Genomic DNA, 57,671 nt, shown 5'->3' on the forward strand with positions numbered 1-57,671 from the left:
GCCTTCCGCGGACTGGTCCTGGACGAGACCATGCGGGCGCCCACCGCCGACCTGGAGATCAAGGCCGAGCACCAGGGCCTCGCCGGCTTCGCGCTGGTCTTCCTCCTGCTGCGCGCGTTCTCCTCCGGCTGTGCCGCCCTCACCGGTGTCGAGGCGATCTCCAACGGCGTCCCCGCCTTCCGCAAGCCCAAGTCGAAGAACGCGGCCACCACGCTGGCCCTGATGGGCTTCTTCGCCGTCACCATGTTCTGCGGCATCATCGGCCTGGCCATGGTCACCAAGGTGCGGATGGCCGAGAACCCGGCGCACGACCTGCTGCGCGACGGCACGCCGGTCGGCGACTCCTACGTCCAGAACCCGGTGATCTCCCAGGTCGCCGCCGCCGTCTTCGGCGACGGCACGTTCTTCTTCGTCCTGCTGGCCGCGGCCACCGCGCTGGTCCTCTTCCTGGCCGCGAACACCGCGTACAACGGCTTCCCGCTGCTCGGCTCGATCCTCGCCCAGGACCGCTACCTGCCGCGCCAGTTGCACACCCGCGGCGACCGCCTCGCCTTCTCCAACGGCATCGTGCTCCTCGCGGGCGCCGCCGTGCTCCTGGTGTGGATCTACGGCGCCGACTCCACGCGCCTCATCCAGCTGTACATCGTCGGTGTGTTCGTCTCCTTCACGCTGAGCCAGACCGGCATGGTCCGGCACTGGAACCGCCATCTGCGCACCGAGAAGGACCCGGCCAAGCGACGCCACATGATCCGCTCCCGGGCGATCAACACCTTCGGTGCCTTCTTCACCGGGCTGGTGCTGATCGTCGTGCTCGGCACCAAGTTCACGCACGGCGCCTGGGTCGCCCTGCTCGGCATGGTGATCTTCTACGCGACGATGACGGCCATCCGTAAGCACTACGACCGGGTCGCCGCGGAGATCGCCGCGCCGGACGGCCCGAGCGACGACGTGGTCCGGCCGTCCCGGGTCCACTCGGTGGTGCTGATCTCCAGGATCCACCGCCCCACCCTGCGCGCCCTCGCCTACGCCAAGCTGATGCGCTCCCACACCCTGGAGGCGCTCAGCGTCAACGTCGACCCGGTGGAGACCAAGGCGCTCCAGGAGGAGTGGACGCGGCGCGGCATCGACGTACCGCTGAAGGTCCTCGACTCGCCGTACCGCGAGGTGACGCGGCCCGTGATCGAGTACGTCAAGGGGCTGCGCAAGGAGTCCCCGCGCGACGCGGTGTCGGTGATCATCCCGGAGTACGTGGTCGGCCACTGGTACGAGCACCTGCTGCACAACCAGAGCGCACTCCGGCTCAAGGGGCGGCTGCTGTTCACGCCGGGTGTCATGGTGACCTCCGTGCCCTACCAGCTGGAGTCCTCCGAGGTTGCCAAGCGCCGGGCGCGCAAGCGGCAGGACTGGAGCGCGCCGGGGTCGGTGCGGCGTGGTCCGGCGAACGAGCGCCCCAAGGAGTCGTCGGCTCCCAAGAGCTGACGCTCGTGGTCAACGGTCGGACAGCACCCACGTAGACTGGTGGGCTGTTGTCCGGCCGTTTTCGCTTTCCTCTCTTCTGGAGTCACCCCACCATGCAGGCAGAACCGAAGAAATCGCTGGTGGGAGAGGAGTACGAGGTCGAGGTGGGCCCCGTCGCCCACGGCGGCCACTGCATCGCCCGTACCTCGGAGGGGCAGGTCCTCTTCGTCCGGCACACGCTGCCCGGCGAGCGCGTCGTGGCGCGGGTGACCGATGGCGAGGAGGGCGCCCGCTTCCTGCGGGCGGACGCGGTCTCGGTCCTGTCGGCGTCCAAGGACCGGGTCGAGGCACCCTGCCCCTACGCCGGCCCCGGCCGCTGCGGCGGCTGCGACTGGCAGCACGCCAAGCCGGGCGCCCAGCGCCGCTTCAAGGGCGAGGTCATCGCCGAACAGCTCCAGCGCCTCGCGGGTCTCACCCCCGAGGAGGCGGGCTGGGACGGCACCGTGATGCCGGCCGAGGGCGACAAGGTGCCGGCGGGCGAGGTCCCGGCGTGGCGTACGCGGGTGCAGTACGCGGTGGACGAGTCGGGGCACGCCGGTCTGCGCCGCCACCGCTCGCACGAGGTCGAGCCGATCGACCACTGCATGATCGCGGCGCCCGGCGTCTCCGAGTTGGGCATCGAGAAGCGCGACTGGACCGGCATGGCGTCGATCGACGCGATCGCGGCGACGGGTTCGCAGGACCGTCAGGTGATCCTGGAGCCCCGGCCGGGCGCGAGGCTGCCTCTGGTGGAGCTGGACAAGCCGGTGTCCGTGATGCGGGTCGAGGAGAAGGACGGGGGCGTGCACCGTGTCCACGGGCGCCCCTTCGTCCGCGAGCGCGCGGACGACCGTACGTACCGGGTGGGCAGCGGCGGGTTCTGGCAGGTTCACCCCAAGGCCGCGGACACCCTGGTCAAGGCCGTCATGCAGGGCCTGCTGCCCCGCAAGGGCGACATGGCGCTGGACCTCTACTGCGGTGTGGGGCTGTTCGCGGGCGCCCTCGCGGACCGCGTCGGCGACAAGGGTGCCGTCCTCGGCATCGAGTCCGGCAAGCGTGCGGTCGAGGACGCGCGGCACAACCTCGCCGACTTCGACCGGGTGCGGATCGAACAGGGCAAGGTCGAGGCGGTGTTGCCGCGCACCGGCATCACGGAGGTCGACCTGATCGTCCTGGACCCGCCGCGCGCCGGGGCGGGCAAGAAGACCGTCCAGCACCTGTCGTCACTGGGCGCACGCCGCATCGCGTACGTCGCCTGCGACCCCGCCGCGCTCGCACGGGATCTGGGGTACTTCCGGGAGGGCGGGTACCGGGTGCGGATGCTGCGGGCTTTCGATCTGTTTCCTATGACGCACCATGTGGAGTGCGTGGCGATTCTGGAGCCGGTGGGAAAGGGCTCCTGACCAGCTGTTTTGGGTGATGTGCGTGGTGGGCGCTACGGGCGATCTCTTGACGCGGGTTCGACGCCTGCGGCGCACTTTTGCCGCCTTGCTCTCCTGAAGTGGGCGAAGGTGATGGGCACCCGGCTGCCTACGGCGGACGGATCGATTCGTTGGGGCTCGACGAGAACGGTGGGCCTGTGCGATTCGGCTCCGCATGATCGGCTGGTCCCCGCTTTCCGTCGTTTCGCCCTTCCGTGAAAGGGCGAAACGAGGCGCCAGGTGCTCGATGAGTGCCGCGACGGGACGCCCGCTACTTCGACGCCCCCGGCAGCTTCGAGCCGGACCGGTGGGACCGCTTCGTCCTCGCCGAGGCCCAGGTCAGCGTGGTCCGGTGCTGGATGCGCGGGGGGCGGGTGTCCCGGGCGCGGTGGCGGTCGCCGGTGGGATCCGGCTCGCGACTCCCTCGATGAAGGTGTTGAGCCCGTACGCGAACCGTTCCGTCGGATCGGTGTTCATGAGGGAGTCGAAGGCCTCCGCGTACCGGGGCGAGAGCGTGCTCGCGAGCCGGTTCTCGCCGCCCTGCCACCCCTCATCCGGCGCGTGGGCCTGGTTCTGTTCGTCGAGGGTGTGGCCGAGGACGTAGTAGTAGAGGGAGAAGGCCAGGGATCCGGCCTGGGCGGGGGTCAGGCCCGCGCCGCAGAGGACGTCGACGACGAGACTCCCGGCGGTGATCGAGTTGGCGCCGGTGGCGTGGGTGCCGCTGACCAGGCGCGCTCCGTCCCGGTGCGCCAGCATGGCCGTCCGGAATCGCTGGCCCAGGACATAGATCTGATTGCGCCAGGGACCCTCGGGCAAGGGGGCCCCGACCCCCTCGGTGAGCTTGTTGGCCATCGCCTCCAGCAGGGCCGCCTTGTTCGGGAAGTGCCGGTAGAGGGCTCCTCCGTGCACGTTGAGCGCAGCACCGAGCTTGCGCATGGTCAGTCCGTCGAGCCCTTCGGCGTCGAGAAACTTCAGGGCCCCTTCGACCACGTCGGCCTTTCGCAGCAGCATGCGTCGCTCCATCGTTGACAACCCCCGAATCATATAGCTAGCGTAAACGCTGTTCACAGTAAACAACGTTCACGGTGAACGACGTTCACCAGGAGGCGCAATGTCTGCATCCTTAGAGTCACCACCCACCCCCGCGGTCCTGCGGCCGAATCTGCCGCTCGGCGTCGTGGTGGCCATCTCGTGCGTGGCGCTCTTCATGGTGGTGCTCGACACCACGATCGTGACGCTGGCGCTGCCGCAGATGCGCGAAGCACTGGACATGTCGGTCAGCCAGCAGCAGTGGGTCGTCACCGGCTATCTGGTCACCCTCGGCGGTCTGTTGCTGCTGGCCGCCAGGGCGGGCGACCTGTTCGGCCACAAACGGGTGTTCCTGTTCGGCATGATCGTCTTCACCGCCGCCAGCCTCACGGGCGGCGTGGCGACCGACCCGACCATGCTGATCGTGTCCCGGTTCATCCAGGGCGTCGGCGCCGCCGCGCTCACACCCACCAGCCTGAGCCTCATCACCACGAGTCACACCGACGAGACCCAGCGGCAGCGCGCCCTGGCCCTGTGGAGCGTCACCATCGCGTTCGCCGGGACGGCCGGCGTACTCCTCGGCGGCGTGCTCACCAGCGAGCTGAACTGGCGGTGGGTGCTCTTCATCAACATTCCCCCCGGCATCGCGCTGTTCGCCGCGGCACTCTGGTGCCTGCTCCCCGCCCGGGTCGGCACCAAGCCGGTCCGGCTCGATCTCCCCGGCAGCCTCTGCGTGACGCTGGGCATCGGGGCGCTCACCTACGGGCTCTCACAGGCGTCGGCCGACGGGTGGGGGGCCTCCAACGTCCTGATCGCCCTCGGCGCGGCGGCGGTCCTCATCGCGGGCTTCGTGGCCGTGCAGCTGACCAGCTCCCAGCCGCTCATCCCCCGGGCGCTGCTCCGACTGCGCAGTCTGCTGCTCGGAAACCTGATCATGCTGATGCTGGGAGTGGTCCTCAACGCGTCCTTCTTCTTCATCTCCCTGTACCTGCAGCAGGCCATCGGCTACAGCGCCCTGCGAGCCGGTATGGCCATGGTTCCGGTGACCCTCATCGTCATCGTCGGCGGCTTCGTCTCCCGCAAGCTCGTCCTCGTCCTCGGTCCCCGGAACCTGATCGTCATGGGTGGGCTCGTGGTCGCGGCCGGTATGGCCTGGCTGGCCGCGGTGCCCGCCCGTCCGCCGGTCTTCCTGGCCCATATCCTCGGGCCGACCCTGATCGTCGGCATCGGCCTGGGCTTCCTGCTCCTGTCGATCACGCTCACCGGCACCTCCGACGTCGATCCCGAGGACGCCGGCGCGGCCTCCGGGCTGCTCAACACCTCCCGCCAGGTCGGCGGAGCCGTCGGCCTCGCCGTGCTGACCACCATCGCCGCCACCGCGACCACCGACGCGGTCGGCGACTCCGATCCCGTCGAGGCGCTCGTTCACGGGTACAGCGTCGCCTTCCTGATCTGTGCGGGTGTCATGGTGGTCGTCTCCCTGATCGCGCTGGCCCTGCCGAACATCAAGGTGCCCAGGCCGGAGGCCGAAGCGAAGGCCGGCGAAGTCGGCGAGGAACGGTCGGCGAACGCCACGTCATGAACCGGATCTCACGCGTCGACGAAGGTCCCGCCCGGCAGGGAGGGAAAGCCGGGCGCCGCACCGTCGACACCCGGGCGGGGGCCGGTCCTGACCTCCCGGTCGGTGACGGAGAGCGGCCCCAGCCCCGCCAGGGCATCGAGCACCTGGGGCATGAGCGCCCCGGGGGCCGACCGGGCGGGAACCACGCCGATCGCGTTCACACCGGTCAGCCAGTCGGCCGTGAGGTCACCTGCGGCCGCCAGGCGGCGGACGGCCCGGCCGCCCGCGGCGGCCTCCGCCTCCAGATGACCGGCGTCCGGATCGTCGGCGGTCCCCAGGACCAGCGTGAGGTCGACGGCCTCGGCCACCGAGCGGACGGCCGCCGCCCGGTCGGTGGCGGCGTAGCAGAGCGCGTCGTAGTGCTGCCCGCGCACACGGGGGTAGCGCTCGCGCAGAGCGGTGATCATCCCGGCCGCGTCATCGACCGAGATCCCGGTCTGCACCACGAGGGAAAGCCTCTCCGGATCGACCCCGAGCCGCTGAAGATCGGACGCCTGTGCGGCATCCCGCATCGTCAGCACCGACTCCGGGGCCTGCGACACCGACACCGATTCCCCCGCGGTGTCGCGGGCCCCGGTCATCAGCACCACCGTGTCGCCACGGTGGGCATAGGCCTCGACGTCGCGATGGGCCAGAGCGGCCAGCGGGCAGGTCGTGTCCACCACCCCGAGTCCGCGTGCGGCGGCCTCCGCCCGCACCGGCAGGGGGACGCCGTGCGGCGGGAACACCACCACTCCGTTGTCCGGTACGGCGTCCAGATCGCCCGCGAACGCGACACCGGCCTCGGTGAGCCGCGCGATCCGGTCGACCGCGGCGACCGGTCGGCCGTACACGTACACCGGCACGTCCCGCCGCGCCTCGCGGGCCGCCCGGAGGGTGGCCTCGACACCCGCCCGGGCACCCGCGCAGTCGGGTTCGGGCGCCGCCACCAGCAGACGGCGCGACCGCAACAGCCCGGCCCACTGCGCCACAACCTCCGCGCATATGTCCACGCCCGCGCGATCATCCGCGTGCGCGGCCGCGCCCAGGCCGACGGCCCGGCCGTCCAGCTCCAGGTAGGAGGCCATCACGAGCACCGCGTCGCCGGTGCCGGAGGCTTCTGCTGTCCCGTCCATCGGATGGAGCCGGATCCGCCGTCCGCCGGGATCGGGTTCGCCGCGGCCCAGCGCCGCGGCGAGCAGCGGAGCCGCGGGCGAGCCGACCGTTCCCCGCTCGGGATGCGTCGTTCCGGTGGCCACCACGATCTCCCCCGGCCGGACCCCGCTGACGGAGAAGCGCTCCACCCGCATCGTACGGTTCATGATCATTCACCTCGGAGGGTTGAATTGGATGTCGTCGGCCTTACGAGGCCACCGTCTCCGGAGCCCAGGCGGTGGCGGTGCGGACCAGCAACTGCTCGACGGCGCGGTGGGTGCGCTGCGGATGAAGCCGGGATCGCAGGGCGTTCATCGCGGTGGTGGCGCGTCCGCACGTCAGGAACGTCGAGTCGTCGAGAAAGGCGTGCCAGACGGTGACGGCCTGGTCGAGATCGCCCTGATCCAGATGCAGCCCGGCAAGCCGGGCGTGGCCGAGGGCGCGCGAGCGGCGCTCCCTCTGCGGCCGGTGGCGGGCGGCTTCGGTGAGCGTGGCGATCGCTCCCTTACGGTCACCGAGCAGCGCTCGCACGGCCGCTTCCTGGTTCGCCAGCGCCGCGGGGTGGTACCGGCCCATGGCGCCACCGCCGTCCGCCGCCGTCCGGGAGCACGCCTGGTCCAGACGCCGTTCCGCGCCGGAGATCGCGGTCAGCGCGAGGTGCCGGTTCCCCGCCGCGGCGGCGGCCACCGCGACCTGGCCCAGGAAGAACGCCTGGCGGGCCGGTCCGGTGGCGGACCTGCTGATCGTCGCCGCGGACTCGGCGAGGTCGACGGCGTGCTGACGGTGCCCCAGACTCTGCGCCTGAACCGACAGCCCCCGCAGTGTGACGGCGTAGCCGGCCGGGTCGTTGTTCTCGCCGGCCAGCGTCAGAGCGGCACGGTAGTACCGCTGGCCCAGCCCGTGGCACCCGTCGTCGAAGCACATGAACGCGGCCAGATAGGTGAGCTGCGTGGCGGCCGCGAAGAACCTGCGCCGCAGCGCCGGAGTCCCGGCGGCATAAAGCCTGGGAGCGATGTCGAAGGCCAGATAGCAGGACAGTTCCGTGCGGGCGTGGCCGCCGCCGAAGGAGTCGTCGAGGTCGGAGAAGAGCCGTACCATCTGCTCGGCCGTGGCCACCTGCCCCGGCTCCAGCCGCTGCGCACACGACGGGTCCGGCCAGGGCGGCAGCCCGGGCGGACCGGCCGCGGCCTGCGCCCACCCGGGCACGTCGAGAGCGGCGACGCGGTAGGCGGTGGCGGACAGCATCCGACGACGGCTCTCGCCGGACTGCGCCAGGCCGGTCAGCACCGAACCGACGTCCCGGGGCGGGGCATCGGCGTCCGGCGGCCGGTCGACAGCGGCGCGGGAGCGAGGTCTCGGCTCCCACTCCTCCCGGACGGCCGGACCGGCGGCCGGCCTGGCGAGCCCCAGGTCGGCGAGGCCGACCGGACGGCGCAGCCCGCGCGAGATCGCCTCGGCGATCAGCTCGGGCACCGGCGGACGGGGGCGCCGGCCGGCCAGCCAGTGCGTCACCGACCGCCGGTCCAGCCGCATCACCACACCGGACTCGGCGGCCACCGCGTTGACCTGCCGGGCGAAGAAGTCCTCGGTCCAGCCCACCTCGGCCAGCAGTCCCCGTAACAGCCTGTTCGGCACCTTAGGCTTCGTCATGACGCGTACCAGCCCCCCACGATCGCCGCGCATTCCCCGAGCCTTCTGTCGGCCTTTCTGTCGGCCGAATGGGAGGCTACCAATTCTGATTGATCAGGAAATAGTGACAATTGCATCTGTGATCGTGAGTTGTGGAGAACTCACCCGGGCGAAATGGCCACGGCGAGAGATAGATCCTCGTCGGAGTTGATCCACACGGTTACCGGAACTCCGCGGTAGGACGCGGTCAAAGCGCCGTCGGCCGGGCGCAGTTCGATCTGCCAGAACAGGAAATCGCCCAGAGACCCGAGGCCGGACAACGCTTTGAAAGCCGCTTCCTTGGCCGCGAACAACTCACGCGGCGTGTATTTTCCGGCCGACGGCAGCAGTTTCAGCCTCTCCTGCACGCTCAGGACGAACGCGGTCGCGCGAGGGCTGATGACCGCGCTCTCGATGTCCACGCCGACCGCCGCCGCGCCGGGGACCACCACCGCGACCGCCAGGTGGTCGGTGTGGGAGATGGAACCGGCGAATCCGCGCGGGAAGCGCGGCCGGCCGCCGGGATCACGGGGGACGATCCGATCGGCCGCCCCGGCCGCCGCCAGCGCCGCCGAGGCCGCCCGGCGGCCCGCCGTGAACTGCTGACGCGGCCCGAACGGCCGGTGCACCGGCCGCCATCGGGCCCATACGCCCGCCGCAGCCGCGTCGGCGGGAACCTCCGGCCCCGCCGCTCCGTACGCCTCGGTCAACGCAGCGACACGACGTGGTCGGCCAGCGACTCGATCGAGCGGAGCACCTCGGGCCGGACGTCCTCGTCCCATTCGAAGCCGAACGCGTCCTCCATCGCCACCAACAGGCTGACCAGCGCGGTGGAGGACATGCCCGCCTGACGGAGGGACACGGTGTCCGACACATTGCCGACGAGGCGGTCGTTGCCGAACAGATCGACGAGCAGCGCCCGGATGCGCTGCCGGACCTCGAGTGTCCCGTCAGACACGTGATTCCACGTCCTTGACGAATTCGAGGATGATCGACTGGAAGGCCCCGGCGTCGTCGAAGAAGGGCTGGTGCCCGGCCTTCGGGATGATCCGGCAGGTGCCGTCCTGGAACTGGTCGGCCAGTTCCTGGGCGCCCGTCGGGCTCAGCAGGATGTCGTCGTCGCCCACGACGACCAGCGTGGGTGCGGCGATACGCGGCGGCAGGTCGGGGCTGTGGGTGTCGTTCGCGGCGCTCTTGAAGCTCCGGGCCAGCTCCTCCGGGTCGGAGACCGCCATGAAGGCCTCCCGCAGCCCCAGGAAGCCCGGGGTGCCGAGCGCCTCGTTCATCTCCGAGCTGAACATCTCGGGGTAGAGGTGGTCGAACACGGCCGCCAGACCGTGGCTCTCCAGCGTCCGCAGCCAGTTCCGCTGCAACTGCTTCTGGCGGCGCATGCCCTGGGGGCCGAAGACCGGGCCCGACAGCACCAGGCCCTTGACGCGGTCCGGGTGCCACAGCGCCATGTCCCGGGCGAAGACCGTGGTGGTGGACGAGCCGATCAGATAGGTCGACTCGATCTCCAGCGCGTCGAGCATCGCGATCAGATCGGCCGCGTGCTCCTCCCAGGTCGGCTCCTTCTCGACCCGCGAGGAGGCCCCGTGATTGGCCAGGTCGTAGACCAGGACGCGGTGGTGCTGGGCCAGTTCCTCGGTGAACCCGCGCCAGATCGGCGCGGTCGCGACGAGATTGGGGAGCGGGGTGATGACGGTGCCTTCACCGCGGGACTCGCAGTAGAGCTCCACGCCCTCCCGAACGCGAATTCGCGGCGCGTCGTCACGGTATGACAGATCCAGCCGGGACATGTTCTCGACGATTGACATGGAATCTCTATCCTGTTCCTGTTTCGAAGATCTCGACACCTCGAAGGATGCGAGCGAAGTCGGCGACGATCTCGGCCGCCGGCTGGCCGCCGGAAATGGCGCCGCAGGACAGCCCGCAGTACATTGCCATTTCCTCGACCCGGCCGGTGGTCGCCTCCGTCGGCGCCGCGGCGCTGAACCGCGGTATCAGATACGGCTTTCCCTCGACCACCGTCCGGCCGATGAATTTCCTGGCCTGTTTCGCGTCGCGGGTGGCGGACGTCTCCAGCACACGGTGGCGCCTGCCCGGCCACCCGATCTCGTAGACGTCGGAGATCACCGTGTCGGTCTCGTCGGCGGTGCTCACCGCTCCCTTGAAGTAGGAGTGGGCCCGCGACTCGTGCGCGACGACGAAGGCGGTGCCGAGCATGACGCCGTCGGCGCCCGCGGACAGGACCCTGGCGGCCTTGGCCGGTGAACCGATGCCGCCACAAGCGACGATGCAGGCCTCCGGCAACTTCTCGCGCAACGCGGTGACCAGGGCGTCCCGGCTCGCCTCGCCCAGGAGATGGCCGCCCGCCTCGATACCCTGCGCCACCACCACGGAGCCGTGTCCGGCGGCCCGCACACCGTCCTGCACGGTCCCGACCTGGACGACGAGGTGCCGTCCCGCCGCGTTGACCCGATCGAACACGGCGTCGTCCGGCATGCCGAAGAAGGACAGGTACACATGCCGGGGCGTCTCGTCGAGCACCTGCGTGACCTGCCGGTCCAGCTCCTGTGGCCCGACCACCTCCGGAATGAGGTTCACGCCGACGGGCCGGTCGGTCCCCGCGGTCAGCCGGGCGAGCACGGCCGACAGCCCGTCGCCGACCAGTTTGTAGCCGCCCACGCAGCCCGCCGCGCCGGCGTTGGACACCGCGCACGCCAGTTCCGGCCCCGCGACACCTCCCATGCCCGACTGGAGCAGGCTCACTTCGATGCCGAGCACCCCGGCCAGCGTGTTCCGCATCAGCCCAGACGCTCCACCGCGGACACGGCGGCCTCGGCGCTGCCGAACCGCTCCGTCAGGGCATGCACCCAGCGCTCCAGGCCGAAGGCGAGACAGCTGGTGTGCGCCAGGTCGTCGCCGGCCTGGATCGAGCACCGTTCGCCGAAGAAGTTCCGGTGGTAGTTCACCGAGCCGATGGCCAGCCCGTCGACGACGAACTCCTCCTTCACCGGGAACAGACGCTGCATCTTGGCCTTGCCGCCGTTCTTGTCGAAGAACGGATCGGTGGCGACCTCCAGCTGGACGTCCAGCCCGAGCTCGGCGCACAGGGTCGTCACGGCGTCCTTGGCCCGGAGCAGATGCTGCTTGGCCCCGCCCTCGGGTCCGATGAAGACGATCTCCCGCATGGAGAAGCCGAGGAGCCGCTGCAGACCGTCGTAGTGGTCCTCGTTGCGGAAGCAGGTTCCGAGCGTGGTCCGCAGCGTCCCGTCCGGGGGCAGCTCGGAGCCGGCCAGATCGAGGTAGATCGCATAGCACGCGGCCGACGGCAGCGCGAAGCCGGTCGGCTCCATCACCTCGGCCGGAATCCGGTCCAACGGTCGGGGCACTTCGGCCAGCAGGGCGCCGAGGCGCTTCGGATCCAGCCGGGTGGCCGCCAGTCCCAGATGAGGGAAGTTGTCGAAGTAGTCGAAGGTGTCGAGGTCCCTGCTCCCGATCAGGAAGGGGAACCGGTACTCCGGGGCCTCCCAGGTGCGGGCCAGTCGCAGGAACGCCGTGTCGATCGCCCGCAACAACCGCAGCTGGCCGCCGTCGAGTACTTTCAGGCCGTTGTCGGTCGTCGTGGTCATTGCACTGCCTCCTGCTTGAAGAATCGGGCTTCGATCGCATCGAGGCTGCGGAAGTCGTCCAGGTCCAGATCTTCCGGATCGATCAACTCGCCGGTCAGCTCCTCCAGCAGGAAGATGAAGTCGACGAAGGCCAGGGAGTTGATGGCCCGGCTGTCGATCAGATCCATCTGGGGGGTCAGCAGGCCGATCGTCGGGTTGCGCTCCAGGATGAAGGCCCGGACGTCCTGCATCGGATCGGCCGTCATACGATCAGTTCCTTTCCGGCGCCCGCCCTGGTCAGGAACTTCCTGGTCCGCTTCAGGATCTGATCGTGCGCCAGCAGCCGGGCCGGGTGCTCCAGCGCGCGCCGCCGCAGCGCCAGCCCGTCCGGGATGCCCGCGTCGCGGTAGGCGGCGGGGTTGTAGAGGGTGCCGATGCTGTACTGGAGATAGCTCTCCAGGTACGCGGCGACCGCCGGCACCTCCGCCGGGTCGCGCTTGGCCACCTGGCCCAGCAGATCGGTGAAGATCATCCGGCCGAACGCGACGTGCCTGCTCTCGTCCTGGTGATGCACGCGGTTGATCTCGCGGGCGATGTGCGGCAGGGCCTCGTCGGTCGCCATGTGCGCGTTGAAGTAGTCGACGATCTCCTCGAAGATCAGGATGCGCGCGAAGATGATCGCCTCACGGGCCACCGGCGAGAGGTGGGACACGGAATCGGCCCGCAACGTCGGCTGCGCCGGGTACAGCTTGCCGCCGTACCGCAGGCAGAACCGGGCGAAGAACCACATGTGCTCGTTCTCTTCGCCGATGAAGTGGTGCAGAAACTCCGAGACGTCCGCATAGGCCCGCTCGTGGATGCGCATCACCACTTCGCTCATCAATTCACGGATGCCGTGAATGTTGAGGCTGAAGAAGTTGATCGCTTCGTACTTGGTCAGCTCCAATTGCTGATCACGGGTGAGCTCGTCCCACATCGGCGTGCCCGCCAGCGTGGTCAGATTCTCGCTCATCCACGGCTTTTCGGGCTCGATCTTCTCGGGCCAGTCGAAAATAGTGTACGGATTGTAGTAGCTGGATTCGGCCATTTGCTCGAGCCGATCCAGGTCGAGTGAGATCGGCTCAATGTCTCGTACGGCCATGTGTTCTCATCTTCCCCGTAGAGTGACGCGAGCTTTCGTATTCAACGCACTGCCTGGATATCCGTATGAACCTGGATCGGCAGTTGCGAACCGCAGTCGTGATAGCCGAAAGGCGCATTCCCGGATGCCGTGGACGGAATCACCTTGTTGTAGATCGACCCGAGGCACAGCTCCTGGAATGGCTCGGTGTCCGGCGAGAGGCGGGCGGCCAGCTGGGCCTTGGCGATGTCGACGGTCTTGACCGCACCGTCGTCGTCCTCGACCTCGACGCACGCGTGCGGCAGATCGAGGGCCCCACCGAGCACACCGCAGAACCAGCCCCGCTTCGCCTCGGCCCGGTACCCGGCCGCGCGAAAGCTCTCGGCCAGGTGCAGACTCGCCGCGATGCAGCTCGTGGCGCCCATGGCGTGCACCTGATCCGGGTGCGCCTGCATGGGTACGGGGATCATCTGCCAGCGGTAGCCGGCGTTCAGGTACTCGCCGGTCAGCCGCCGCAGCACGGGCGAGACCACCGGGGTTCGGGCGCCGGTCGTCGTCACCGTCGCCGCGTACCGCGCCGACCCCCGGCTCACCGACGGCGCCGTCACATCGGCGACGCTCCCGCCGAACCGGAGGACGCACGGCTCCTCCAGACGCCAGGGAGCCTCTTCCGGGCAGTCGACGCATTCCAGCGCGACCCGGAAGTCCCATTCCTTGGCACGCAGGAGATCGTCCAGCGGCCGCCGGGCGAACCGGAAGAGCAGACGGAAAGTCAGCTCCGGCTGCGTCCTCCCACTGTTCGAGTACATGCCGAGGTTGTACAGATCGTTGGCGTCGAAACAGCGCACCCCGGATCGCCGCTCGAACGGAAGCCCCGCGTCGATGAGCCTGTCGATCTCTTCCGGCTCGCAGCGCAGCATTTCCTGAGCCACGGATTCCGGTTGGTCCCTGCTGGAATACTCGGAGGGCACGAACTCGATGGAGTTCGCCACCTTCTCCCAGGCAACATTTTCGGTTGCAGCTTTACGCGACACAGTCAATCTCCCGAACAGGACGACCGCGCCGACGGCTCGGCGCCCGTCATCAAAGACGCGAGGTCACGGTGAATCGGCGGACATCCTGACAGTAACGGCCGGGCGATCCCGCACGACAGATCGGATCTCCACGGACCCCTATGGATTTCACATGGGCGATCATGGATCGTGCGGTCCCGGCCGCCCGGGGCCACACCTTGCCGACGTTTCGAGGATCCACAAAGGAAGAAAAGGCAATGAGCATACGGAGGAGCCCGCACGGGGCGGACGTGCCGAGGGGGTACGGGAGCACCCGACGGCTCCCCGACGGCTCCCCGACGGCTCCCCGACGGCTCCCCGCCGGCTCCCCGACGGCTCCCCGCCGGCTCCCCGACGGCTCCCCGCCGGACGCGGAAGCTGCCATCCCCAGGCCAGAACGATCCCCTCCCTCGCGACACGGGCACCCACACCGGCTACGTGCTCACCACTCGACCAGCGCGAATCCCGCCGACATGCCGCCGCCGAAGCCGGCCATGAGGATCAGGTCGCCGGGGGTGAAGGCGCCGGTGCGGGCGGCCGTGTCCAGGGTGATCGGGAGGGAGGCGGCTCCCGTGTTGGCGTAGTGCGTCAGCGTGCGGTGCATGGTCGCGCGAGGCAGTTCCAAGTCGGCGAAGACGCTGTCCAGCATGACGCCGTTGGCCTGGTGCGGTACGAAGTGGTCGATGCTGTCGGGTACGACACCGCATTCGTGCAGGAACTTCTTGACCAGCTGCGGCAGATGGTCACCGACGAAGTTCCGCACGCCTCGCCCGTCCATCGCGAAGTACTGAAGCCCTGCGTCGAGGGCTGCCTGGTCCACGGGCATACGACTGCCGCCGGCGGGCACCTCGATGAGCCCCGACAGTTCACCGAACGAGTGCAGCGCGAGATGCCGGATACGTCGTCCGTGGTCGACCGACGACCCCAGGACCACCGCTCCGGCGCCGTCCCCGAACAGGATCACGGTCCTGCGGTCGGCCCGGTTCAGGATGCGGGAGTACAGGTCCGCGCCGATGACCAGTGCGTGGCCGCCGGTGCGGGTGAGTACGCCCTCGGCCGCGGAGAGCGCGAACACCAGGCCGGAGCAGACCGCGTTGACGTCGAACGCGGCCGCGCCGGTCGCGCCGAGCCGCTCCTGTACGTAGGCGGCGGTGGGCGGTTGTGGCCGGTCGGGTGTGGACGTGGCGACCACGATCACGGACAGGTCCTCGGCGGTGATGCCGCCCGACCGCAGCGCGGCACGCCCCGCGGCGGTGGCCAGGTCCGAGGTGGCCTGGTCGTCGGCAGCCCATCGCCGTTCCCGGATGCCGGTCCTGCCGGTGATCCACGCGTCGTCGACCCCGGCCGCCGCGGCGACCTCGTCATTGGACACGATTCGCTCCGGCACATAGGCACCCGTACCGAGGATCCTCACATCGGTCATGCGGCTGCCCTCCCCTCAAGTGGTATGGAGAACGGTGTGTGAAGAACGGGCGTGCGGCCGTGGCGCGCGCGTGCGGGGCAGCCGAGGAGGCTGCCCCGCACGCGGGGGACCGCAGGGGTTCTAGGGGGTGTTCCGAAAGTCCCGCACAGCACCCACGGCGCCCGGCACGCCGAGAGCACGCACCGGACACCGCGGGCACCGCACAGGACTTTCGAAACACCCCTAGCGCGTCTGGTAGATGCGCTTGTGACCGCTGATGCCGGCCAGGCGGAAGGGCCCGGTGGTCTGCTGCGGGGTGGGGTGGTCTCCTCCGTCGGACGGGAAGGACCGCTCGTGCAGCTCGCGGTAGCGGGCGTGGTCGACCGGCTTGCGCCGGGCTATCGCCTCCAGGTTCGCCTCGGTCCGCAGGTGTTCGCGGTAGCCGGGGACGACGGTGCCCGCGAAGAACTCGGCGACGCTGCCGGAGCCGTAGCTGAGAAAGCCGACGGGCCGGTCGGCCAGGTCGTCCGCCTGGTCGAGCAGCGCGGCGAGAGCGAGGTACACCGAGGCGGTGTAGCTGTTGCCGATGGAGGAGTTGTAGGCCACGGTCTGCCCGACGGCGCGCTCGACGTCGGTCTTGTCGGTTTCGTGGCCCGCGTGGTTGAGCAGGTGGCGGTGTGCCTTGTAGGCCATCTTGGTGAACGGCTGGTGGTAGCAGAACGCGGCGAACTCGTCGAGTGCGCGGCCGCCCTGCTCTCCGTAGTCCTTCCAGCTCCCCGCGACCGCCTGCAGATACGCTTCGACGGATTCCTGCCCGTCGACCAGGGCGGTGGTGCGGTAGTTCGGCCGCCAGAAGTCCATGACGTCGGCGGTGAAAAGGCCCGAGGCGTTCTCGATGCGGACCAGGGCGGGGTCGGCACCGACCAGCATCGCCACCGCGGCGGCGCCCTGGGTCGCCTCGCCGGGGCTGTCCAGTTCGTACTTGGAGACGTCGCTCGCGATCACGAGGACCTGCTGGTCGGGGTCGCGCCGCACGAGTCCGATGGCGAACTGCAGGGCCGCCGTGGCTCCGTAGCAGGCCTGCTTCAGTTCGACGACGCGGCAGGCCGATTGCAGGCCGAGCAGTGAATGCACGTAGATGCCGGCGGACTTCGCCTGGTCGATCGAGGATTCCGTCGCGAAGACCACCGTCCGGATCCGTTCGGAACCGTGCCGGGCGATGATCGGGGCCGCGGCGGCGGCCCCCAGCGTCACGATGTCCTCGTCCGCGGCCGGCACGCTCATCGACCGCTGGCCGATGCCGATGTGGTACTTGCCGATCTCCGTGCCGTTGTACTCGGCGAGTGCCGCGTGCGTCAGGACGTACTCGGTCGTCGCGAAGGACAGATCGTGGATTCCGAAGAAGGAGTCGTGGGACATTCTCAGGCACCAACCTTTGCTGTCGTGTTGTCGCGCTCCAGTTCGACGTGCGCACGCATGAGTTCACCCGGGTTGGTCTGCGCCGCGAGCAGCGAGAGCTCGCCGCAGAGGACCGTCGCCGCCGCGATGACGGCGAGCCTGCGCGCGTTCCCGCCGGGCGCGCGGTCCGCGCGGCAGCCGAGGCGGGTCAGGTTCGTCTCCACGAACTCCAGGCCCTTGCCGTTGCCCACGGTGCCGACGATCAGATTGGGTAGGTTGCAGGAGAAGTAGAGGTCGCCGTCGCGGTCCTCGGCCAGGGTGACGCCCTGGGAGCCCTCGACGATGTTGGCCGCGTCCTGGCCGGTGGCCAGGTAGAACCCGAGCAGCATGTTGGCGTAGTGGGCGTTGGCCGACCGGATGCCGCCGGCCAGCAGGGTCCCGAGCAGGTTCTTGCGGATGTTCAGTTGGACGATCCTGGCGGCAGTGGTGTGCAGGACGCCTTCCACCACGTCGCGCGGGACGAGCAGTTCCGTGACCACGTTCTTGCCGCGGCCGAGGATGCCGTTGATCGCGGTCGCCTTCTTGTCCGTGCAGTAGTTCCCGGAGATCGATCCGTACGAGATCCCCGGAATGGTCCGCAGCAGGTGCGTCAGAAGGGCGTCGGAGGCGAGCGTGGCCATGTTGTGGCCGGAGGCGTCGCCGGTGCTGAACTCGAACCGGATGAACAGCAGGTTGCCCGCGATCTCGTGCCGGACGGTGAGCAGTTCGGCGAACCGGCTGCAGGTGCGGACCACGGCGCGCAGTTCCTCGATCTGCGCCTCGATGGTGCGGGCGGCCGTGTACGCGGTCTGGGCGTCGGTCGCCTCGACGAGCACCGAGCGGGTCATGCGCTCGTCGACGAGGGTGGCGACGATGCCCTGCTCGGTGAGCATGGACACCTTCGCGCCGCGGCCCACGGAAGGCCACAGCGGCGTCTCGTAGGTGGCGAGGGGAACGTGGGTTTCGGTGTTCGCGACGTTCCCGGAGACGCGGAGGGGTCCGACCCATTTCATGGGGACCCTGGCAATGGCGTGTGTGTCGGTCATCATGCTCTTCCCGTCGCATCGTGGAGGGTGTCGGCCGATCGGGAACGCCGGGCGAGTCGTGCCGTGTCGATGCCCCGGTCGGCGCAGAAGGAACGGAGGGTGCCGTGGATCAACAGATCCGTGCTCGCGAGGTCGGCGGGGGTGCGCGCGCCGAGCATGGTCTGCAGAGCCGCGAGCTGGTCCAGCCAGTTCGTGATCTGCGCGATCAGCGCCTCGGCACCGCCATCGAGCAGGGTGCGCAGGAACACTCCGGAGGCCCCGACGCCGGAGGCGCCCAAGGCCAGGGCACGGGCGGCGTCGAGGGGATGGCGGACGCCTCCGGAGGCGAGCACGGGCTGACCGGCGCCCTGCGCGTCCAGGAGACAGGCGGCGGTGGACTGGCCCCAGTCGTGGAGGAAGGCGTAGTCACCGAGTGGGCGCCGGCCGTTCTCGATGCGGGCGAAGTCGGTGCCGCCCCGGCCGCCGACATCCGCCACGCGGACCCCCAGCTGTCGCAGCGTCAGGACGGTTTCCCGGCTGAGGCCGTTGCCGACCTCCTTGACGATCACGGGCACGTCGACAGCCGCCGTGATCTTCTCGATCTGCGAGACCCAGGACCCGAAGGACCGGTCGCCCTCCGGCATGGCCGTTTCCTGCGCCGTGTTGACGTGGATCTGGAGGGCGTCGGCCTCCAGCAGATCGAGGGCACGCCGTGCGTCGGCGACCGATGCCGTCGCGTTCACATTGGCCATGACGAACCCGTGGGGGTTCTCCTGGCGCAGGACGCGGAAGGTGTCGGCACACGTCGGGTCCCTCAAGTAGGCGTGCACGGAGCCCGACGCGATGGCCACCCCGGTCTCGCGGGCGGCTGTCGCCAGACCCCGGTTGATGACGCCGGTCCTGGCGGTGCCGCCGGTCATCGCGTTGATGTAGAGCGGCACCTTCCAGGAGATCCCGGCGAAGGTCGTGGCCAGGGACACCTGCCGCCGGTCGATGCCGGCCAGGGCGTGGTGGACGAAGGACACCTCGTCGAACTGATTGATCCCGTCGCGGGTGTCCTGCTGCTCGATGGCGAGCCGGACGTGGTCGTCCTTGCGCTGAGCGCTCATTCCTCGATCCCTTCCGGGGCGGGCCGGACGGGTAGGGGCAGCACCCCGGCCGCGGCCCACCGCTGCCGTACATGTGAGATGTCGTGCGGGGCCTTGGCGTCGAGCAGGGCGATGCCGCAGTCGCCGCCGCCCGCGCCCGACGGCTTGGCCGCGCCGCCGGCGGTTTCGGCGGCCGCGCACAGTGCTGTCAGCTCGGGTGTGAAGATGCCGAGCCCGACTTCGTCGTCGAGGCGGGCCAGCTCCTGCCGAGCACGGCGGATCTGGCGCAGCAGGCCTTGGTCGTCACCGGTCTCGAGGGCGGTGATCGAGGCACGCACGAAGTCGGTGGAGGTCTCCACGAACCTGCGGTGCGACGCGGTGCCGCGCCAGGTCCGGCGGTGCAGACCGGACACGAGCGAGGTGGTGGAGGCCGGGTTGCCGGTCCAGCCGACCTCGAAGGCGAGGCCGCGTGGGGCCGGAAGCCTGCGGACCGAGTGACCCGGCCAGGGTGTCCGCAGGGCTTCCTCGATGCCGTGGCGGCGGGTGAGGTCGAGCACGAAGGCCCGGTCGGGTGCCTGGTACGCGATCCAGCCGCCCCATGTACTGGCGGCGAGGTCACCGCCGGAGCCCTTGGGGTCGATCCCGGCCGAGGAGATCACGGCCAGGCGGTACCGGGCGTCGAGTGAGAGGTCCAGTCCGCACAGGGACGTGATGGCGTCGATCGTGGCCACGGTCACCGCACCGCTCGACCCCAGGCCGTACTTGCGGCCGTTGTCATGCAGCCGGCTGCTGATCGAGATGTCCAGCCCGGGCAGGGGCAGGTCGCGTTCGGCCAGCAGCCGTCGCACGGTCTCGACCGCTGACACCACGTGTGCCAGTGCGCCGCGCGCGCCGTGTGCGCCGTGTTCGACGGGCGCCCCGTTCTTCGCGCCGGGCGCGTGGAGCCGACCGTCGAGCCATCGCCACTTCACCGCTCGGGGGACGAGATCGGAGGAGATCACGATGTCGGCCGCGTCGGAGAGGGTCACCGTGACGGTGATCTCCCGGTCCACGGCCACCAGGATGGCCGGGGTACCGGGATCCACCACCGCGTACTCGCCCGCCACGAACAGCTTGCCGGGCGCGCTGCGGACGACCGTTCGCCCGGAGGTCATCGTCCGCCCTCGTCGACCAGGCGGGCGCCCCGCCCCGGCCCGGCGATGTGCACGGCGCCGCCCGCGGCGGCGTCGCGCACGGCCTCGGCCACCCGGTCGGCGTCCGTACGACGGCAGAGCACCTTGACGTTCGGTCCGGCGTCCATGGTCGCGTAGGCCGATATGCCGTCGCGCCGAAGCCGCAGCACACTGTCGAGGACGGTGAGCGAGGCGGGCGAGAGGTAGCGCACCGCGGGGCGCGCGCCCAGCATGGTCGCGTGCATGCCGAGAGAGTTGCGCTCGGCGATCTCTCCCACAGCGTCGAGGTCGGCGCGCAGGAGCGCCTCCCTCATCTCGGTCAGGTCGTCCCGGCTCGACGCGGCCCAGGGCTCGAACAGGGGTGAGGTCTCGACGGTGCGGCGCATGGCCGCGCGGCTGGACACATCCTTGGGGCCGGCGTCGACCACCGCGATGACCAGTGCCGGGTCGAGGTCGCCCGCCTGTACCGGCTCGGCGTAGGAGCTGAGGTCGGCCTCCGCAGGCGGCGACGTGGGGGTGCCGGCGTTCCAGACGGCGAAGCCGCCGAAGATCGACCGCGAGGCCGAGCCGGAGCCGCGGCGGGCCAGGCGGGAGAGACCGGTGTCGTCGAGGTCCAGTCCGTACGCGGCGGCGGCGGCGACGGCAAGCGCGGCGAACCCGCCGGCGGAGGAAGCCAGGCCCGCCCCGGTGGGTACGGTGTTGCGGGTGTCGACGACGGCCCGGTGCGTGAGCCCGGCCCGCCGGCGCACCAGGTCGAGGAATGCGGCGATGCGCCGCCGTTCCTCGCCCGCCGCGGGTGCGCCGTTGAAGGTGACTTCGTCGTCCGTGGCCTCGGCGTCGAGGTGGACACGGGTGGTCGTGGGGAAGATGTCCAGGGTCATCGACAGGCTGCTGGTCCAAGGGAGGTGGAGGCGCTCGTCACGCTTCCCCCAGTACTTGATCAGCGCGATGTTCGGGTGCGCGACGGCGGTGACCCCGTTCGCGCCCGGCTGTTCCCGCGGGCGGAGCGCGGTGATCTGCTGCTCAGACATGGGTGACGAGCCTCCTCAGGGGGACGATCCACGTCTGCACGGCCCCCGCTTCGTGCAGCCGCCGGGTGACCTCTCTCGCCTGCTCGGGCTGGGTCAGTGCGAGGACGCAGCCGCCCAGTCCGCCGCCGGTGATCTTGGCGCCGAGGCTGCCCGCGGCAAGCGCGGCACGCACCATCGCCTCGATCCGGTCGGTGCTCAGCCCGGCCTCGCGGAGCAGGCCGTGGTACTCCGTCAGCAGGGAGCCGAGCTCCTCCGGCTTGCCGGCGGCGAGGGTGGCCACGGCTTCGTGAGTCAGCTCGGACGCCCGGCGTACGAACCTCTCCTGTGTTCCGGCGTGGAGTCGGAACCTCTCCCGCAGCTTGTCGACCGCTTCTTTGGTGCTGCCGACGGCGCCGCTGTCCGCGATGACGAACAGCGCGTCGCAGCCGACACGCAGCGTGCGGGCCTCGCCCGCCTGGAACAGCAACGGGGCGCTCGCGCCGACGGTGACGGCGTCGACGCCGCTGGCCTTGCCGTGCATCACGTTCTCGGCGGTCTGTACCAGGTCGTACGCCGTCCGCTGCGAGACCTCGCGGCCGCAGAGGTCGGCCAGAGCGAGGACCACGGCACGGGCGCAGGCCGCGCTGGAGCCAAGTCCCCTGCCGAGCGGGATCGAACCGTCGATGATCACATCGAGGTGTCGGCCGTCGTCGATGCCCATGGACGCCCTGAAATCGGTGGTCAGCCGGCGCAGCCCCTCGGATGCCTGCGTTCCGACCTGCTTCCAGGCGGATCCGGTCATCGTGAAGGACACACCGGCCGGTTCTCCGCCGCGTGTGGAGAACCCGGCGCTGGCGGTGATCGACAGCTGCGGAACGGGCAGGGCGAGCGCCGGGGCTCCGTAGACGACCGCGTGCTCCCCCAGCAAAATGGACTTGGCGTGGGCGCGGCCGGTGCCGACCGAGCGAGCGCGGCGGCTGTCCGCCGTCCCCGCCACCGAGGGCGGCGGAGTCGACGTACTCAGCTCCCCTTGTCGAAATTCCATCGAGATCGCGTCATCCAGACTTCTAGGAACGAACGGAGTAAGCCCGTTCGACGGCCGGTGGTCGGCCGCCGGCGCGAGCAACGTCATCGCACGGGCGAGTCGGTGCGTCGAGCCGCAGCCGCCGGTGCGTGCTCGCGACCCGCGCCGACGTGGTGCTCAGGTGGTCCTGAGCGTGGTGGTGGTGACGAAGGTGTCGAGGGTCTTCCTGACCTCGTCCGGGAACGGGGCCTCGTCCAGGACCCGCCGGGCACGCTGCACCCGATCGGTGATCATCTGCTCCACCTTGCCGGCGGCGCCCGTGGCCCGGAGAACCTCGCGGACCGTCTCGGCACCTGCTTCGTCCAGGTCCGGGTCGCCGACCAGGGACCTCAGCACCCGCGCCTGCTCGGCGTCGGCGGCGTGGAGGGCGTGTGCCATCAGGGCTGTCGCTTTGCCCTCCCGCAGGTCGTCCAGGGTCGACTTGCCGGTCTTGGACGGGTCACCGAAGACGCCGAGCAGGTCGTCGCGCAGTTGGAAGGCCTCTCCGATCGGAAGAGCGTAGGCGGTGCAGACATCCAGCAGGGACTGGTCCGCTCCGGCAAGGGCCGCGCCGATGTGCAACGGCCGCTCCACGGTGTACTTGGCCGTTTTGTAGCGGATCACTGCCAGCGACCGTTCGACGTCCGCGGTGGGCTGCCCGGTGGCCAGCAGATCCCGGTACTGACCGATCATCACCTCGGTACGCATGGCGTCCAACAGCGGCCGGACGGCGACCAGTTGCTGGTGGTCGAGGCCGCTGGAGTACAGCAGCTCGTCCGACCACACCATGACCAGGTCGCCGAGCAGGATCGCGCTGTTGGTGCCGAACCGCTCGGCGGTCGTGTCGTTCGCACCCGTCTCCAGCGAGCGGTGGAGGGTCGGACGGCCGCGCCGGGTGTCGGAGGCGTCCATCACGTCGTCGTGGATGAGGGCGAAGGCGTGGAAGAGTTCGAGCGAGGCCGCCGCGCCGATGACGGGCTCCGTCTCGCCGTATCCGCCCGCCGCGTGCCAGCCCACCATGCACAGGAGCGGCCGTATGCGCTTGCCGCCCGCGGCCAGGAAGCCTCGCAGGTGCTCGATGAGCGAGACCAGGTGGACATCCGTGTCCCTGCCGCACTTGGCGTCGAGGAAGGCGTTCAGTCGCTCGTCGATCAGGCCGCGCAGGTGAACCGAGTCCAGGGCGTCGGATCCCAGCTCCTGAAGGCTGGTCGTGGGGCTCATGTGTCGTTGCTCCTGTTCGTCAAGACCGTGTGGGCCGCGTCCGTGCGGGCGTGGCACGCGAGGGAAACCGTCGAAGGGAGGCATCACTTTCCGGCCGGGCGGAGGAGGGCCCCGGCAGTCCCCGGGCCGCGCCGCACGGCCGGCCCTCCGTGCACGTGGTTCACATGTCGGAGGGCCCGGTGAGATCGCGGTCGGATCCCCATCCCCGGAAGTCGGCGCCGCTGTAGAAGGTGACCGACCAGTCGAGCAGGCGGAGCAGCTCGACAGCGGGTGCGAACCCGGCCGTCACCAGCGGGTCGAGCTGCTCGTGCGCCTTGCGGGAATGCCGGTCGAGTTCGTCGTGCACCCAGGCGCGTGAGGTGTCGTACATCAGGATGTTGTTCTGACCGGGCTCGGCCCGCTCCCGCTCGAAGGTGGCCAGGTCGTTGGAGAGGCGCACGGCGACCTCGATCGCCTCCAGGGCGTTGTCCAGGACCGGCAGGCCGTCGAGGAGATCGTCCCGGTCGCTGGTCGCCCAGCGCGGGAAGTGGGTGATCCACGCATTGGAGCTGGCGGCGTACGTCAGGTACTCCTGCGGATCGGAAGGGCCCTCGCCGCGGTCCCTGGCCAGGCCCGCGGTCCAGTCGTACCGCTCGCCGCGCAGGGCCTCGGCAAATCGGTCGCCCCACAGGCCGGCCAGTTTCGGGTAGTGGGGAGCGCGCTCCAGAGCGGACTGCCAGTCGGACAGGGAGGCCAGCAGGGGATGGCCGTCGTCCCGGTCGCCGCCCCGGACGATGGCCTCGCAGCGACCGAACAGGTCGTCGAGTTCGTCGAGGCTCCGGACGTTCTGCTCGACGTGGTCGTCCAGGGCGTAGGCCCACACGTACATCCGGGCCGACAGCCGGAGCTCGTTCGCGCCGCGCCACGGGCTGATCGCCGCGGTGGAGATCGCCAGGGCCTCGATCGGCGTGGCCCCGAGGACCTGCGGGTATTCCGCCGCCCAGGACCGCAGATCGGCCAGGACCTTCAGCGCCAGCACGGTGACGGGCACACATTGCGCCGCGGAGGGGAGGGACAGGTCGCCGAGGGGCCGGGTCACGGTCGTGCCTGCTTCTCGGTCTCGGCCACGCGCCGCGTCGCGGACAGGGTGCCGAGGATCTCGGCGCGGATGACCCGGACCGGTGTGTACAGGTCCTTGTCGTGCCACAGCGGAGGATTCTCGCGATCGTCCTCGACATGGCCCGACAGGAACGCCCTGCCCGCCCGGATCGCCTCGAGGGCCGGACGGTCGGGGGCGGCGCGGTGGTTCAGCACCTGAAGGGCGTAGGCGGTCTCCTCGCCGGTGCCCTCCCAGCGTCCCCATGACCCGTCGGCGTGCTGGGTGTCGAGCACCCAGCGGATGGCGTCGTCCAGGGCGGCGGACGTGCGCGGCCCGTCCAGGCGGGCCATGGCGGCAGCGCCGCAGGCGGTCGCGTAGTACGGAGAGGCGTGCCACTTGTCCGTCCACCGGCCGTCCGGCTGCTGCTGCTCGACGAGCCAGCCGCCCACCCGCTCGGCGGCGCGGTCGTAGCGCGTGTCGCCCTGTCCGCAGCGATCCGCCAGGGCGACGAGGATGTGTGCGTTCGTCGAGGTGGAAGGGGTGCGTTCCTTTGGGAAGCAGGTGAAGTACAGGCCGGTGTCGTACTCCCACAGGCAATCGACCGATTCGGGCTTCCCGAGGAGATCGAGGGCGTGCAGGGCGGCCGACGTGTCGTCGGAGTCGGCCGGGAGACCCGGGCCGGCGGACAGTCCGTTCGCCCCCAGAGCGGTCCGCAGAGTGTCCGCGACCTGGGCGGGGATGTCCACGTCCAGGCCGGAGCCGGACAACGCCGTCACCACCCAGGCCAGTTCGAAGTAGGTGATCGAGGTGATGCCCGAGACCGGGCCGCCATGACGTGCCTGGGTCTGACGCAGATACTCCAGGCACGCCTTCGCGGCGTCCGTATGCGGCGGATCGCCCAGCCAGGCGGCGGTGGCGGCGGGGGAGGCTCCCACCGCCCCGCCCATCGGCGTCACCGTGCCGGACCGTACGGCCGGGGCGCCGAGGGCCTCCAGCGAGTGCCAGGTCTTCTCCGGTATGCCGGTGTGCTGACGCAGCAGCTCGCGGATCCCGCTCAGCGTTCCCGTATCGGCCCGGAGGTCCAGACGGCCGGGCAGATCGCCCCGGTCGTCCATCAGGGAGAGCCGCTGATCGATCTGCTCGATCAGCCAGGGCACCAGCAGCTCCACGGCGATGGTGTCCGGCAGTTCGACGTTCCGGGGGAACCGTCCGGTCAGCGCGGCCAGCCCCGACTCCACGGCCCCGGCGACCCGCCGCGCGTCCTGCGTACCGGCGACGGACAGCAGGGCGTCGACGGCGCTGAGCGTGGGCAGCAGCCCGTAGGCCGCCGGCCCGCCCCACGTTCCGTCCTCGTGCTGCTGGGCCAGCAGGAACTCCACGCGCTGCCGATGGCCCTCCAGCCAGGGGGCGGACGCCACCATCCGCGCGGTCTCGTACACCGACGGCGAGGTGAGTCCGTAGGGATCGGCGATCATCTCGTCGACGATGTCCTGAGCCGCGTCACGCAGGCCTGCGTAGGAGGTCACGTTCATGATCCGGCTACCTCTGGTCTCGGAGATCGGTGGTCGTCGCATTCCGCACCGGTTCGTGCGGGCGTTCCTGGAGCCTCATCGGAAGAGGGCCCGTCTTGAGCGTGGCGCGGGCGATGGGCCGTATCGGCCGGTCACCGACCGGGGTCAGGTCCCAGCGGCCGGCGATCCCCGCGACGGCCAACATCGCCTCGTTGAGCGCGAACTGGTCGCCGATGCACTTCCTGCCGCCCGCGCCGAAGGGCACCACCGACCGGCGTGCGACGTCGCTCATCGCGCCGGGCCGCCAGCGATCCGGATCGAACCTCTCCGGCCGGGGGAACAACTCCGGGTCGTGCTGCAGGATGTAGGGGCTGAGCAGGAAGGTGGTTCCCTCGGGGAACGCGTGGCCGCCGAGTTCGCAGGCCGTGGTGGTGGACCGGGTGAACATCCACGCCGGCGGATAGAGGCGGAGGCTCTCCATGAGCACCTGCCTCGTGAACGTCAGCCCGGAGAGATCCTCGAAGCGGGGTGTCCGGCCGCCGAGCGCGCCGTCGACCTCCTCCCGCAGGCGGGCGCCGATCTCGGGGTGCGCGCCGAGCAGCTGGAAGGTGAATGCCAGCGCTGCCGCGGTGGTCTCCGACCCGGCGATCAGCAGGATCAGGACCTGGTCGAAGATCTCCTGCGTTCCGAGCGGGGCTCCGGTGGTCTCGTCGCGCGCGTTCATCAGGCTCGCGAGCAGGCCGGGGTCCTGGTCCTTCTTGCGCCGCACCTCGTGGATGATCTCTTCGGTGAGCTTGCGCATCTCCGCGATCGCGCGGGGGTATTGCCGGTTCATCTTCGTGGGAACGAGCGACAGAACCCGCGCCGGGACGAACATGCGCCGGAAGAAGCCGTCCATGAGAATCGGCAGCCATTTCTCCACCTGGGCCACCAACGCGTGGTCCGCGGGCACCGAGAAGAGGGATCTGGTCGTGATGCGGAGAGTGAGTCCTGCCATCGCCTTGTCGACGTCGACGACCTCGCCCGATCGCCAGGACCGCATCAGGGCTTCCGTCTCGTCCGCCATCAGTTCGGCGTAGTGGCCGATGTGTCGGTGGTCGAACGACGGCTGCATCAGCGGGCGTTGCCGACGGTGATCGGCCCAGCGGCTGGTGACCAGGCCGTTTCCCACGGCCTCGCGGCCCCGGTCGTAGAACAGGCCGCCCTTGTCGTAGAGCCGGGTGTCCTTGAGTATCTGCCGGAACAACGCGGGATCGCAGGGTACATAGGCGTCGCCGGGACCCATCCTGACTTTCACCAGGTCGCCGAGTGCCGGGAGTGACTTCAGGAATTCCAGCGGCTGTACGAGCAGAGGTACGGCATGGCCTGCGAGAGGCAGGCTTCGAGGGGCTCTTCTGATGGCAGGTAGCTCCGGCATGGCTCCAAGTACCGCAGACAGGACGCCTCCGGCGACAGGGGAAGACCACCCCCGACCTGTCGCGCTTTCACCGCCTGTCGCGCTTGCCCGCACAGGCGCGACACGAGGCCGAAGCGCGACACGTCGGCCCGCCCGTGGGTCTTGCCGGCCGGCCCCCGGAGCGTCGCCCATGGGAGCCGCGCCCGCGCTCCACGCTCACGGCATCGCCGCCGGCCTCGGGCTCCACGACCAGCGGGCCGGCCGGTCCGTGGCGGCGGTGATCGGGGACGGGGCGATGACTGGGGGCCTCGCCTGGGAGGGCCTGACCAATCTGGCCGAGCGCCCCGAACTGCCGGTGATGGTCGTCCTCGACCACAACGGCCGCTCCTACGCCCCGACGAACGACGGCCTCGCCCGGCGCCTGGGCGCACTGCGCACCGCATGCACGGGATCGGTGTGCTCGACCCGCGACCGGGGAGCCCCACGCTTCCGCGGGCGCCTCGTAGACCGAGGTGTTCGGGCGGGAGATCACTGGACCCGGCGCGGAGTTCGCAGACATCGTGTGCCTGAGCGGTGCGATGCCCGGGCCGGTGGGCCTCGCCCCCTCCGCTGAACGCTTTCCCGACCTCCTGCACAGCCTGGGCCGTCGCGGGGACGGGCGGCTGCTCGACGACCTCAGCGCCTTCGCGATCCCGCACGGGCCTGGTGAGCCTCGTCAGCGGTGGGGTGAAGCGGGTGGTGCCCGCCACTTCCGTCGATTTGGCGTCGACTTTTTCCGAACCGGTTGAACAGCTCGGATATTCAGGCGATGATCGGGCCGAATCGAATACCGTTGGTGATTGCATTCTGGGGGTTGAAGTGAGCGATGTGACCGTGCGGCCCATGGCTGCCGCCGAGTTGGAAGTCGCATGCCGAATAGTCGGACTCGCCTTCGCCGACAATCCGAGCAATCTGGCCACCGTGCGCGGTGATCAGGAAAAAGCCACCCGGGCGATGGAACAGGGAACACGCATCATCAAGCTCGGAAGCCCTTTCAGCCATGTGCTCGGCGCCGAACGGGAGGGCCGGCTCGTCGGCATCCTGAACGCCGCGGAATGGCCGCACTGCCAGATGAAGCTGGGTGAGAAGCTCAGAACGGCACCGATGATGATCCGGACGATCGGATTCAACTTGCCCCGTGCCTTCAAGGTGATGAGTGCGAGGGCCAAGCACGAGCCCCGCGAGCCCCACTGGCACATCGGACCGGTCGCCGTCCACCCGGACGAGCAGGGGCACGGGGTCGGGACGGCGCTGCTCAGGACGTTCCTCGACGGGGTCGACAAGCAGGGGACACCCGTCTTCCTCCAGACGGATGTCGACCGCAACGTCGTGCTCTACCAGAAGTTCGGCTTCGAGATCGTCTCCCGGGAGACGATCCTCGACGTCGACACCCGCTTCATGTGGCGCGCGGCGCGCTGAACGACCTCAGCACCGCGTGCAGCTCCTCGACGACCAGCCGGCTGCACGCGGCCGCCGCGGGCACCATGTCCTGCATCAGGAAATAGCCGTGGACGAGACCCGGCCCGGGAACATGGCGTACGGAGACGCCCGAGGCCGCCAGCTTCTCGGCCAGCCGCACCCCCTCGTCGTGGAGCGGATCGAACTCCGCCGTGGCCAGCACCGTCGGCGGCAGGCCCCGCAGGTCGGCGTTGAGCAGGTCGACGGCGGGATCGCTGCGGCGCTCCGGATCGGGGACGTACATCTCGTAGTTCCAGACCATGTCCTCGACGCTCAGCAGATACCCCTCGGCATGCTCGCAGGCCGCGGCGATCCGCAGGCTCGGATCCACCGGCGGGTACACCAGCAGCAGCGCGGCGAGGTCCGGGCCCTCGGTGTCGCGCGCGTCCAGGGCGACGCCCAGCGACAGGCTGGCCCCCGCGCTGTCGCCGGCCACCACATGCTCACGGTCCGGGAACGACTCGGCCGTCCAGCGGGTCGTGGCGACGGCGTCGCGCAGCGGAGTGGGGTAGGGGAACTCGGGGGGCCGTCGATAGCCGGCGGAGACGACGACGGAGCCCAGCGACGCCGCGAGCATCCGACAGGCCCGGTCGTGGCTGTCGAGGTCGCCCAGCACCCATCCGCCACCGTGCAGAAAAGTGATCACCCGGTGCTCGTCCGCTTCCGGGGTGTACACCCTGCACCGGATCGAGGATCCGTCCTCGGTGTCGATCGTGCGATCGGCGGAGGCGACGGCCGCGCGGGGTCCGTCCTCCCGGTGGGGGCGTGCCGAGCTCGCCCGGTAGCGCTCACGGGCCTGCTCGACCGTCAGCGCGCGATCCGGAACCGGCGGCCCCCCGGCGCCCTGCCAGGCGATCAAGCTGCGTAAGAAGCGGTCCAAAGGCATCGCGGGCCCCCTGCGGGCTGGTTCACGGAATCGATGATCGATGGTAAATGGTTCGTTCTGGAAGAACCATGGTGAAGATCGCTCAAAAGGGAATGCGGATTGCACGGGTGCATATGGAAATCTAATGCTTCTCTGGTTCGGGCCCCTGCTGTACCTTCGAGAGGTGGTTCCAGGCCGGGGGAGAGGGTTGCGCGCATGTTCAATCCATTCGAGGACGAAAGCCGGGAATATCTGGCGCTGTGCAACGACGAGGAGCAGTATTCGCTCTGGCCTCAGGGACTGGAAATTCCCGCAGGCTGGCGCACGGTGTACGGGCCGGCCACGCAGGAGGAGATTCTTGACCGTATCGAACGGTCCTGGACGGATATGCGGCCGAAGAGTCTGCGGGACGCGGGCGGGCAAGGAGAGTGTCCGTGACCGCCGATGTGAAGAGCTGGGTGAGATTCGTCCGCTGGCCCGCCGAAAGCAAGATCCGTGAGGAATGCCGGGCACGACGGCGGCTGTGCCTGCTGGTCGTGGAGCACGGCGCTCCGCCGCCGGAGCGGATCGGACTCTACGAGGACTGGGTGCGCCCGCCCATCGTCCCGGAGGATCTCCAGGCCCGGGTCAGCCAGTTGGAGGCCCGAGTCGTCCTCAACGAGAAGCCCGTGCTCGACCCGGCGGGCATTCTTTTCTTCCGGGACTCGTCCGTCACGCTCTCGATGCTCCAGTGCGAGATCCTGTCCCCGCTGATCTCCCGGTATTGCCAGGTGGTCTACCGCAACGAACTGGGGACGATCCTGGAGCAGTGCGGAGCCAGCGCGTCCAGCAACGCGATCGACCTGCACGTGCTCCGGCTGCGCCGACGCCTGCAGCCCCTCGGCCTGACCCTGCGCAACGTCTGGGGACGCGGCTTCACCATCGAGCCGAACTGGCAGAACTAGCAGAACCGGCAGAACCGGCAGAACCGGCAGAACCGGCAGAACTGCCCGAACTGGCCGAACCCGTTGAATCAGCCGCGCAGGGGTGTTCGACACCCCTGCGCCGCGCACCACTTTTCGTAGCCATCACGCCGGAAGCCCGCGTCGGAGGCGGAGTTGAGAGTTCTCTCGGATTTCTTCGAGTCCCAGGTCGCCGAGGTGCCCGATGCTCCGTCGGTCCTCTTCGGTGACACCGTCGTCGACTACGCGGAGCTGAACGCCCGCGCCAACCGTCTCGCCAGACGACTGATCGCGGCCGGCGTCGGCCCCGACCGCCTGGTCGCGATCGCCGTGCCGCGTTCGGTGCGGCTGATCGTCGCGGTGCTCGCCGTACTGAAGGCCGGCGGCGCGTATCTCCCGCTCGACCCGGCCTATCCGGCCGATCGGCTGACGCACATGGTCGTGGACGCCGAGCCGGTCATGCTGCTGCGCACGGAGGACGTCACCTCGCTGCGCCTGGACGTGCCCGAGGTCGTGCTCGGCGACCCGTCCTTCGAGGCCGCCTGCGAGCAGGAGAGCGGCGACGACGTCACTCAGGACGAGCGCCTCGCACCGCTGCGCCCGGCCCACCTGATGTACGTCATCTACACCTCCGGTTCGACCGGCGTGCCCAAGGGCGTCGCCGTCACCCACTCCGGCGTGGCCGACCTGGTCTCGACCCAGGCGAGGGTGTTCGGGGTCCGCCCCGGCGAGCGGGTGCTGCAGTGGGCCTCCTTCAGCTTCGACGCCTGGTTCTGGGACTTCACGCTGGCCCTGCTGAACGGCGGGGCACTCGTCATGGCCGAGCAGCACGACCTGATGCCGGGGGAGTCGCTGCGCGAGACCATGCTGAAACACGAGGTCGACCACGCGGTCATGCCGCCGGTGGCGCTGGGCATCACCGACAGCGAGGGGCTGCTGCTCGGTGGCACGATCACCTCCACCGGCGACGTCTGCACGAGGTCCCTGGCGGCGGAGTGGTCCAAGGGCAGACGCCTCTACAACGGATACGGCCCGACCGAGGTGACCGTGGGCGCGTCGATCGGCGGGCCGATCGACGGCATACAGGAGGACGTGTCCATCGGGACGCCGTGGGACGGCGGCACGGTGTACGTCCTCGACGGGGCGTTGGGCGACCTGCGTGACGGCACGGAGGGGGAGCTGTATCTGGCGGGCTCGGGCGTGGCCCGGGGCTATCTCAACCGTCCGGGCCTGACCGCGTCCCGCTTCGTCGCGGATCCGTACGGCCCGCCCGGCAGCAGGATGTACCGATCGGGCGACCGGGGCCGACGCGGCTTTGACGGTGAGCTCTTCTTCACCGGCCGGGTCGACAACCAGGTCAAGGTGCGTGGCTTCCGCGTCGAACTGGGCGAGGTCGAGGCGCGGTTGGAGAGCCACCGGGCCGTGGAGATCGTCGTCGCGGTGGTGAGCGGCGAGGACGCCTCCTCCCAGCGCATCGTCGCCTACGTCAAGCCCTCGGCGCGCCACGAGGTGACGGGGGACCAGCTGCGCGAGCACGCCCGCGAGGCCCTGCCCGAGCACATGGTGCCCTCGGCCGTTGTCATGCTGGATCGGTTCCCGACCCTGCTGAACGGGAAGATCGACCGCCGGGAACTGGAGGAGCGGGCGGCGCGCGTCGCGCTCGACGCCACGACGCCCGGCACCGCGGTCCCCGCGGACGAAGGCGAAGGCGAGGGCGAGGAGGGATCGTACGAGCGGATCCTCTGCGCCATGGTGAACGAGACCCTGAGGATCGGCCACGCGGCGCCCGAGGACAACTTCTTCGACCTGGGTGGCCACTCGGTGCTCGCCGCGCAGCTGGCCCGGCGGGTGCGCTCGGAGCTCGGCGTGGCCGTGCCGATGCGTGACATGCTCGCGGCCGCGAACATCGCGGAGCTGGCGAGCATCGTCGAGCGGACCGAGCGGACCGAGCGGACCGAGCGGACCGAGCGGACTGAGCGCGCCTGATCCGGCGTCAGCGGCCCTCGAAGCGCACCGGCAGGTCGTCGTAGCCGTTGAGGAAGTTCGAGTAGATCGGCCGGGGCGTGCCGCACAGCTCCATCCGGCCGACCTGGGCGACCAGGGCGGTCAGCAGCATCCTCAGCTCCGCGCGGGCGAGGAACGCACCCAGGCAGTAGTGCGGGCCGTGCCCGAACGACAGGTGCTTGTTGGGCGAGCGGGACAGCGTGAACCGGCGCGGCTCGTCGAAGACCGTCTCGTCGTTGTTGGCGGAGACGGTCCACAGCGTGACGATGTCGCCGGCGCGCACCGCGCTGCCGTCGATCTCCAGGTCCCGGAGGGCGGTGCGGGCCACATGGAAGGAGGGCGTCGACCAGCGGAGGACCTCCTCCACCGCCGACTCGACGGAGACCTCGCCCGTCCGCAGGGCCCGCCACTGGTCGGGATGGTCGATGAGGGCGAGCACCCCGCTGATCGCCGAGACCCGGGAGGTCTCGTCGCCGCCGAGGATCAGGCTGTAGCAGTTGACCGCGAGTTCCTCGACGGTGAGCGGGCGGCCCTCCACCTCGGCGGCGGCGAGCAGGCTGATGACATCGTCACCGGGTCGGTCGCGGCGCTCCTGCGCCAGGTCCATGAAATAGAGCACGATCTCGTTGCGGGCGGCGATCGCGTCGAGCTCGTCGTACGTGGCGTCGACCGACGAGAGCGCCATCTTGTTCCAGCGCAGCAACTCCTCGCGGTCCGCCGCCGGGACGGACAGCAGATCGCAGATCGTGTTCATCGGGATCCGGTCGGCGATCTCGGCGGCGAAGTCGAAGGTGCCCCGCCCGACGACCGAGGACACCAGTTCGGTGGTGCGCCGCCCGACCTCCTCGACGACCTCGCCCAGGACCCGCGGGGTGAACGCGCTGAACAGGAGGTTGCGCAACGGCCGGTGGCGCGGGGCGTCGGTCACCGCCACCATGCTCCCGCCGGCCGAGTCGTCGCCGCGCAGGACGACGTCGAGGACGTTGCCCCGGGCGGAGCCGAGGGCCTCGTCGGTGTACAGCGGCTGCACATCGGCGTACCGCGACACCACCCAGAACCCCGGGTTGCGGTCGGTCGGCTCGTGCCAGTGGACGGGATTGCGGGCCCGCACGTCACGCCAGTACGCGTGTACGTCGTTGTCGACGAACGCGGCCGGATCGGTGAGGTCCAGAGAGCGTGCGCCGAGATCGGTCCGGTTCATGTCTGACGGTTCCTTCCCGTTGGGTGGAGCGCCCCGGAGGAGTACGGGGCGCGCGCCCGTCGGCCGTACGCCGGGGCGTACGGCCGACAGGCGGATCACCGGCCCGCAGGGTGTGGCCGGTCCGGTGGCCGTGCGGGTCACCCCCCGGCCCGGGGCTCCGGATAGCGGGCGGCGACCTGTTCGCTGGCCTTCGGGCCACGGGCGAAGACGAAGCCGGCGGTGTCGACCCGGCGGCCGGTCGCCCGGTCGACCACGACCGGGTCCACCTCCCTGCCCGTCTCCTCGTCGACCAGGACGACGCTGCGGTCCTCCGGGGCCAGCCGGTGGTTGCCGAAGGCCGCCATCACCAGGATGAGCGGGCGCAGCGAGCGGCCCAGATCGGTGGCCCGGTACGTCGGGTCGCCCGGCTCGGCGGTGTCGTCGGCGGTGTCGTCGACCTCCAGCAGACCCTTCGCCCTCAGCGCGGCGATCCGGTCCGCCAGGACGTCGGCGGGGGTCTCCAGATCCCGGCGGATCGCGGAGAACCGGGTGTGGCCGCCGAGGACCACGTGCAGGATCTCCAGGGTCCACCACCGGTCGATGACCTCGACCGTGCGGGCCAGCGGGCAGTCGGAAATACGCGCCCGGGTCACCGTCCGCTCCCGTCGTCGGCCGGGTCCGGCAGCGACCAGTACCGCCGCATCCCGTACAGCAGTGGACCGGCCGGCCGGGTCGCGTGGCTCGCCACCCGGTGCACCCGCCCGAAGACCACGACATGGTCCCCGACCGCCAGCGTCTCCCTGACCTCGCAGTCCGCGATCGTATGGGCGTCCTCGATCAGATGCGGGACCCCGGATTCCGGATCCGGGACCCAGGCGGCCTTCTCGAACCGGTCCGGGGCCCCGGAGGAGAACAGCCGCGCCACCGGTTCGGCCCGGTCGTGCAGAAGGTTGACGGCGAACGCGGACGAATGCTGCAACGCGGCCAGCGTCGGACTCCGGTCCCGCAGACAGACCAGCAGGGTGGCCGGCTGGAGCGAGACGCCGCACAACGAGGAGCAGGTCATGCCCCACGGCTCGGCATCGGGCCCCACGGTGGTCACGATCGTGACGCCGACCGGATGCGCCGTCATGAGGGAACGGAAGGCCGCCGGGTCGACGGTCGCCCGTGTCGCCGTGCCGGCCGGGGAGTTCGCCATGCCGGTCATCCCTTCGCTTCGGCGGCGCATTCATCGACGAACTCGATGATCCGCCGCACGCCGGTCTCCAACGCCACCGGATCCACGCAGAACGCGATCCGGACCAGATGCCGTGCCCAGGGCGCGTAGTCGTGGGAGCGGATGCGGCCCTGGTCGTCGACGTCGGGGCGCATGGCGAACCCGTTGCCCGCCACCACCGCGACGCCCTTGCGCTCCAGCAGCCGCATCGCGAACGACTCGGCGTCCAGGCCGGACCGGGTCACGTCGAGCATCGCGTACCAGCCGCCGGGGGGCAGCTCCCGCAGCAGCCCGGCCTTGATCAGCGGCGGCAGCGCCACGTCCCGGTTGCGCTGCACCAGCTTGCGGTTGGTCGCCGTCGAGTCCGCCCGGCTGTTCAGCGCGGCGATGCCCGCGTGCTGCACCGGGGTCGACGTGCCGATGATCCCGGCCTCCTGGACGACCTTCATGACGTCGGCCATGCGATCGGTGGCCGGCGCCACGTAGCCCAGCCGGTAGCCGGTCATCGCGAAGCCCTTGGAGAAGGTGAAGACGCTGTGCACGATCCGCTCGGCGACCGGGACCTCACGCTCGAAGGAGGCGACGGAGATGTGCTCCCCCTCGTAACAGAAGTGCTCATAGGCCTCGTCGCTGATGACCTGCCAGCGGTTCCGGCGCGCCAGGTCCAGCAGGGTGCGGATCTCGTCGCCGTCGAGGACGGCTCCGGTCGGGTTGGCCGGCGAGTTGATCAGCAGAACCCGGGTGCGGGGCGTCGCGGCGGCCGCGATCCGCTCGGGATCGGGCCGGAAGTCGGGGCCGAGCGGATACAGCACCGGCCGGAAGCCCGCGAGCAGACTCTGCTGCAGATGGACCGGCCAGTGCAGCTCCGGCAGCAGGATCTCCGCGCCGGGCTCGGCGAGCGCCTGGAGGAGGCCGGTCAGACCCTGGGCCGAACCGGGCGAGATCAGCAGCCTGTCGACGTCGCTGTCCAGACCGTTGTCCGTACGCAGCTTCTCGGCCGCCGCCTCCCGCAGCGCGGGCAGGCCCTCGACCCCGGTGTACTTGGTGTCGCCACGCCGCACGGCGTCCACGAAGGCCTGGGCGACGTCTTCGGACGGATCGAAATACGGGTCGCCGACGTGCAGCTTCACCACGTCGACGCCGGTCTCCTTCGCGAGCTTCTCCGCAGCCCAGAAGATGCTGACCAGGCAGGACGAAGGAATGGAGCCGGCGACGGACCTGTTCTCTGAACTCACGCTCATACCCCTTGTGTTTGCGAGAGTGTGCTCGGCCGGTTGGTCGGGTCACGCCGTACGTCCGCCGTCGACGGGCATCAGGGCGCCGGTGACCCAGCCCGACACCTCCGGGTCGATCAGCAGGCAGACCCACCGGCCGACCTCCCGGTCCTCCCCGAACCGCCCCATCGGGGTCGACGCGATCAGCCCCGCCCGCAGCCGCTCGGCGCCGGCCGTGTCCAGGCCGGTCCCGTCCCACATCGGTGTCAGCACCGGTCCGGGCAGGATGGCGTTCACCCGCACGTCCGGCGCGAGTTCCACCGCCAGGGAGCGGGTCAGGCTGTTGAGGGCCGCCTTGGTCGCACCGTAGAAGGACCGCCCCGGCATGGCCAGGACGCCGCCGACGGACGAGATGTTGACGATGCTGCCCCGGCGGTCCCGAAGGTGCGGCAGGGCGCAGCGGACCAGTTCGGCGGGCGCACGGACGTTGACGGCGAACATCGCGTCGAACAGCGCCGGGTCGGCCGCGTCCAGGGTGCCGAACCGGGCCAGGCCGGCGTTGTTGACCACGGCGTCGATCCCGCCGAACCTCATCGTCGCGGCGGCGACGATCCGTTCGGCGGCCCCGGGCGCGGCGACGTCCTGGGCCACGACGTGGACCGCGTCCCCGAACCGCTCGGCCAGCTCCCGCAGCGGTTCCTCGCGGCGGCCGACCACCGTGACGACGGCGCCCTCCTTCAGCACGCATTCCGTGATGCCCCGGCCGATGCCCGTGGCCGCGCCGGTGATGATGACGGACTTTCCGGCAAGGGTCATGGCAGCGTCGCGCCTTCCGAAAGGACTCCGGTGATGTCGGCGAGCAGTTCCGAGGGCTCCAGGAGCACTCCGAAGTGCCCGCCGGGCCTGCTCCGTACGCTGGTCCGGCCGGTGGTGACCGCGGCCCAGGGCGCCACCCGCGCGGCGTCCACCAGCGGATCCTCGGTGTTGTAGTGGCAGTGGACCGGGCAGCCCAGCGGCTCAGGACGCGTCGGCGGCCGGTAGGTCTCGGTGAGTGCGATGTACGCCCGCAGGGTCGGCAGCAGCAGCTCCCGCAGCTCCAGGTCGTCCGCGATCGACGGGTCGATCCCGCCGAAGTCCCGCAGGGTGGACCAGAGTTCGGCGTCGCCGGCGAGATGCATCCGGCCGCCGAGCGCCTGCCCCGGCGCGAGCGAACCGGAGACGACCAGCCCGTGTGCGGGCCGGCCGTCCGCCTGGAGCAGTCTCGCCGTCTCGTACGCGGCCAGGGCGCCCAGGCTGTGCCCGTACAGGACGCAGCGGACCGGCTCCCATCGGGAGAGTTCGGCGGCCACGCACGACGCGATCCCGGCGACGGAGCCCGCGGGCGACTCACGGATACGGTCCGCCTGGCCCGGATACTGCACGGCGAGCAGTTCGACGCCCGTCGGCAGCGCGGAGGACCAGTCGCGGTAGGCCGCCGCGGCACCACCGGAGTAGGGGAAGCACACCAGCCGGGCCGTCGGGCGCTCCTCGCCCCTGATGACCCGCACCCAGTTCCGACCCTGCGCTCGCACTCGGTTCACGACTCGAGGTTCGCCAAGCCGTCGGCGTCCCCGGCCAAAACTTTCAAAGCTCTGTTGGGGACTGATGCGGCTCCGGAGCCCCTGCCCGACTCTGAAGGCGTCGCAACCGAGGAGGACGCATGCTGGACGGGTTCGTGCCGTGGCCACCCGACTTCGCGGAGAGATACCGGCGAGCCGGCTACTGGACGGGTGTCCCCCTCCGGCAACGGGTGGCCGACAGTGCTGAGCGCCACTCGCACAAGATCGCCGCCGTGGACGGCAGACGCCGGGTCACCTACACGGAGTTGCTCGACGAGGCCGACCGTATCGCGTCCGGCCTGGCGGAGCTCGGCGTCCGCAGGCACGACCGGGTCGTGCTGCATCTGCCGAACGTCATCGAATTCCTTTCCACCGTGATCGGGCTGTTCCGCATCGGGGCCATCCCCGTGATGGCGCTGCCCGGCCATCGCCGGGACGAGATCCTCCACCTGGTCCGCGCCTCGGATGCGGTGGCCTACGTCGGCCCGGACCGTCTGCAGGGCTTCGACCACCGCGAGCTGGCCCGCGAGGTGCGCGCCGACGCGCCGGGGCTGCGGCACATCGTGATCGCCGGAGAGGCGGAGGAGCACACACCGCTGTCCCAGCTGATCGCCTGCACGCCCCGGGACATGGAGCCGGTCGACGCCTCCGAGGTGGCGCTGCTGCTGCTGTCCGGCGGGACCACCGGGGCGCCGAAGCTGATCCCCCGGACCCACGACGACTACGCGTACAACATGCTCGCGTGCGCCGAGGTGACCGGGTTCGACGAGGGGAGCGTCTACCTCGCCGCGAACCCCGTACCGCACAACGCCGCGCTCGGGTGCCCCGGCGTGCTGGGCGCGCTGCTCGTCGGCGGAAAGGCCGTGCTGGCCGCCAACCCCAGCCCCGGCCTGGTGTTCCCGCTCATCGGGAAGGAGGGCGTCACGCACACCGCGCTGGTGCCCGCCCTGGCGCTGCTCTGGGCGGAGCAGGCGCTCGGCGACCCGGTCGACATGACCGGCATGACCATCCAGGTGGGCAGTTCGAAGTTCGGCCCCAACGCGGCGGAACGGGTCAGCAAGAACCTCGGCTGCCGGATCATGAATGTGTTCGGCACCGCCGAGGGACTGATCACCCACACCCGGCTCGACGATCCGCAGGAGGTCGTCTTCGGCACCGAGGGCAGGCCACTGTCCCCCGACGACGAGATCAGGATCGTCGACGCCGACGACCACGAGGTCGCCCCCGGCACGACCGGCGAACTGCTCACCCGGGGCCCGTACACGATCCGGGGCTATTTCGCCGGAGCGGAGGCCAACCGCCGGGCGTTCACCACCGACGGGTTCTACCGCACCGGCGACCTGGCCCGCACGACCGACGACGGGAACATCGTCATCGAGGGCCGGCTGAAGGACATCATCCACCACCTCGGCGAGAAGGTCTCCGCCGAGGAGGTCGAGAGCCATGTGCTGACCCACCCGCTGGTCCGGGACGCCGCCGTCGTCGGTGTACCGGACGAGGAACGCGACGAGCGCCTCTGCGTGTTCGTCGTCCTCACCGCGGGCACCGACGCCGGGGCGCTCTCGCTGCGCACGGTCAGGGAGCACATCCGCGATCGCGGGCTGGCGACCTACAAGCTGCCGGACGACCTGGTCGTCGTGCCCGACTTCCCCCGTACGCCCGTCGGGAAGATCGACAAGAAGCTTCTGCGTGAGGAGCGGACGCGGTGAGCGACCAGGCGGAAGCCGGCCACTGTCCGGCGTACGGAGAACGACTGAGGCTGGACGAACTCCTCGAGGTCGCCCGGGTGCACGAGACCCCGGAACGCGCCCTGTTCTTCGGCGCCCACCAGGCCTGCGAGATCTGGTTCGCGGTCGTCCTGCGCCACCTGGAGGCCGCCCGCCGGGCGCTCACCGAAGGGCGGGGCACAGAGGCATGCGCACATCTCGACCGGCTGCCCCGGATCATGGCGGCGGTCGCCCAGCACTTCGACGCCCTGCACGCGTTGACGCCGGACGAGTTCGACGCCATCCGGGCGACGCTCGGGACGTCCAGCGGCTTCCAGTCCGTCCAGTTCCGCGAGATCGAGTTCCTGTGCGGGGCCAGGGACCGGCGGATGCTGAACATCGCCGGGCTGACCGACCACGACCGGGCCCGGCTGCTCGCACGTCTCGACGAGCAGTCGCTGGACGCCGCGTTCGGTGAATACCGCGACCGGGCCGGCGAGGACGTCAAGCGGATCCATGACGCGATGGCCGCCTTCGACGCCTCGATGCGCTCCTGCCGGGGGCGCCACGCCGCCCTCGCGGAGGCGCTGCTCGGCAACGTGGCCGGCACGGCGGGCTCGTCGGGCGCCGCGTATCTGTGGTGCTCGATGGAACGCACCCTCTTTCCGGAACTCACACAAGGAGTACGCAGTGATGACTGTTGACGGTGCCGGCAAGCAGCGGGCGAGCGACCCGGGCAGGACGAAGCGGGTCGTGGTCGTCGGCGGCGGCACGGCGGGCTGGATGACGGCGTCCTACCTGGCGGCCGCGTTCGGCGAGCGGATCGACGTGACCGTCGTGGAATCGGCCCGGGTCGGCACCATCGGCGTCGGCGAGGCCACGTTCAGCGACATCAGACACTTCTTCGAGTTCCTCAAGCTGTCTGAGTCGGACTGGATGCCGGCCTGCAACGCCACCTACAAGCTGGCCGTGCGGTTCGAGAACTGGCGTGAGCCGGGCCATCACTTCTACCACCCGTTCGAGCAGCTCGGCTCGGTCGACGGGTTCCCGCTCAGCGACTGGTGGCTGCGCAATCCGACCACGAGCCGGTTCGACAAGGACTGTTTCGTCATGGCGTCGCTGTGCGACGCCGAGCGCTCGCCCCGCTACCTCGACGGCAAGCTGATCGACCAGGGCTTCGTCGAGCAGCAGCGCGAGGAGACCTCCGCCCGGTCGACGATCGTGGAGTACCAGGGGACGCAGTTCCCGTACGCCTACCACTTCGAAGCGGCCCTGCTGGCCAAGTACTTGACGACCTACGCCACCCAGCGCGGCGTCCGCCACGTCACCGACGACGTCACGGACGTCGTGCTCGACGGAGACGGGTACATCGCCCATGTGCAGACGGCCGAGCACGGGCGGCTGGAGGGCGATCTGTTCGTGGACTGCACGGGATTCCGCGCGCTCCTGCTGAACAAGGCGCTCGATGAGCCCTTCGTCTCGTACCAGGACACGCTGCCCAACGACAGCGCGGTCGCCCTCCAGGTGCCGCTGGACATGGACCGCGAGCCGATACGGCCCTGCACCACCGCGACCGCCCAGGAGGCGGGGTGGATCTGGACCATCCCGCTGATCAGCCGCATCGGCTCCGGCTACGTCTACGCCGGCGACTACACCACGCCCGAGGAGGCCGAGCGCACGCTGCGCGAGTTCATCGGCCCCGGCGCCGAGGACGTCGAGGCGAACCACATCAAGATGCGCATCGGCCGCAGCCGCCGCTCCTGGGTGAAGAACTGCGTGGCCATCGGACTGTCGAGCGGCTTCGTGGAGCCGCTGGAGTCGACCGGCATCTTCTTCATCCACCACGCCATCGAGCAGATCGTGAAGTACTTCCCCTCCGGCCGCGACGACCACCGCCTGCGCAACCTCTACAACGAGTCGATCGCGCATGTGCAGGACGGCGTCCGCGAGTTCCTGGTGCTGCACTACGTGGGCGCCAAGCGCGCCGACAACCAGTACTGGAAGGACACCAAGACGCGCACGGTCCCCGACGAGCTGGCCGAGCGCATCGAGAACTGGAAGCACAAGGTGCCGGACGCGCAGACCGTCTTCCCGCACTACCACGGGCTGCCGCCGTACTCGTACAACTGCATCCTGCTGGGTACCGGCGGCATCGAGGTCCGGCACTCGCCCGCACTCGACCTGGCCGACGAGCGGGCGGCGATCGCGGAGTTCGAGCGCATCCGGCTGAAGGCGGACAAGCTCGTCCAGGAACTCCCCACGCAGAACGAGTACTTCGCCGCCATGCGCGCCGGCGCGGTCTGAGGGAGCGACGACATGGACCTTCAAGCCCTGCGCGAAGTGGTATCCGGTGTGCTCGGCATCGAGCTGACCGCGGCGGACGACGACTGCAACCTCTTTGAGCTCGGCCTGCAGTCCATGGACCTGATGCGGCTGGTGAGCCGGCTCAACCGGGAGGGCCTCGACGCCTCGTTCGCCGAGCTGGCCGAGGACCCCCGGTTGTCGGCCTGGCCCGGGATGCTGACCCCCCTGGAGGGCGGCGAACCGGCGCCGGAGGCCGCCGAGAAGCACGACGACGAGGCGGATCGGAGCTTCCCGCTCACCGCGGTGCAGCAGGCGTATCTGATCGGCCGTGCCGAGGGCCAGCCCCTCGGCGGCGTCGGCTGTCACAACTACATGGAGTTCGACGGGGTCCGGCCGGTCGAGCCGGACCGTCTGGAGCGGGCCGTGCGGGCGCTGCTCGCACGGCATCCGATGCTCCGGGCGCGCTTCGCCGACGACGCGACCCAGCAGGTCCTGCCCCGGTCCCCGTGGCCCGGCCTGACCGTCCACGACCTCCGCGCCCGGCCGGTCGCCGAGGCGGAGGCGGCGGCGCTGGAGCTGCGCGAGCGGCTGTCGCACCGGGTGCTGGACGTCGGCCGCGGCGAGGTCATCGACGTCCAGCTGACCCGGCTGCCCGGCGGGGTCGACCGGCTCCACTTCAACACCGACCTCCTGGTCGCCGACCTGGCCAGTTTCCGGCTGCTGCTCGGCGAGCTGACCGCCCTGTACGAGGACCCCGACAGCCTCGACGAGGTCGGCTACACCTTCGGCCGGTATCTCGCGGACCAGGCCGCAGGCCGCCGGACCGAGAGTGAGCGGGCCCGCCCGTACTGGCAGCGGCGGGTGCCGTCGCTGCCGGGCGGCCCGAAGCTGCCCCTGGCGGTCGACCCACTGGCCGTCGCCGCCCCGCGGTTCGCCCGCCGGTACTTCGACCTCACGGCGGACGAGTGGACCGCCCTGGAGCGGCGGGGGAACCAGGCGGGCCTGACCCCGTCGGTGGTGCTGGCCACCGCGTACGCCATGATCCTGAGCCGGTGGTCCGGCGACGAGCGCTTCCTGCTCGGCCTGCCGCTGTTCGACCGCGATCTCGGCGCGCACCCCGAGATCGAGCGCGTCGTGGGCGACTTCACCGGTCTGGTGCTGCTGGAGGTGGACCTCTCCGGGGCAAATTTCCAGGAGTGCGCCCGCGCCGTGCAGAAGCAGGTGCACGAGGACATCGGGCACGCCGCCTACAGCGGCGTCGACGTCCTGCGCGACCTCGCCCGCTCCGACCCGGACGCGCCCCGCACCGCGCCCGTGGTGTTCTCCCTGGACCTGTCGGCGCCGCTGATCCCGGACGTGTTCGCCGAGCGCTTCGGCGACGCGAGCTGGATGATCTCCCAGACGCCGCAGGTCTGGCTCGACCACCAGATCTACCGCACCCGGGACGGCAGTGTGCGGATGGTCTGGGACGCCGTCGAGGAACTGTTCCCCGACGACGTCCTCGACACGATGATGGCGGCCTACGAGGCGCTGGTCCGCGAGCTGATCGACGGGGAGTGGGGGACCGCGCCCCCGAGCACACCGTTGCCCGCCACGCAGCGGGCCACCCGGGAGGCGGTCAACGCGTCCACCCGGACCATGACCGGCAACCTCCTGCACACGGCGTTCTTCGAGCGGGCGCCCGACCGCGCCGCGCGGCCCGCCCTGCTCTGGGGCGACGACGCCTCGATGACGCACGACGAGCTGGCCCGGGACGCGCTCGGCATCTCCGCCGCGCTCGCCGGGCGGGGAATCGGCCGTGGCTCGTACGTCGCCGTGGTCGCCCCGAAGGGACCGCGGCAGATCGCGGCGGTGCTCGGGGTGCTCGCCGCGGGCGCGGCGTACGTCCCGATCGGCGTCGACCAGCCCGCGGAGCGGCGCGCCCGCATCCTGGAGCTGAGCGGCGCGGAGGTCGTCCTCGACGGCGGCGGGGCCCTGGGAGCGACCGAAGCGGGTGTCGAGGTGCTCCCGATCGAGAGGGCGCTCCGCACGCCCCCGCTGGGCGCACCGGTGCCGGCCGAACCGGGGGACCCCGCGTACGTCATCTTCACCTCGGGCTCCACCGGTCTGCCCAAGGGCGTCGAGGTCAGCCATCGCGCCGCGGTCAACACCGTCGAGGACCTCAACGAACGGTTCGGCATCGGGGCGGACGACCGGGTGCTGGCGGTCTCCGCGCTGGACTTCGACCTCTCGGTGTGGGACGTCTTCGGCTTCCTCGCGGTGGGCGGGGCCGCCGTCCTGGTCCCGGAGTCCGGGCGGCGCGACGCCACCGAGTGGCTGACGCTGTGCCAACGGCACGCGGTGACCGTCTGGAACACCGTCCCGGCCCTGCTCGAGATGGCGTTGACCGCGGCGGACGGCTCGCCGCTCCCCGCCTCGCTGCGCCTGGCCCTGCTGTCCGGCGACTGGATCGGGCTCGACCTGCCCGAACGGCTGGCGCGGGCGACGGACGGCCGCTGCCGGTTCATCTCGCTCGGCGGCGCGACCGAGGCCGCGATCTGGTCGAACGTGTACGAGGTCACCGAGGTTCCGGCGGGCTGGCGCTCCATCCCGTACGGGAAACCGCTGCGGAACCAGAAGTTCCGGGTGGTGGACAAGCGGGGCCGGGACTGTCCCGACTGGGTGCCCGGCGAGCTCTGGATCGGCGGCGCGGGGGTCGCGCTCGGCTACCGGGGCGACCCCGAGCTGACCGCGGCGCGCTTCCCCGAACATGAGGGCGAGCGCTGGTACCGCACCGGTGACCTCGGCCGCTACTGGCCCGACGGCAACCTGGAGTTCCTCGGACGCCTCGACCACCAGGTGAAGATCAACGGCTTCCGGGTCGAACTGGGGGAGATCGAATCCTGCCTCCAGGGGCACCCCGGGATCGCCCAGGCCGTGGCCGTTCCGGTCGCCGAAGGGCGCGGGGAACTCGTTGCCGCCGTGGTCGAGCGCTCGTCCGCACCGGACCGGGTGCACGCGGAACCCGACCGTACACGGAGCCCGTTCCTGCCGCCCGCGGCCACCGGCGAGACCGACCCGCATCAGCTCGAACACCGCCTGGTGGAAGTGCTGTTGGCGCAAGTCGTCGCACCGCTGACCGAATCCGACGGCGTCCCCCCGCCGGTCTGCACCGAACAACGACCGGTCGTGGACATCTGGTTCGCGTATCTCACCGAGCGCGAGGTGCTCGTCCGCGCCGCCGACGGTACCCACCGGCACGGCGCCCGCTGGGACGAGGTCACGCGCCCGGAGTGGATCGCATCGGCCCACGAGGCCGCAGCCGGGACCTTCTTCGAGACCGTCGCCGCCGCGCTGCGCTGGGCCGGACCGCTCCTGTCGGCCATCCTCTCCGGCGACGCCGACGCCACCGCGCTGCTGGACGACCCGGTACTGGCCCCGGAGGCGCTCGGCGATCTGATGCCGGCGACGGCCGACTGCCTCCGGGCCGTCGCCGAGGACCTGCGGGCACGCGGCGGCGACTCCGCGACCCCGCGCGTCGCGGAGTGGGACGTGACCGGGGGCCGTGGCACCGCGCGCCTGCTCGCCGGCCTCGGCTCCGCCCCGGTCGACTACACGCTGCTCGGCTCCTCGAAACCGGCGCTGGCCAGGACCCGGACGCTGCTGGAGGAGCAGGGGCACCGCACCCGCACCGCACGGCAGAGCCCCGACGCCGTCGCCGTACAGCACCTCCACACCTACGACGCCGTCGTGGCGAACAACGTCCTGCACCGCATGCCGGACCCGGACCTGGCCGTGGCCACCCTGGCCCTGCTGCTCGCCCCGGGAGGCCGCCTCCACCTCCTGGAGCGCGCACACCCGACGCCGCTCGCGCTCGTCACCGCCCTGCCGTTGGAGGCACGGGCGGGGAGGTTCGCGGCGGGCCGCCCCGAAACCGACTGGCTCCACGGTGCCGAGCGGTGGCGGCAAGCCTGCACCGGAGCCGGCCTGACCGACGTGCGGGTCCTGCGCGCCGAGCCCGGCGGCGAGATCCTGCTCTCCGCGGACCGGCCCGCGACGGCCCACGGGATCGATCCCGTCGGCCTGCGCGGCTGGGCGGCCGACCGGCTGCCGGAACACATGGTCCCGGCCCACTTCGCCGTCCTGCCCACGCTGCCGCTCAGCGCCAACGGAAAGATCGACCGGCGGCGGGTGCGGACCATCCTCGAACACTCCGTCGACCGGCCGCGTGACGTGGACGATCCGCCGCGGGGCGACACCGAGACCTTCGTCGCCGACCGGTGGACGAAGCTGGTCGGACTGGAGTCGGTGGGCCGCAACGAGAACTTCTTCAGGCTCGGCGGCGACAGCCTGATCGCGACCCGCTTCGTCGCCGAGGTGCGCGGAGCCTGGGGCGTCGAACTGCCCATGCGCGACGTCATCCGCACACCGACCGTCGCGGGACTCAGCGCGCTGATCGACCGGCTCCGTGCCGCCGACGCATACGAAGAGGGTGCGGTGTGAACGCCAACGACCTGCTCGAGGAGTTCTCCGACGCCGGGATCCAGCTGTGGCGCGAGGGCGAGAACCTGCGCTTCCGCGCCCCCCGGGGCGTCATGGACGACCGGCGTCTGGCGGAGCTGCGCCGCCACAAGGCGGAACTGCTGACCCTCGTGGCGGACACCGGAGCGAGCCGCGAGGAGGACCCGGTCTGGCAGGACCGGCCCGACGAACGACACCAGCCCTTCCCACTGACCGACATCCAGTCCGCCTACCTCTTCGGCCGCAACCCGGCCTTCGGTTACGGCGGCGTCTCCTGCCACCTCTACCAGGAGCTGGACTATCCGGCCGACCTGGACCCGGCCCGGCTGCAGAGCGCCTGGGACGGTCTGGTGCGCCGCCACGACGCCCTGCGGACCATCGTCCACGAGGACGGCACGCAACGCGTCCTGCCCGAACCGAAGGACACCCGTATCGCGGTCGCCGACCTGCGTGACGCCTCCGACGACGAGGTCGCCAAGGCCTTCGACGCAGTGCGCGACGAACTGTCGCACGCCGTGCACCCCACGGGCGAACGCCCCATGTACGAGCTGCGCCTGACCCTGGCCGCCGACCGGAGCGTCCTGCACCTGTCGGTGGACTTCATGGCGCTGGACTGGCTCAGCATCCAGCAGGTGCTCACCGAGCTGGACCGCCGCTACCAACAGCCGGACTGCGCCCTGCCCGAGATCGACGCCACCTACCGGGACTACGTGTCCGCCGAGCACCGGCTGCGCGACACCGAGCGGTACGCGCGCGACCGCGCGTACTGGTGGAACCGCGTCGACGAACTGCCCGGACCACCCGTCCTGCCGCTGCGCGACGACCACGATCCGGCGACGACGGCACCGCGCTTCCGTCGGCTGACGACGACGCTCGACGACCGGGTGTGGCAGTCGCTCAAGACCCGCGCCGCCGAGCAGGGCAGCACTCCGGCCAACGCGGTGCTCGCGGCGTACGTGGAGACGATCGGCCGCTGGAGCGGCACTCCGCGCTTCTGCGTCGGACTGCCCGTGCTGCACCGCCTGCCGCTGCACCCGAGGGTGGACCGGCTGCTGGGCGACTTCACCTCGCTGAGCCTGCTCGCGGTCGACCACGGGGAAAGGACCAGCTTCGCGGAGCGCGCCCGCGCCCTGGGCGAGCGGCTCTTCGACGACCTCGACCACCGGCTGTGCAGCGGGGTCGAGGTACTGCGCGAGATCGCCCGGCGACGGGGGCGCGAGGAGGCGATGCTGCCGGTGGTGTTCACCGGCAGCATCGGGGTCGGCGGCGACGCGGTGTCGGCCGCGGGCAGGAAGCCGCGGCCGTCGTACGGCATCAGCCAGACACCCCAGGTGTGGATCGACTGCCAGGTGGGCGACCAGTTCGGCGGCCTGGACGTGAACTGGGACATCCGCGAGGGGACCTTCCCCGACGGCATGGTGGACGACATGTTCGCCGCGTTCGAGGCGTTGCTGCATCGGCTGGCCGAGGGGACCGAGCCCTGGACCGCGGTGGATCCCCAGCCGCTGCCGGAACGCCAGCGCACCCGGCGCACGGAGGTGAACGCGACCGCCGCGCCGGTGCCCGAGGGCCTGCTGCACGATCCGCTCGTCGCCCGTGCGCGCGCCTTCCCCGACCGGGTCGCGGTGATCGACACCGCGGGGACGCTGACATACGGGCAATGGCTGGGAGGGGCCGCCGCGGTGGCGACGCGCCTGAGGGCCGAGGGGTGCCGCCCCGGTGACTTCGTCGGCGTCCTCATCGACAAGTGCCGGGACCAGGCCGTCGCGGTGCTCGGGGTGCTGCTCGCCGGCGGCGTGTACGTCCCGGTCGACTCCGGCCAGCCCAGGATCCGACGCGACCGCATCCTCACCGACAGCGGCGTCGGGTTCGCCGTCGTCGCCGACGCCGCGACCGGCGAACTCCCCGAAGGCGTGCGGGCGGTGACCGTGGCCGGGCTGCGGCCCGTCCCGCTCGCCGAGATCCCCGAAGGCCCCCGCGTCGCGCCCGACGAGCTCGCCTATGTCATGCACACCTCGGGTTCGACCGGTGTGCCCAAGGGCGTGATGATCAGCCACCGCGCCGCCCTCAACACGGTGCTCGACATCAACCACCGCTTCGGCGTCGGCGCATCCGACCGCGTCCTGGGGCTGGCGGCGCTGAGCTTCGACCTGTCCGTCTACGACCTGTTCGGCCCGCCGGCCGTCGGCGCGGCCCTCGTCCTGCCGGACCCCGCGCGCCGCGGCGACCCCTCGCACTGGGCCGAGGCCGTGGCCGAGCACGGAGTGACGCTGTGGAACTCGGTGCCCGCGCAGCTCCAGATGCTGCTGCACTACCTCGACGCCGAACCCGGCGGTCCGGAGAGCCTCCGGCTGGCGCTGCTGTCGGGCGACTGGATCCCGCTGACCCTGCCCGGCCACGCCGGACGGCACCTGCCCGGCACCGAACTGATCAGCCTGGGCGGGGCGACGGAGGCGGCGATCTGGTCGATCCACCACCCCATCACGACCGTCGAACCCCACTGGCGCAGCATCCCGTACGGCATCCCTCTGGCGAACCAGCGCTTCCACGTGCTCGACTCCGCGCTGCGCGACCGGCCCGACCTGGTCGCCGGCGAGCTGTACATCGCGGGCACCGGCCTGGCGACCGGCTATCTGAACGACCCCGAGCGGACGGCGGAGCGCTTCATCCACCACCCGGAGACGAAGGAGCGGCTCTACCGCACCGGCGACCTCGGCCGCTACCTGCCGTCCGGTGAGATCGAGTTCCTCGGCCGCGCGGACCAACAGGTCAAGATCCGCGGACACCGGATCGAACTGGGCGAGATCGAGGCCGTGCTCGGCGAGCACCCGAGGGTGGGCACGTCGGTGGTCCTGGCGGCGGGCGACAGCGCCTTCGAACGGGCCCTGGTCGCCTTCGTGATCCCCCGGGCGGAGTCCGGATCCGTCGAGGCCGGGGAGCTCATCGGATGGGTGGCCGACCGGCTGCCGGCGCACATGATCCCCGCGCGCGTACGCCTCGTGGAGACGCTGCCGCTGACCCCGAACGGCAAGGTCGACCGGAAGAAGCTGCTCGCCTCCGCCCCGACACCCACCGCGCCGCGCGACGAGCCCTCCGAGCCGCCGCACCCGGGCGTCGAGCGACGGATCGCCGACCTGTGGGCCGAGGCCCTCGGGGCCGAGCCGCCGAGCCGCGAAGCGGGATTCTTCGACGCGGGCGGGGACTCGCTGCTGGCGGCCCGGTTCGTCGGGCGGGTCCGCGAACTCGTGCCCGAGGCGGCACACCTCACCTTCGACACCCTGCTCCGCGCCCTGCTGGACACCCCCACAGTCGCCGGCCTGGCCCGGTGGCTGAGGTCCGACGCCGAGGCGGCTCCGGCCACGGAGGCGGACCCGGCGGCCCGCGCCTCGTCTCTGATCCCGCTCGCCGGATCCGGGGCGGGACCGGTGCGGCTGCTGGTGCACGACGGATCGGGCACCCTGGCGCCGTACCACGCGCTCATCGCCGAACTCGGCACGCAGGCGCCCCTGTTCGGGATCGCCGTGCCCGACGGCGATCGCTGCCTCGACCTCGCCGCACCGGACCTCGTCGAGGAACTGGCCGGCGGATACGCCCGCGAGGTGCGGGCCGCCGGGTTCGACGGCGTGGAGATCATCGGTCACGGCCTCGGCGGCCCGATCGCCCTGGAGCTGGCCCGCGCCCTGAGCGAGGCCGATGTGACGGTACGGCGGCTGACCCTGGTGTCCGGCCACCGCACTCCCTCCCCGCCGCACGACGACCTCGTGGGCGACCATGCCTTCCCCCGGACGACGAGCGCCGATCCGGCGGTCCTCGCACGGATCCTCGACGCGGTGGCGCAGTACGATCCGCTGCCGTACGCGGGGGACATCACCTTCCTGCGCCCCGTCGAGCCCACGCCGGGCGTCCCCGGACCCGCGGACGACACCAGCGCGTTCTGGCGCGGGATGTGCCTGGGGGCCGTGACGGTGGTCGACGTACCGGGCGATCATTTCAGCTGCCTGCAGAGGCCTCATGTGACGGGCCTGGCGGACGCACTCACCGCGCGGCCCGCGGAGCGCCGATGACCCGCCCGATGCGCGTCGTCGTCTGCGGCACCCGTTTCGGCCAGGTGTACGCCGCGGCCCTCGCCCGCGCGCCCGAGCGCTACCGGCTCGTCGGCATCCTGGCCCGGGGCAGCGCCCGCTCCGCGGCGCTCGCCGAGGAGTACGGCGTCCCGCTGTACGACGCGGTCGGGCAACTGCCCGACGACGTCGACGCGGCCTGTGTCGTGGTGTCGACCGCGGTCGGTGGCGGGCGCGGCGCGGAACTGGCCAAGGACCTGCTCGAACGCGGCATCCATGTGCTCCAGGAGCATCCGGTCCACCCGGACGAGCTGGCGGACTGCCTGCGGGTGGCGCGCGAGTGTGGGACCCAGTACCTGCTGAACACCTTCTACCCGCACCTCGAACCGGTCCGGCGGTTCACCTCGGCCGCCCGCGAGCTGGTCCGGCTGCGCAGGCCGGTGTTCGTCGACGCCCTGTGCGCGGTGCAGGTCTCCTTCGACCTGCTCGACATCCTCGCCGGGATCTTCGACGGGCTGCGGCCCTGGTCGATCACCGGGGTCGGTGCGCGCGACGGCCGCCCGCTGGTCGGGGTGGACGCCCGGATCGCGGGTGTTCCGCTGACGCTGCGGGTGGAGAACCGGATGCAGGCGGGTGACGACAGCACCAGCCTGTTCCTGCACCGGATCACCATCGGCACCGACGCGGGCAACCTGATGCTGGCCAACACCCACGGTCCGGTGATCTGGAGCCCGGTGCTGCGCCTGCCGTCGAACCCGGAGGGGCGGTTCTTCCCGGGCCGGTCGGGATCCGCGCCGGGGTGGGCGGACGATTCCGGTCCCACCGGCGCCCATGTGGGTCCCGCCGGGACGCCCACCTGGGAGGACGCCGTCCACGACGTGTGGGGCGACGGGGTGCTGACCGTCCTGGACGAACTGCGCGGACGCGTCGAGGCGGGCGTGGACCCGCTGCACAACCAGCAGCGCCATCTGACCGTCGCCCGCGCCTGGAAGGAGCTGACCGAGGCCCTGGGCTTTCCCGAGGCCGCCGAGCCCGAATCCGGGAAGCCGCTGACCGTCGACGATCTCTGGCCGGAATCCCTGTCCCCCCGGGGCCACAGCCGAGTACAGTGATATTCGTACGCGTACGATTGGAGAGTGATGAGCGCGATCGACGCTGTTGGAGCGGGGGAGCGGCCCACGCCGACGTCGGACTTGGATTCCGTGGAGGAGCAGAGCCTGTCCAGGCTGCTGCGTCCTCATGTCCGTAAGTTCGCGGCCGTCGCCATCCTGCAGGTGATCGGCGCTCTCGCGGGACTCGCGCCCTTGCTGGCGGTCGTCGAGCTGGGCCGCACCCTGCTGGCGCCGGGCCCGATCGACGAGGGGCACGTCTGGACGGCCGTGATCCTGGGCGCGGCCGGCCTGTTCGTGCGACTGCTGTTCACCGCCGCGTCCTCGGGACTCGGCCATGTGCTGGACAGCCAGGTGCAGCTGACGTTCCGTCGGCAGCTCGCCGACCGGCTCGGCCGCGTGCCGATCGGCTGGTTCTCCCGCCGCAAGACGGGCGAGCTGGCCAAGGTGGTGGGGGAGGACGTGAGTGCCGTGCACCCGCTCATCGCCCATGCGCCCGGCGAGCTCGTCTCCGCGTTCGTGGTGCCGCTGGTGTCGCTGGTCTACCTGTTCACCATCGACTGGCGCCTCACGCTGATCACGCTGATCCCGGTGGTGATGGCCATTCTCCTGGTCCCGCTGCTGATGCTCCCCGCCAGGACGCGCGAACAGGAGGAGTTCGACGAGGCCATGGGACGGATCGCCAGCTCCGTCGTCGAGTTCGTGCAGGGCATCGCGGTGGTGAAGGCGTTCGGCGGATCCGAGCGCGCCCACGGGAAGTTCCTCACCGCCGTCGACGACTTCGTCGGGACGTTCTTCCGGTGGGTGCGCGGCATGTCCCTGGTCGCCGCCGGGATGCAGCTGGCGCTGTCCCCGCCGTTCGTGCTGCTCGTCGTCCTGATCGGCGGCACGTCCATGATCACGTCCGGCAGCCTGGCCCCGGCCGACCTGCTGCCCTTCCTGCTGCTGGGTCTGGGCCTGACGGCCCCGGTGGCGGCCCTGGGCCACGGCTTCGACGACATGCAGGCCGCCGGCCGCGCGGTCGGCCGGATCAAGGAAGTCCTCGACGTCGCGTCGCTTCCGGAGCCCGCGCATCCGGTCGCGCCCCAGGGACACCGGGTGGAACTGCGCGATGTCCGCTTCGGCTACGAAGAGGACCGCGAGGTGCTGCGCGGGGTCGACCTGGTGCTGGAGCCGGGGACCTTCACCGCGCTCGTCGGGCCGTCGGGAAGCGGGAAGTCGACCCTGGTCCAGCTGTTGCCGCGGTTCTTCGACCCGAGCCAGGGCACGGTCGCCATCGGCGGCGTCGACCTGCGCGAGATCGGCAGCCGGCAGCTCTACCGCACGGTCTCCTTCGTCTTCCAGGATGTCCGCCTGCTGCGCGCCTCGGTCGCGGACAACATCGCGCTCGCGGTGCCGCACGCCGGGCGCGACGATGTGGTGCGCGCCGCCAAGCTGGCCCACATCCACGACCGGATCCTCGACATGCCCCACGGCTACGAGACGGTGATCGGCGAGGACGTCAAGCTCTCGGGCGGTGAGGCCCAGCGAATCTCCCTCGCCCGCGCGCTGCTGGCCGACACACCCGTCCTGGTGCTCGACGAGGCGACCGCCTTCGCCGACCCGCAGACCGAACAGGCGATCCGCCAGGCCCTGGCGACCCTGGGCGGCGAGCGGACGATCCTGGTCATCGCCCATCGCCCGGAGACGATCGCCGACGCCGACACCGTCGTGATGCTGGAGAACGGGTCGATCGTCGAGCGGGGCCGCCCCGCCGAACTGCTGACCCAGGAAGGAAAGTTCGCCGAGTTCTGGCGATCCCAAGGAGGACAGCCCCGATGATTCGAACGCTGCTGCGCGTGCTCGGACCCGAGTACGCCCAGGCGATGCGCCGCACCGTGGTCCTGATGACGGTCACCGCGATGGTCGAGGGTCTTTCCTACGCGCTGCTCGTCCCGGTGCTGCGGGAACTGTTCGGCAGCACGCCGGACGACGCCGTGCCGTGGCTGATCGCGTTCGGGGCGGCGGTCGCGGTCTACGCCGTGCTGCGTTACGTCAGCGACCTCTCCGGCATGCGCGTCGGCACCAAGATGCTGCACGGCATGTACTACCGGCTGGGCGAGCACCTGGCCCGGCTGCCGATCGGCTGGTACAACGCCGGCCGGGTCGGCGAGGTCTCCGTCATGGCCAGCCGCGGCCTGCTCCAGGCGATGGGCGTCGCCGCGCACCTGCTGGCGCCGTTCATCTCCGCCCTGGTGACCCCCCTGACGATCGTCGCCGTGATGATCGCCTTCAACTGGCAGCTCGGCGTGGCCGCGTTGATCGCCGCACCCGTCGTGGCGGCGATCCAGAAGTGGACCGCGCGCTCGATGGCCGGCACCGACGCGGACCGCCACGCACGGGACAAGGAGGCATCGGACCGCGTCATCGAGTTCCTCCAGGCCCAGCCGGTGCTGCGCGCCGGCGGCCGCACCGGAGAGCGGTTCGAGCTGCTCGACGACGCGCTCCAGGAGGTCCAGCGCTCCTCCCGGCGTACCGTGCTGGCGATGCTGCCCGGCGCGGTGGGCCTGACGGTCGCGGTGCAGGTGGCCTTCACCGCGGTGCTGGCGCTGGGCACCTCCCTCGCGCTCGGCGGGAGCATCGGGGCGGCGGAGGTCCTGACGATCCTGGTGCTCGCGGCCCGCTGCGCCGATCCGCTGCTGTCGCTGTCGGACATCGGCGCGGGGCTCCGCGGCGCCCAGTCCGAGCTGGAGCGGCTCGACAAGGTCCTGAGCACCGCGCCGCTGCCGGAACCCCGTGAGCCCGTCCGGCCGGTCGACCACGACCTGGCGTTCGAGTCCGTCACCTTCCGGCACGGCGAACGCACGGTGTTCGACGAGGTGTCCTTCTCCGTGCCCCAGGGGCAGCGGCTCGCCGTGGTCGGACTGTCGGGTGCGGGCAAGAGCACTCTGCTCCAGTTGCTCGCCCGGTTCTACGACGTGGACTCCGGCGCGGTTCGCGTGGGCGGCGTGGACGTGCGCGCGATCGACACCGAGGTGCTGATGGCACAGATCGCCATCGTCTTCCAGGACGTCTATCTCTTCGACGGCACCATCGAGGAGAACGTGCGCCTCGGCCGGCCCGACGCCGACGAGGCCGACGTCCGCGCGGCGGCGACCGCGGCCCGGCTCGACGAGGTCATCGAGCGGCTGCCCGGCGGATGGGAGGCGAACGTCGGCGAGGGCGGCGCGCTGCTGTCGGGCGGTGAGCGCCAACGCGTCTCCATCGCGAGGGCGTTGCTGAAGAATGTGCCGATCGTCCTGCTGGACGAGGTGACCTCCGCCCTCGACCCGGTCAACGAGACCGCCGTCCACGAGGGCATCGAGCGCCTGATGGCCGGGCGGACCGTGGTGATGGTCGCCCACCGGATGCGGACCGTGCAGCGCGCCGACCGCGTCCTCTTCCTGGAGGGGGGCCACATCGTGGAGGAGGGCAGCCACGACGAGCTTCTCGCCCGGAGCGGCCGCTACGCCGACTTCTGGAACATTTCCATGGCACCGGCAGTGAGTGAATGAGTGGTATGCGTATCGATTCCTTGTCGGGGGGCCGGCGGGCCGGAGCATTTCGCCGGCTCGCGTCCCGCCCCTATGCCCGGGCCCGCGTGCTTCTCTTTCCGCACGGCGGTGGCAGTGCGAGTTATTACCGTTCGTGGGACCGGTCGGCACCTTGGGACATCGAATTCTTCGCCGTTCAGTACCCGGGCCGGGAGGATCGATTCGGCGAACCGGTGCCGGACGATATTCAACGGCTCGCCGCTGAACTGGCGGCCGATCTCCCGCTCGACGGGCCGCCGGTCCCGACGATTCTGTTCGGGCACAGTATGGGTGCCGTCGTCGCCTATGAGGTCGCCCGACATCTGACGGCGGCGGGGGACCCGCCGATGGGCCTGGCCGTGTCCGGTCACCCCGCCCCGGCGCTGACGCGGCCGGGCCGGATCCACCTCGGCAGCGACGAGGAGCTGATCGAGGAACTGCGCCGCACCGACGCGACGCGGCTCGAGCTCCTCGACGACGCCCCGCTCGTCCGGACGTTCCTGCCCATGATCCGGAGCGACTACCGCTTGAGCGAGACCTATCGGCTGTCGCCCGGAGTGCGCCTGCGGACTCCGGTCACGGTGCTGTACGGCGACCAGGACCCGGAGATCACAGCGGCCGAGGCCCAGGGATGGCGCGAGGTCACCGACGCCGGATGCGCGTTCCGCACCTTCGAGGGCGGGCACTTCTACCTGGACGAACACCGCGACGCGGTCGTCGGAGTCCTGGCAGCGTGCGCGCGGACGGCATCCGAGAAGATGTCGGTCCCCTGGCCGTCCGCCCCGTGAAGTCGCCGCTACCGGCCCTCCACGGTCTCCTCCGAGCGCAGCAGCCCGTCGATGATCGCCGTCAGGCCCTGGCGGTGGGTGTCACGGTCGTTGAGCTCGGCCCATCGATCGGCGACCGCCGCCAGCCGGGGGTGCGTGCCGCTCATCAGGCCGGCGACGACCTGGTCCTCGTAGGTCGGTCCGGTGGCCCGGCCGCGTCGCTGCTTGACGTTCGCACGGATGATCAGGTCGCCGACGATGGCGAACCAGATCGTCCGGTAGATGTACACGGCGTGTTCCGGCGTGTGTCCGTAGTCCACGGTCGCGCTGATCATCTCCTCGACGAACCAGAGCGCCGAGGGGGCGATGAGGTCGCCGCCGGCCACCACCTGCACGATCCACAGCCGGTCGGCGAGCAGCTCGTAGAGCATGATCGACACCGCGATCAGCCGCTCCCTTGGGTCCTCCGGCAGTTCCGGGCGCGGTATGCGCCGGGCCTGGGCCTCCATCAGCAGCAGAAGCAGCTCGTCCTTGTTGCGAACGTGGTAATAGAGCGCCATCGGCGCGCTGTCCAATTCGTTCGCCAGGCGCCGCATCGAAAGCTTTCCCGCGCCCTCGGTCTGCAGAATATGTTCCGCCGCGGCGACGATGGCGTCGAGGGACAGATGAGGTGGCCGGCCGGCGCCCTTGGCGCGGGGTTTTTCTGCGGGCATCTCATCCTCCATACGGGTGGGTCGATTCTAGCATTGCGCAGCTGTGGAAAATCCACACCGGTCGAGGTCGAACGAACGTTGTCGGGTAATGAGGCCGATGCTAGTTTGGCCGTATTCGTGCGTTCTTGCTTCATTGGAAATAGGTGCCATGGAAAAGAGGACGTGAGATGTGCGGTATAGCAGGCTGGGTGTCGTTCGAGGCCGATCTGACGCACCAGGGTGAGGTGCTCGATGCGATGACCGGGACGATGGCCTGTCGCGGGCCGGACGGCCGCGGCACCTATGTGCGTACGGAGGTCGGGCTGGGGCATCGACGCCTCGCGGTCATCGACCTGCCCGGCGGAGCGCAGCCGATGACGGTGAGCACGCCGACCGGTGACATCGTGCTGGTCTACTCCGGGGAGGTCTACAACTTCCAGGAACTGCGCGAGCGGCTCAAGGCGTTGGGCCATCCGTTCCGGACGGACAGCGACACCGAGGTCGTGCTCCGCGGCTATCTGCAGTGGGGCGAGAGCGTCGTCGACCATCTGGACGGCATGTACGCGTTCGCGGTCTGGGACGGTCGCGGTCGGCGGCTGCTCCTCGTGCGCGACCGCATGGGGATCAAGCCGCTCTTCTACTACCCGACGCCCGACGGGGTGCTGTTCGGTTCCGAGCCCAAGGCGATCCTGGCGAACCCCCTCGTACGGAAGGCGGTCGACGCCGACGGGCTGCGGGAGTTGGTCGCGCAGACCAAGACCCCGGGCTGGGCGCTGTGGAAGGGCATGCACGAGGTGGTGCCCGGCACGCTGATCAACGTCGACCGGGGTGGGCTGCGGGAGCGGACCTACTGGCGGCTGAGCGCGGTCGAGCACACCGACGACCGCGAGGGCACCGTGGCCCGGGT

Annotated in this window: 47 protein-coding genes and 3 pseudogenes (2 of these 50 running past the window's edge); 20 read left to right on the plus strand and 30 right to left on the minus strand. The window is 70.7% G+C overall.

Features of this window, described 5'->3' with window-relative positions; translation table 11 throughout:
- Together PUR53_RS17100 and PUR53_RS17105 are read left to right on the plus strand one after the other, a co-directional pair.
- Positions 1-1,479, plus strand: the 3' portion of a protein-coding gene (locus PUR53_RS17100) for an APC family permease (protein ID WP_329900244.1). The gene continues 573 nt to the left of window position 1, outside the view; the window shows 1,479 of its 2,052 coding nt (coding positions 574-2,052); its start codon lies beyond the left edge, outside the window; it ends in the stop codon at positions 1,477-1,479.
- A gap of 92 nt (positions 1,480-1,571) precedes the next feature.
- Positions 1,572-2,900: a class I SAM-dependent RNA methyltransferase gene (locus PUR53_RS17105; protein WP_329908769.1), complete on the plus strand. Its 1,329-nt coding sequence runs from the start codon at positions 1,572-1,574 to the stop codon at positions 2,898-2,900.
- Positions 2,901-3,257: 357 nt separating this feature from the next.
- Here PUR53_RS17105 and PUR53_RS17110 read toward each other — a convergent pair whose 3' ends face one another.
- A complete protein-coding gene (locus PUR53_RS17110; RefSeq protein ID WP_329908770.1) occupies positions 3,258-3,929 on the minus strand; it encodes a TetR/AcrR family transcriptional regulator in 672 nt (223 codons plus the stop codon).
- A 100-nt stretch (positions 3,930-4,029) separates the two neighbouring features.
- Between PUR53_RS17110 and PUR53_RS17115 the strand changes: the two genes are divergently transcribed.
- Entirely contained in the window at positions 4,030-5,529 is a 1,500-nt protein-coding gene (locus PUR53_RS17115; protein WP_329900254.1) for a DHA2 family efflux MFS transporter permease subunit, read from the plus strand.
- An 8-nt stretch (positions 5,530-5,537) separates the two neighbouring features.
- Here PUR53_RS17115 and PUR53_RS17120 read toward each other — a convergent pair whose 3' ends face one another.
- From PUR53_RS17120 to PUR53_RS17220, 21 genes are all read right to left on the minus strand, one after another.
- Positions 5,538-6,869: a hypothetical protein gene (locus PUR53_RS17120; RefSeq protein WP_329900255.1), complete on the minus strand. Its 1,332-nt coding sequence runs from the start codon at positions 6,867-6,869 to the stop codon at positions 5,538-5,540.
- A 40-nt stretch (positions 6,870-6,909) separates the two neighbouring features.
- Positions 6,910-8,352 carry a hypothetical protein gene (locus PUR53_RS17125; RefSeq protein ID WP_329908771.1) on the minus strand — a complete coding sequence of 481 codons (1,443 nt, stop codon included), beginning with the start codon at positions 8,350-8,352 and terminating at the stop codon, positions 6,910-6,912.
- A gap of 140 nt (positions 8,353-8,492) precedes the next feature.
- Positions 8,493-9,080 carry a 4'-phosphopantetheinyl transferase superfamily protein gene (locus PUR53_RS17130; protein ID WP_329908772.1) on the minus strand — a complete coding sequence of 196 codons (588 nt, stop codon included), beginning with the start codon at positions 9,078-9,080 and terminating at the stop codon, positions 8,493-8,495.
- Positions 9,077-9,328, minus strand: a complete 252-nt coding sequence (locus PUR53_RS17135; RefSeq protein WP_329900258.1) for a phosphopantetheine-binding protein — start codon at positions 9,326-9,328, stop codon at positions 9,077-9,079. Before PUR53_RS17135 ends, PUR53_RS17130 begins: the two co-directional genes overlap by 4 nt.
- Positions 9,321-10,187: an alpha/beta fold hydrolase gene (locus PUR53_RS17140; RefSeq protein ID WP_329900259.1), complete on the minus strand. Its 867-nt coding sequence runs from the start codon at positions 10,185-10,187 to the stop codon at positions 9,321-9,323. Before PUR53_RS17140 ends, PUR53_RS17135 begins: the two co-directional genes overlap by 8 nt.
- Before the next feature lie 7 nt (positions 10,188-10,194).
- A complete protein-coding gene (locus tag PUR53_RS17145; protein ID WP_329908774.1) occupies positions 10,195-11,178 on the minus strand; it encodes an NAD(P)H-dependent flavin oxidoreductase in 984 nt (327 codons plus the stop codon).
- Complete coding sequence (locus PUR53_RS17150) at positions 11,178-12,005, minus strand: hypothetical protein (RefSeq protein ID WP_329908775.1); 828 nt, start codon at positions 12,003-12,005, stop codon at positions 11,178-11,180. The genes PUR53_RS17145 and PUR53_RS17150 overlap by 1 nt, the downstream gene beginning before the upstream one ends.
- Positions 12,002-12,250 (minus strand): acyl carrier protein, encoded by a 249-nt coding sequence (locus PUR53_RS17155; RefSeq protein ID WP_329900262.1) that lies wholly within the window; start codon positions 12,248-12,250, stop codon positions 12,002-12,004. The genes PUR53_RS17150 and PUR53_RS17155 overlap by 4 nt, the downstream gene beginning before the upstream one ends.
- Positions 12,247-13,125, minus strand: coding sequence for a diiron oxygenase (locus PUR53_RS17160; RefSeq protein WP_329900263.1), 879 nt, complete (start codon positions 13,123-13,125; stop codon positions 12,247-12,249). The genes PUR53_RS17155 and PUR53_RS17160 overlap by 4 nt, the downstream gene beginning before the upstream one ends.
- 41 nt (positions 13,126-13,166) lie before the next feature.
- Positions 13,167-14,096, minus strand: coding sequence for a hypothetical protein (locus PUR53_RS17165; protein ID WP_329908776.1), 930 nt, complete (start codon positions 14,094-14,096; stop codon positions 13,167-13,169).
- Between the two features lie 502 nt (positions 14,097-14,598).
- Positions 14,599-15,579, minus strand: coding sequence for a 3-oxoacyl-ACP synthase III family protein (locus PUR53_RS17170; RefSeq protein WP_329900265.1), 981 nt, complete (start codon positions 15,577-15,579; stop codon positions 14,599-14,601).
- 222 nt (positions 15,580-15,801) lie between these two features.
- Positions 15,802-16,977, minus strand: coding sequence for a hydroxymethylglutaryl-CoA synthase (locus PUR53_RS17175; protein ID WP_329908778.1), 1,176 nt, complete (start codon positions 16,975-16,977; stop codon positions 15,802-15,804).
- A 2-nt stretch (positions 16,978-16,979) separates the two neighbouring features.
- Entirely contained in the window at positions 16,980-18,008 is a 1,029-nt protein-coding gene (locus tag PUR53_RS17180) for a hydroxymethylglutaryl-CoA reductase (protein ID WP_329900267.1), read from the minus strand.
- Positions 18,009-18,040: 32 nt separating this feature from the next.
- Positions 18,041-19,129, minus strand: a complete 1,089-nt coding sequence (fni, locus tag PUR53_RS17185; RefSeq protein ID WP_329900268.1) for a type 2 isopentenyl-diphosphate Delta-isomerase — start codon at positions 19,127-19,129, stop codon at positions 18,041-18,043.
- Positions 19,126-20,262: a phosphomevalonate kinase gene (locus PUR53_RS17190; RefSeq protein ID WP_329908779.1), complete on the minus strand. Its 1,137-nt coding sequence runs from the start codon at positions 20,260-20,262 to the stop codon at positions 19,126-19,128. Before PUR53_RS17190 ends, fni begins: the two co-directional genes overlap by 4 nt.
- Positions 20,259-21,311 (minus strand): diphosphomevalonate decarboxylase, encoded by a 1,053-nt coding sequence (gene mvaD, locus PUR53_RS17195; protein ID WP_329908780.1) that lies wholly within the window; start codon positions 21,309-21,311, stop codon positions 20,259-20,261. Before mvaD ends, PUR53_RS17190 begins: the two co-directional genes overlap by 4 nt.
- Positions 21,304-22,335 carry a mevalonate kinase gene (gene mvk, locus PUR53_RS17200; RefSeq protein ID WP_329908781.1) on the minus strand — a complete coding sequence of 344 codons (1,032 nt, stop codon included), beginning with the start codon at positions 22,333-22,335 and terminating at the stop codon, positions 21,304-21,306. The genes mvaD and mvk overlap by 8 nt, the downstream gene beginning before the upstream one ends.
- A gap of 156 nt (positions 22,336-22,491) precedes the next feature.
- Positions 22,492-23,574: a polyprenyl synthetase family protein gene (locus tag PUR53_RS17205; protein ID WP_329900272.1), complete on the minus strand. Its 1,083-nt coding sequence runs from the start codon at positions 23,572-23,574 to the stop codon at positions 22,492-22,494.
- A gap of 160 nt (positions 23,575-23,734) precedes the next feature.
- Entirely contained in the window at positions 23,735-24,652 is a 918-nt protein-coding gene (locus tag PUR53_RS17210) for a terpene synthase family protein (RefSeq protein ID WP_329908782.1), read from the minus strand.
- Complete coding sequence (locus tag PUR53_RS17215) at positions 24,649-26,184, minus strand: prenyltransferase/squalene oxidase repeat-containing protein (RefSeq protein WP_329908783.1); 1,536 nt, start codon at positions 26,182-26,184, stop codon at positions 24,649-24,651. Before PUR53_RS17215 ends, PUR53_RS17210 begins: the two co-directional genes overlap by 4 nt.
- 7 nt (positions 26,185-26,191) lie before the next feature.
- Positions 26,192-27,751, minus strand: a complete 1,560-nt coding sequence (locus PUR53_RS17220; protein ID WP_329908784.1) for a cytochrome P450 — start codon at positions 27,749-27,751, stop codon at positions 26,192-26,194.
- Here PUR53_RS17220 and PUR53_RS17225 point away from each other — a divergent pair.
- Entirely contained in the window at positions 27,750-28,172 is a 423-nt protein-coding gene (locus tag PUR53_RS17225; RefSeq protein ID WP_329908785.1) for a 1-deoxy-D-xylulose-5-phosphate synthase N-terminal domain-containing protein, read from the plus strand. The two genes, PUR53_RS17220 and PUR53_RS17225, sit on opposite strands and share 2 nt — an antisense overlap.
- A gap of 92 nt (positions 28,173-28,264) precedes the next feature.
- On the plus strand, positions 28,265-29,017 hold the full coding sequence (locus tag PUR53_RS17230) for a GNAT family N-acetyltransferase (RefSeq protein ID WP_329900277.1): 753 nt from the start codon (positions 28,265-28,267) through the stop codon (positions 29,015-29,017).
- Here the strand turns inward: PUR53_RS17230 and PUR53_RS17235 are convergent.
- The gene (locus PUR53_RS17235) at positions 28,995-29,915 is read right to left on the minus strand and encodes an alpha/beta hydrolase (RefSeq protein WP_329908786.1); all 921 of its coding nucleotides are present in this window, start codon (positions 29,913-29,915) and stop codon (positions 28,995-28,997) included. The genes PUR53_RS17230 and PUR53_RS17235 overlap by 23 nt on opposite strands.
- A 222-nt stretch (positions 29,916-30,137) precedes the next feature.
- Here PUR53_RS17235 and PUR53_RS17240 point away from each other — a divergent pair, with 222 nt between their 5' ends.
- From PUR53_RS17240 to PUR53_RS17250, 3 genes are all read left to right on the plus strand, one after another.
- A complete protein-coding gene (locus tag PUR53_RS17240) occupies positions 30,138-30,359 on the plus strand; it encodes an MbtH family protein (RefSeq protein WP_329900279.1) in 222 nt (73 codons plus the stop codon).
- A complete protein-coding gene (locus PUR53_RS17245; RefSeq protein ID WP_329900280.1) occupies positions 30,356-30,865 on the plus strand; it encodes a winged helix-turn-helix domain-containing protein in 510 nt (169 codons plus the stop codon). Before PUR53_RS17240 ends, PUR53_RS17245 begins: the two co-directional genes overlap by 4 nt.
- Positions 30,866-31,018: 153 nt before the next feature.
- The gene (locus PUR53_RS17250) at positions 31,019-32,848 is read left to right on the plus strand and encodes a non-ribosomal peptide synthetase (protein ID WP_329908787.1); all 1,830 of its coding nucleotides are present in this window, start codon (positions 31,019-31,021) and stop codon (positions 32,846-32,848) included.
- A 7-nt stretch (positions 32,849-32,855) separates the two neighbouring features.
- Here the strand turns inward: PUR53_RS17250 and PUR53_RS17255 are convergent, their stop codons facing one another.
- The 6 genes from PUR53_RS17255 to PUR53_RS17280 form a co-directional block, all read right to left on the minus strand.
- The gene (locus PUR53_RS17255) at positions 32,856-34,067 is read right to left on the minus strand and encodes a cytochrome P450 (protein ID WP_329900282.1); all 1,212 of its coding nucleotides are present in this window, start codon (positions 34,065-34,067) and stop codon (positions 32,856-32,858) included.
- Between the two features lie 137 nt (positions 34,068-34,204).
- A complete protein-coding gene (locus PUR53_RS17260; protein WP_329908788.1) occupies positions 34,205-34,699 on the minus strand; it encodes a winged helix-turn-helix transcriptional regulator in 495 nt (164 codons plus the stop codon).
- The gene (locus PUR53_RS17265) at positions 34,696-35,244 is read right to left on the minus strand and encodes a flavin reductase family protein (RefSeq protein ID WP_329900284.1); all 549 of its coding nucleotides are present in this window, start codon (positions 35,242-35,244) and stop codon (positions 34,696-34,698) included. The genes PUR53_RS17260 and PUR53_RS17265 overlap by 4 nt, the downstream gene beginning before the upstream one ends.
- A gap of 5 nt (positions 35,245-35,249) precedes the next feature.
- Entirely contained in the window at positions 35,250-36,503 is a 1,254-nt protein-coding gene (locus PUR53_RS17270; RefSeq protein ID WP_443078255.1) for a pyridoxal phosphate-dependent aminotransferase, read from the minus strand.
- 42 nt (positions 36,504-36,545) lie between these two features.
- The gene (locus PUR53_RS17275; RefSeq protein ID WP_329908790.1) at positions 36,546-37,292 is read right to left on the minus strand and encodes an SDR family NAD(P)-dependent oxidoreductase; all 747 of its coding nucleotides are present in this window, start codon (positions 37,290-37,292) and stop codon (positions 36,546-36,548) included.
- Positions 37,289-38,056 (minus strand): thioesterase II family protein, encoded by a 768-nt coding sequence (locus PUR53_RS17280; RefSeq protein ID WP_329908791.1) that lies wholly within the window; start codon positions 38,054-38,056, stop codon positions 37,289-37,291. The genes PUR53_RS17275 and PUR53_RS17280 overlap by 4 nt, the downstream gene beginning before the upstream one ends.
- A 119-nt stretch (positions 38,057-38,175) precedes the next feature.
- Between PUR53_RS17280 and PUR53_RS17285 the strand changes: the two genes are divergently transcribed.
- The 11 genes and pseudogenes from PUR53_RS17285 (at position 38,176) to PUR53_RS17325 (ending at position 56,093) form a co-directional block, all read left to right on the plus strand.
- Positions 38,176-39,783 (plus strand): (2,3-dihydroxybenzoyl)adenylate synthase, encoded by a 1,608-nt coding sequence (locus PUR53_RS17285; RefSeq protein ID WP_329908792.1) that lies wholly within the window; start codon positions 38,176-38,178, stop codon positions 39,781-39,783.
- A complete protein-coding gene (locus PUR53_RS17290; RefSeq protein ID WP_329900289.1) occupies positions 39,780-40,484 on the plus strand; it encodes a tryptophan 2,3-dioxygenase family protein in 705 nt (234 codons plus the stop codon). The genes PUR53_RS17285 and PUR53_RS17290 overlap by 4 nt, the downstream gene beginning before the upstream one ends.
- Complete coding sequence (locus tag PUR53_RS17295; RefSeq protein ID WP_329900290.1) at positions 40,474-42,084, plus strand: tryptophan halogenase family protein; 1,611 nt, start codon at positions 40,474-40,476, stop codon at positions 42,082-42,084. The genes PUR53_RS17290 and PUR53_RS17295 overlap by 11 nt, the downstream gene beginning before the upstream one ends.
- A gap of 12 nt (positions 42,085-42,096) precedes the next feature.
- A complete protein-coding gene (locus PUR53_RS17300; RefSeq protein ID WP_329900291.1) occupies positions 42,097-46,566 on the plus strand; it encodes an amino acid adenylation domain-containing protein in 4,470 nt (1,489 codons plus the stop codon).
- A pseudogene (locus PUR53_RS48185) lies at positions 46,563-47,744 on the plus strand (condensation domain-containing protein); the annotation flags it as partial. The gene PUR53_RS17300 and the pseudogene PUR53_RS48185, both read left to right, overlap by 4 nt.
- 444 nt (positions 47,745-48,188) lie before the next feature.
- Positions 48,189-49,604 (plus strand): annotated as a pseudogene (locus PUR53_RS48190) (amino acid adenylation domain-containing protein); the annotation flags it as partial.
- Positions 49,605-49,718: 114 nt separating this feature from the next.
- Positions 49,719-50,648, plus strand: a pseudogene (locus PUR53_RS48195) (thioesterase domain-containing protein); the annotation flags it as partial.
- A complete protein-coding gene (locus PUR53_RS17310) occupies positions 50,645-51,757 on the plus strand; it encodes a Gfo/Idh/MocA family oxidoreductase (RefSeq protein WP_329900293.1) in 1,113 nt (370 codons plus the stop codon). The pseudogene PUR53_RS48195 and the gene PUR53_RS17310, both read left to right, overlap by 4 nt.
- Positions 51,758-51,784: 27 nt before the next feature.
- The gene (locus PUR53_RS17315; RefSeq protein ID WP_329908796.1) at positions 51,785-53,575 is read left to right on the plus strand and encodes an ABC transporter ATP-binding protein; all 1,791 of its coding nucleotides are present in this window, start codon (positions 51,785-51,787) and stop codon (positions 53,573-53,575) included.
- Positions 53,572-55,287 carry an ABC transporter ATP-binding protein gene (locus tag PUR53_RS17320; protein ID WP_329900295.1) on the plus strand — a complete coding sequence of 572 codons (1,716 nt, stop codon included), beginning with the start codon at positions 53,572-53,574 and terminating at the stop codon, positions 55,285-55,287. Before PUR53_RS17315 ends, PUR53_RS17320 begins: the two co-directional genes overlap by 4 nt.
- 5 nt (positions 55,288-55,292) lie before the next feature.
- Entirely contained in the window at positions 55,293-56,093 is an 801-nt protein-coding gene (locus tag PUR53_RS17325) for a thioesterase II family protein (protein WP_329908797.1), read from the plus strand.
- Positions 56,094-56,101: 8 nt separating this feature from the next.
- Here the strand turns inward: PUR53_RS17325 and PUR53_RS17330 are convergent, their stop codons facing one another.
- Entirely contained in the window at positions 56,102-56,785 is a 684-nt protein-coding gene (locus PUR53_RS17330) for a TetR/AcrR family transcriptional regulator (protein ID WP_329900297.1), read from the minus strand.
- A gap of 167 nt (positions 56,786-56,952) precedes the next feature.
- Between PUR53_RS17330 and asnB the strand changes: the two genes are divergently transcribed.
- Positions 56,953-57,671, plus strand: the 5' portion of a protein-coding gene (gene asnB, locus PUR53_RS17335) for an asparagine synthase (glutamine-hydrolyzing) (RefSeq protein WP_329900298.1). Its footprint extends 1,126 nt past the window's final position; only the first 719 of its 1,845 coding nucleotides appear in the window; the start codon lies at positions 56,953-56,955; its stop codon lies off the right edge, out of view.

Source organism: Streptomyces sp. SP18BB07, from assembly GCF_036322545.1.
Lineage (GTDB): Bacteria > Actinomycetota > Actinomycetes > Streptomycetales > Streptomycetaceae > Streptomyces > Streptomyces deccanensis.

What these genes read in the sequence shown, in the direction of transcription:
- PUR53_RS17105 (WP_329908769.1), top strand. Translation starts at nt 1,572, where the DNA reads ATGCAGGCAGAACCGAAGAAATCGCTGGTGGGAGAGGAGTACGAGGTC.
- PUR53_RS17110 (WP_329908770.1), bottom strand. Translation starts at nt 3,929, where the DNA reads ATGCTGCTGCGAAAGGCCGACGTGGTCGAAGGGGCCCTGAAGTTTCTC.
- PUR53_RS17115 (WP_329900254.1), top strand. Translation starts at nt 4,030, where the DNA reads ATGTCTGCATCCTTAGAGTCACCACCCACCCCCGCGGTCCTGCGGCCG.
- PUR53_RS17120 (WP_329900255.1), bottom strand. Translation starts at nt 6,869, where the DNA reads ATGAACCGTACGATGCGGGTGGAGCGCTTCTCCGTCAGCGGGGTCCGG.
- PUR53_RS17125 (WP_329908771.1), bottom strand. Translation starts at nt 8,352, where the DNA reads ATGACGAAGCCTAAGGTGCCGAACAGGCTGTTACGGGGACTGCTGGCC.
- PUR53_RS17140 (WP_329900259.1), bottom strand. Translation starts at nt 10,187, where the DNA reads ATGTCAATCGTCGAGAACATGTCCCGGCTGGATCTGTCATACCGTGAC.
- PUR53_RS17145 (WP_329908774.1), bottom strand. Translation starts at nt 11,178, where the DNA reads ATGCGGAACACGCTGGCCGGGGTGCTCGGCATCGAAGTGAGCCTGCTC.
- PUR53_RS17150 (WP_329908775.1), bottom strand. Translation starts at nt 12,005, where the DNA reads ATGACCACGACGACCGACAACGGCCTGAAAGTACTCGACGGCGGCCAG.
- PUR53_RS17155 (WP_329900262.1), bottom strand. Translation starts at nt 12,250, where the DNA reads ATGACGGCCGATCCGATGCAGGACGTCCGGGCCTTCATCCTGGAGCGC.
- PUR53_RS17160 (WP_329900263.1), bottom strand. Translation starts at nt 13,125, where the DNA reads ATGGCCGTACGAGACATTGAGCCGATCTCACTCGACCTGGATCGGCTC.
- PUR53_RS17170 (WP_329900265.1), bottom strand. Translation starts at nt 15,579, where the DNA reads ATGACCGATGTGAGGATCCTCGGTACGGGTGCCTATGTGCCGGAGCGA.
- PUR53_RS17175 (WP_329908778.1), bottom strand. Translation starts at nt 16,977, where the DNA reads ATGTCCCACGACTCCTTCTTCGGAATCCACGATCTGTCCTTCGCGACG.
- PUR53_RS17180 (WP_329900267.1), bottom strand. Translation starts at nt 18,008, where the DNA reads ATGAAATGGGTCGGACCCCTCCGCGTCTCCGGGAACGTCGCGAACACC.
- fni (WP_329900268.1), bottom strand. Translation starts at nt 19,129, where the DNA reads ATGAGCGCTCAGCGCAAGGACGACCACGTCCGGCTCGCCATCGAGCAG.
- PUR53_RS17190 (WP_329908779.1), bottom strand. Translation starts at nt 20,262, where the DNA reads ATGACCTCCGGGCGAACGGTCGTCCGCAGCGCGCCCGGCAAGCTGTTC.
- mvaD (WP_329908780.1), bottom strand. Translation starts at nt 21,311, where the DNA reads ATGTCTGAGCAGCAGATCACCGCGCTCCGCCCGCGGGAACAGCCGGGC.
- mvk (WP_329908781.1), bottom strand. Translation starts at nt 22,335, where the DNA reads ATGGAATTTCGACAAGGGGAGCTGAGTACGTCGACTCCGCCGCCCTCG.
- PUR53_RS17205 (WP_329900272.1), bottom strand. Translation starts at nt 23,574, where the DNA reads ATGAGCCCCACGACCAGCCTTCAGGAGCTGGGATCCGACGCCCTGGAC.
- PUR53_RS17215 (WP_329908783.1), bottom strand. Translation starts at nt 26,184, where the DNA reads ATGAACGTGACCTCCTACGCAGGCCTGCGTGACGCGGCTCAGGACATC.
- PUR53_RS17225 (WP_329908785.1), top strand. Translation starts at nt 27,750, where the DNA reads ATGGGAGCCGCGCCCGCGCTCCACGCTCACGGCATCGCCGCCGGCCTC.
- PUR53_RS17220 (WP_329908784.1), bottom strand. Translation starts at nt 27,751, where the DNA reads ATGGGCGACGCTCCGGGGGCCGGCCGGCAAGACCCACGGGCGGGCCGA.
- PUR53_RS17240 (WP_329900279.1), top strand. Translation starts at nt 30,138, where the DNA reads ATGTTCAATCCATTCGAGGACGAAAGCCGGGAATATCTGGCGCTGTGC.
- PUR53_RS17255 (WP_329900282.1), bottom strand. Translation starts at nt 34,067, where the DNA reads ATGAACCGGACCGATCTCGGCGCACGCTCTCTGGACCTCACCGATCCG.
- PUR53_RS17265 (WP_329900284.1), bottom strand. Translation starts at nt 35,244, where the DNA reads ATGGCGAACTCCCCGGCCGGCACGGCGACACGGGCGACCGTCGACCCG.
- PUR53_RS17270 (WP_443078255.1), bottom strand. Translation starts at nt 36,503, where the DNA reads ATGAGCGTGAGTTCAGAGAACAGGTCCGTCGCCGGCTCCATTCCTTCG.
- PUR53_RS17275 (WP_329908790.1), bottom strand. Translation starts at nt 37,292, where the DNA reads ATGACCCTTGCCGGAAAGTCCGTCATCATCACCGGCGCGGCCACGGGC.
- PUR53_RS17285 (WP_329908792.1), top strand. Translation starts at nt 38,176, where the DNA reads ATGCTGGACGGGTTCGTGCCGTGGCCACCCGACTTCGCGGAGAGATAC.
- PUR53_RS17295 (WP_329900290.1), top strand. Translation starts at nt 40,474, where the DNA reads ATGACTGTTGACGGTGCCGGCAAGCAGCGGGCGAGCGACCCGGGCAGG.
- PUR53_RS17300 (WP_329900291.1), top strand. Translation starts at nt 42,097, where the DNA reads ATGGACCTTCAAGCCCTGCGCGAAGTGGTATCCGGTGTGCTCGGCATC.
- PUR53_RS17310 (WP_329900293.1), top strand. Translation starts at nt 50,645, where the DNA reads ATGACCCGCCCGATGCGCGTCGTCGTCTGCGGCACCCGTTTCGGCCAG.
- PUR53_RS17315 (WP_329908796.1), top strand. Translation starts at nt 51,785, where the DNA reads ATGAGCGCGATCGACGCTGTTGGAGCGGGGGAGCGGCCCACGCCGACG.
- PUR53_RS17320 (WP_329900295.1), top strand. Translation starts at nt 53,572, where the DNA reads ATGATTCGAACGCTGCTGCGCGTGCTCGGACCCGAGTACGCCCAGGCG.
- PUR53_RS17325 (WP_329908797.1), top strand. Translation starts at nt 55,293, where the DNA reads ATGCGTATCGATTCCTTGTCGGGGGGCCGGCGGGCCGGAGCATTTCGC.
- PUR53_RS17330 (WP_329900297.1), bottom strand. Translation starts at nt 56,785, where the DNA reads ATGCCCGCAGAAAAACCCCGCGCCAAGGGCGCCGGCCGGCCACCTCAT.